The following is a 57,671-nucleotide window of genomic DNA, read 5'->3' on the forward strand; positions in this document are numbered from 1 at the left end:
AAAAGCTTGAAAAAGTCATAGTATTCAGCATGACACACCGGGTTTTGCAAATCTGCCTGTTACCCAGGAGAAGATTACGATTGGCTTTGTCCTATAAAGTTACAAAAACAACACCACTCCACTGCCAGTTGAACTCCAAGGGAGTTCAACTCCCGTAATAGAAATGATTCTTCGACTCCCTCCACAAAAAATCTATCCTTAAAGTAACTCAAAATTTTTACCGGCCGTTTGGCGGATACAGCCAAGCATTTCAAGTTCTAACAATTTAGGCATCAATTGGTGAGTGGGTTTTCCCAACTGTTCTGCCAACTTATCGATATGCAGCGAATCCTCTTCCAGTGTTTTACATATTTCAATAGAAAACTCATCCAATTCCTGTGAAGTCCACTTCATTTCCGGCTCAGGTTGTTCCTGATCGTCCGGCCTAGTATCGATCGTAATATGCACCTTAATCTCTGTTAATATATCCTCTACATTCTGAACCAGCTTGCCCATTCCTCTTTTGATTAGGCTATTACAACCAATAGCATTAGGGTGCCCTACGGGGTGAGGAATCACAAATACTTCTCTGTTTTGGTCAATCGCCGACTTGGCAGTTATCATACTACCCCCTTCTATGCCCGAAGCCACAACCAGCGTTCCGTGTGTCATTCCGCTGACAATACGATTGCGAACCGGAAAATTACCCATCTCCGGGGCCGTTCCCAGGGGAAACTCTGAAATAATAGCTCCGCCGGTTTTTACAATTTCAGAAGCCAATCCCTTGTGATCGCTTGGATAGATCCAATCAATACCCGAGCCCAACACTGCTATCGTCTTTCCTCCTGCAGAAATCGTTGCCCGATGAGCTGCTCCGTCAATGCCGTACGCCAATCCACTGACAATGGTTAAATTATGCTCTACCAGCTTCTTGGTAAACTTTTCAGCCATATTAACGGCATATTCTCCGGCCTTTCGGGTTCCCACCACAGCGAGGCTGTCGGTTTGTAATACTTTTCTGTCTCCTTTAATCCAAAGCAGGAGCGGGGGATCGTAAATCTCCCGGAGAAGTGGCGGGTAATCATCATCCCAATAGGTCATGATTTCCGCGCCAGTATTTTCAGTTTTTTGAAGGATATCATCCACCTCATCCCAGCGGTTAAAGGTAACCACCTCGTCAGCGGTTACGGGACCAATCCCTCGAATGGACTCTAATTCATGGCGTTCCAGCCGAAAAATAAGCTGTGGATGTTCGACAGACTGCAACAACAACCGGATGCGTTGGGCACCCAGATTATCCATTAGATGTAGGGCTACAAACTCTCTAACGGGTGGTTCATACGTCTTCTCTCGTGGATTCAATGTCTTGTAATTTCTCCCAGATGACTTCTTTAAGCTCATCTATATGGTAGTTGGTTGCAGACGAAATTTCAACTACTGGGATGTCTAAGTCAACTTTTTTTTCTTCATCGAGCTCATAATTCTCTTGAAGATCCATTTTCGTAATCGCCAACACCCTTGGCTTATCAAGCAAGTCTGCACGATATTGACGCACTTCATCAAGCAATGCCTCGTATTCGTACTCAATATCCTGCTGCGAACTTACCATAAACAGGAGCACATTATTACGTTCAATATGGCGCAAAAACTGAATTCCCAGCCCACGTCCATCGTGTGCCTCCTCAATAATGCCAGGTATATCTGCCATTACAAAAGTACGGTAATCGGGCATAGTTACAACACCAAGGTTCGGAGAAAGCGTTGTAAAAGGATAGGAATCTATCTTCGGCTTCGCCCCCGACATCGCTGATAGTAACGTACTTTTGCCGGCATTGGGGAATCCTACTAATCCCACATCAGCAATAAGCTTAAGCTCAATCTCTATCGCCCGTTCTTCTCCTTCTTTACCATCCTGTGCGTGGCGCGGGGTCTGGTTGGTAGACGTTCTAAAGTGCCAGTTTCCAAGTCCCCCTTTTCCGCCTTCGGCTACAACAATTTCTTGGTCATGCTCGGTAATCTCTCCGAGGCGCTCTTTGGTATCGGCATCATAGATCACACAACCCAATGGAGCTTCCAATATTTCGTCATCACCGGACTTCCCCTTCTTTTTACTGGGACCGCCGCGAGCTCCATCTTTGGCATTCACATACTTACGATAACGCAGATCTAACAGCGTATTAAGTTGTTCATTTCCCCTCAGGATTACATCACCACCATCGCCGCCGTCACCTCCATCGGGACCACCGCGGGGTACATACTTTTCTCTGCGAAAATGTACTGATCCTGGTCCGCCGTTTCCGCCGGTAACATAAATTTTTGCGTAATCGGCAAACTGAACTCGTCCCATACTAGAGATTCTCTAAAATAAAGTTGTTAAGTAATTTAAATAGATGGTTGCGTGTATTTCCACCATATATGCCGTGACTTCTATTCGGATAATACATCGTTTCAAATTGTACATCCTCAGCCACCAGTTTATCAACCATTTCAACAGCATTCTGGAAATGTACATTATCATCGCCCGTTCCATGTACCAACAGGTAATTACCTTCTATCTGTCCGGCATAGGTTAAGGGCGAACCATTTTTATATCCTTCGGGATTCATTTGAGGAGTCTGCATAAATCGCTCGGTATAAATGGTATCATAATACTTCCAGTTTGTCACCGGTGCTACAGCAATGGCTGTACTAAAGATATCGTTACCTTGGGCGAGAACCAAGCTCGACATATATCCGCCATAACTCCATCCCCAGATACCAATACGACTGGTATCAATAAAATCATACTGCTCAATCAGATACTTGGCCGCATTAATCTGGTCCTGCACTTCGTACTGCCCAAGCTTTTTATACAGCTGTTTCTCAAAATCACGTCCGCGACCTCCCGTACCACGGTTATCAACGCTTACAACGATATATCCTTGCTCTGTCAAGTATCGATGCCAAGTTGGACGTTGGCGCCCCCCATACCGTTTAGAGACCGTCTGGCTGCCCGGTCCGCCATATACATAAAACAGTACCGGATACTTCTGTTCAGGATCAAAGTCATGGGGCTTCATGATATACCCATTTAACGTAGCCTGCTCAAGAGGAATTTCAATATATTCTTTAGATGGCATCGCATATTTAGAAAGCGTATCCTTCAACGCTGTATTGCCCTCCAATACCCGAACCTTTTCGCCATTCCCCTTGTGCAAGGTATACTGTGGAGGTGATTGCGGGGCCGAATAGGTCTCGATATAATATTTATAATCACGACTCATATTGATCCCATTCCAACCCTCGCCATCACTTAGCTTTACTTTGCCACTGCCATCAATATTGATGCTATAAAGATGACGCTGCAGTGGTGAGGCTTCGGTACTCACATAATAGACCTTGCCGGAATCCTCATTATAGCCAAGGTAGTTCGTTACTTCCCAATCTCCTTTGGTGATCTGACGAATAAGCTCACCGGACATATCGTACAGATAAATGTGATTATACCCAGACTCTTCACTGGTATAGATGAACTGATCACCATTTTGCAAGAACTTCAGGTTATCATTAACATCAATCCAGGCATCTCTGGTTTCGGTTTTAATGATTTCCGTTTCACCGGTATTCACATCAGCCAGCATCAGGTCCTGCTTGTTTTGTAACCTGTTCATACGACGAATCGCTAACACATTGGAATTTTTGGTCCAATTAATCCGCGGAATGTACTGATCATTTTCAGACCCGATATCCATCCATGTGGTTTGATCTTGTTGCAGATCATAAACCCCAATTTTAACGATGGAGTTCTTTTCACCTGCTTTGGGATACTTGAACCGCGTCAGTCCGGGATACAACTCCCCCCAGTCAGTCATAAAAAATTCTTTTACCCGGCTTTCGTCAAAACGATAGAACGCAATTTTTTCTCCATCAGGCGACCAATACCATGCCCGTGCAATACCAAACTCTTCTTCGTATACCCAATCGGTAGCACCATTGATAATATGATTGAACTTGCCATCAGTAGTGATCGCTTTCTCTTCGCCGGTTTCAAGGTTTACCAGGTATAAATTATTATCCCGGACAAAAGCCGCCTTTTCGCCCGAAGGCGAAAGCTTGGCATATTGCTGCTTTTTATCTGACTTCGTGAGCTTCTGTATTTTTCCTGTTTTTAAATCATAAATAAAATAGTGTTCACGGGTGCTACGTCGCCAAATACGCTCTACGTCTGTTTTTATAAGGATCTTGCTCTCATCAGCAGAAAACTGGTAGCCCTGAATAAGAACAGGCTTCTCACGACCTTCCACACGCAGACTAGAAGTAGCAACGAGCACTTCGTAATCTCCTGTAAGGATATTGTATTTACGAAGCTCGATATCATTTTCCGTACGCTCAACAGTAGTATAATACTGTCCGTCTTTCATCCAGTTTACCTGCTGAATACCTGATGGCGAGAACGTACCACTGGCTACATCTTTGAACGTGATCTCTTTCTTTTCTTGCGCCTGTACCGGATGTAGAAACCATCCAAATACAACTAATAGAATTAATAGCTTTTTCATCTCTGCAATAATTTTATTGTTTAACTAACTATAGCAAGTACTGTCCATCCGGTACGGGGCACCGGTATAAGACCGGCCACTCTCAATTTTTTTTAAAAAAGCTGAAGTTAACTATTGCTCGTACTTGTGGAGTAGTATCTTTAATAGTTGGGTAAGCTTGCCCTTAATTTTGTTACGTGGGGTAATAAAGTCCAGGAATCCATGATCAAGCAAATATTCTGATCGCTGAAAGCCTTCCGGCAGATCACGACCTATAGTCTGACGAATCACCCGGGGACCAGCAAAGCCGATAAGGGCTTCGGGTTCGGCAATATTGAAATCGCCGAGCATTGCAAAGCTGGCTGTAACTCCACCGGTTGTTGGATTGGTCATCAATGAAATATAAGGAACACCTTCTTCCTCAAGTTGAGCTAATTTAGCCGAGGTCTTCGCCATCTGCATCAGGCTCAATACACTTTCCATCATGCGCGCCCCGCCCGACTGAGAAATAATAATCAGCGGCATCTCATTTTCACGGGCGTGATCAATGGCCATACCAATGCGTTCACCAACCACAGAGCCCATGCTACCGCCAATAAAACTGAAGTCCATACAGGTGATAACCACATCCAGGTCGTTCATTTTGCCAATACCAACGCGAACAGCATCAGACTGTCCCGTCTTTTCCTGGTATTGCTCCAGGCGATCACTGTATTTCTTGCGATCTTCAAAATCCAGGGGATCAGTAGGCTGAATCTCCTGCCCAATCTCTTCAAATTCCCCATCATCAAACAGGAAAGAAAAATATTCTTCACTTCCAATACGAAAGTGGTAACCGCTCAACGGGTCTACCCAAAGGTTATCCTCCAGTTCTCGACGGTGAATAGTTTCCCCGGTTTTGGGTACTTTCACCCAAACGCCTTCCGGCATATCCTTACGCTGATCGGTTTGTATATTTTTGTCTTTTCTCTTAAACCAAGCCATAATAGAGCAATTTCATTTTTGGTAAATGGACCCCAAAAATAACGATTCTAAGGTGAAGCTAAAATCTTTTATTTATCCAATTATTTACCTCCTATAAAATAGATTCTTCGATAAAATTGGTACAAGTAGCCCTATAAAACAAGCTGCTGTCATATTTACTTTGATATTAAACTATTTAATGTTAATTTACTGGTGAAGAATAATTAAACACTAGTTATTATGTCTACCAAACAGATTGAACAAATTGTAGCACCCCGTACACCACATTATGTAGGAGACGGATTTCGAGTACATACTTTTATATCCGGCAGTATTCCCATGCACCGCATGGATCCTTTTATTATGCTGGATTATAATCCAAAATTTCATTTCCCTCCCTCAGATAAACCAAGGGGAGTTGACGTTCATCCCCATAAAGGTTTTGAAACCGTTACTATTGCCTACAACGGCAAAGTAGCCCATCATGATAGCAGTGGTAACAGCGGCGTGATAGGCGAAGGGGATGTACAATGGATGACTGCAGGATCAGGTATCCTACACAAGGAATACCATGAGGAAGAGTTCAGCAAAAAAGGCGGCGATTTCCAGATGGCTCAGCTTTGGGTTAACCTGCCTGCAAAGTACAAATCGACCGATCCCAAATATCAAGGTATCAACAATGAAGATATTGACAAGTACACTTTACCTGATAATGGAGGCGAAATTGAGGTCATTGCCGGTTCTTATAAGGATGTAGAAGGGGCTGCTTCGACGTTCACGCCCATTCATTTGTATAACGCGCATCTAAATAAAAAGGGTAAAACTGCCTTCGACTTCCCGGAAAACTATAATACAGCCCTGCTGGTACTCGAGGGGGAGGTTCAAGTTAATGGGAGAAACGTAGCCACTGACCACTTTGCCCTTTTTGAAAACAGCGGTGAAGAATTTACTGTGGATGCTACTGAAGACGCTGTGGCACTGGTAATGAGCGGCGAACCAATCGGGGAACCCATTGCCGCCCAGGGTCCTTTTGTGATGAATACGCGAGAAGAACTCATCCAAGCGGTAAGGGACTTCAACAGTGGAAAATTCGGAGAAATGGAATGAAAAATAATCCCATTGCCCCGGCCCAGATAAAGCCGGGGCAAAAACTCAAATGGATACAACAGCTGCAAGAACTCAATTATACTTTGAACAGTTATGAGAAATACAGACAGAGGAATTCACCACATCTCAATAATCTCCGGTGACGGTCAGCGTAACGCTAACTTTTATATAAAAGCTTTAGGGCTTCGCATGATGATAAAGACCGTAAATCAAGACGATCCCTCTAACTACCACCTGTTCTATACCAACGGTTCAGGTAAACCAGGCTCCAGTATCACATTTTTTCCCTGGCCGATGGCCAAACTGGGCAAACATGGCAGCGGCGAAGCTACCACTGTTTCTTTCGTCGTTCCCTCTGAATCAATGGGCTATTGGGCTGAACGGTTTGGAGCAAAAGGCATCAACTTTGATGGTCCCTTTGAACGGTTTGGCAAACAGCTAATGGGTTTTCAAGATCCGGATCGATTGCAGCTGGAATTAGTTTTTGATCCCGAGATTAATAACCTAAAAAAGTGGACGGGCAGTACTGTGCCCGAAGAACACGGAATCAGAGGATTTTGGGGCACCACGATGCGTCTGACAGAAACCGAAGAGACAGCCAACATCCTGGAATCAGTCTTTGGATTTGAAGAAAAAGCTACCGAAGAAAATGCAACACTCTACCAAACCGGAAGCGAAATAGGCAATTCTGTCATTCTTGAACAGGTAGAACCCAAAGACGGGAGAAGTGGACGAGGCACCGTTCACCATGTAGCATTTCGTGCCACCGACCGGAAAAAGTTACAACAAATGCGGCAGCAAGTGCTCGACCTAGGGCTCTCTCCAACAGAAATTGTTAATCGGCATTTTTTCCGTTCTGTATATTTTAAATCCCCAGGCGGAGTACTGTTTGAGATTGCTACCGACGGCCCAGGTTACAAAGCGGTACAGGATGAAGAAGATTTGGGGCAGGCTTTGTATTTACCCGACTGGCTGGAATCGCGTCGTGATATGATTGAAAAGCGACTACCTCCAATAACTGTTTAACTCCGTACTATGCTCAGAAATAAACCCAGTACTGACAACTCTTTTACAGGTCCTCACCAGGGGCAGCCGATCGCAGAGGCCGGTGCTCCTGCAGGACGTGCTAAAGCAGGAATGATTATGCTGCACGGTCGGGGTGCTACGGCTAAAAGCATTCTGTCGCTAAGTGATGAATTTGCCCAGCCGGATGTACGGTACCTGGCTCCACAGGCCGATACGCATACTTGGTATCCGCATCCTTTTACTGATCCGTTGACAAAGAATCAGCCACAGCTGTCCAGTGCATTACAGGCAGTTAGTAAACTCATAAAACAGATGAATAACGAAGGAATTCCCAACGAAAAGATCGTTTTATTGGGATTTTCGCAAGGGGCATGCCTGGCATTGGAATACACAGCACGATATCCCCAAAGGATGGGCGGAATTATTGGCCTAAGTGGCGGACTCATTGGTGAAAAGATTGATCCAACTCATTATACCGGTGATCTACAAGACACCCCTGTTTTCATCGGTGTGGGCACTAATGACCACCATTTGCCCATGGCCCGGATCCATCAGTCGGCAAAAATCCTGCGTCAGCAAGGTGCAAATGTAACTAAAAAATTATATCCTGATACCGGTCACAAAGTGGTTGAAGATGAAATTAAAATCGTGCGTGGCCTTCTATCCAAAATCATACATAATTAACCAGATTTTATATGGCTACTTCTAATACCAATGCAACAGTACAAATATTGGCATTTGCAGGCAGCCTCAGGCAGGGCTCCTACAACAAATCTTTAATTCAATCGGCAAAAGATTTAGCTCCGACCTCTATGGAAATCCAAATTTTTAGCCTTAGTGGAATTCCATTATACAACGCTGATGTTGAGGCTGAAGGAAATCCCGAAGAGGTTGAAAAGTTCCAAACCGCCATTCAAAAAGCAGATGGGGTACTTATTGCAACACCCGAATATAATCACGGTGTACCGGCTGTAACAAAAAATGCCATTGATTGGGCTTCCCGCCCTTCCAGAGATGCCCCCTTGGCTAAAAAACCGGTTGGTATCCTCGGTGCTTCCCCCGGCACAACAGGAACAGCTCGGGGACAAAGTCAGCTAAGCCAGTCTCTTAAAGCAATTAATGCTTATACCATGCCCCAACCGGAGATACTGGTCTACCGAGCACACCAAAAGTTTGATGATTACGGGAACTTAACCGACGAAACAACCCGGAAGTACTTGAAAAAATATCTCAACGCCCTACAAGAATGGATAAGAACCTTTAACTGAAAACACTCCTTTAAATTGAAACTATATTCAGTTTGATGAATCCTAGGCCATTAAAAATTGGGCAACACGACCGAGCCAAGGGGCATCCCTTCGCACCCGTACAACTCATTGAATACGGGGATTACGAATGTCCCTACAGCCGAAAGGGGTACCGTTTTGCCCAGCTATTACTTCGCAAAAAAGAAGGACAGCTCTACTTTGCCTTCCGCAACTTTCCACTGCGAGAGAAACACCCTCATGCACAGCTATGTGCCGAGGCTGCCCTTGCAGCTGCCAACCAAGATCAGTTCTGGCCGATGCATGATTTAATGTTCGAAAATAATCGGAACCTTAACAGAGAAGCCATACTTAAATTCGCCAACCAGATAGGCATCAACACCGAGCAACTCAAACAGAAACTGGTAAAACGGACATTTCGAGAAGCCGTATTTTCTGAAATCAAGGAGGGACTGAATCATGGCGTCGATGATACCCCCACATTTTTCATCAACGGCAACCGGTATGAAGGGCCACTCTCTTATAAAGGCTTGAAGAGTGAAATTGAGCTTTTGCTGTGAATTCCATAGTTATCTCACATAACACAACCAACTACATAAACTATTTATATGAGTAACCAGGAAAAGTCTTTTTTTACTTCCTTTTTCAACAGAATGACACCCCGAGATCCCAACGAGTCACACCGACAGGCCTCCTTCCTGGAGCTGTTCTTTGATCTTTGTTTCGTTGTAGCTATTGCACAAGCCGCAGTCCAGCTGCATCACGCTCTGGCCGAAGCCCATATTATATCGGGAATTATCAGCTTCTCTATGGTTTTCTTTGCCATCTGGTGGGCCTGGATGAACTTTACCTGGTTTGCCTCGGCCTACGATAATGATGATATCCCCTTTCGCTTAGCTACCTTCGTTCAAATTATTGGTGCCTTAGTACTAGCGGCGGGGGTCCAACGCGGATTTGCGGACCAAAACTTCAATATTATATTTATTGGCTACCTCATCATGAGGATGGGACTGGCTAGCCTGTGGGTTCGCGCCGCCCTCCATGACCCGGAGCGAAAAACAACAAACTACCGCTATGCCTTTGGGATTAGTGCAGCAATGATCGGCTGGGGGACAATGTTTGCACTCAACTATTGGCCGGTATGGGGATTCGCCGCTATGGCACTGATAGAACTAGTGATCCCCGTGTGGGCTGAATCTGCAAATAAAACTACCTGGCACCCCGATCATATTGCAGAACGATACGGCTTATTAATCATTATTGTTCTGGGCGAGTCTGTACTAGCCGCAACCAATGCGGTTCAAATTGCTATCGATGAACAAGGAGCCGGCTTTGAAGCATTGGTACTGATAATAGCAGGAGGATTATTAACGATCTTCTCAATGTGGTGGCTCTATTTTTCAAGGTCAGCAGACCGCTTTCTTAGTACCAAACCTCTTGTTTCTTTTGGATGGGGATACGGGCACTATTTCATCTTTGCAGCAGCTGCCATAGTGGGGGCCGGCATTGGGGTTAATATAGACCATGTTACCGCCCATACTGCACTCAGTGATCCCGCGGCCGCAGCTACCATAACTGTACCCGCTGCCCTATTTTTATTAACCTTGTGGATATTCCATCTCCGTCCTCATCAAATAGGATGGTACCACGGCGCCCTTTTCACAGGCAATGCAATCATCATTTTGCTGGTAAGCTTCAGCCCCTGGCCTATTCTCTTAACAGGACTAATAACTGTTATTACTGTAATTATGAATGGGGTGATCTGTAGGCGTGAAGAACAGCAGCTAGCAATACAGACAGACGTATAAATTCGGGGAGGTTCAATTTTATCTTGATCTTACCTTTTATAGGGCTTTGCAAAACCCGGCATATCATCCTGAACTGAGTTTAGGATCTCAATTTTAGTGTTAATAGCTGAATATGAGATTCTGAAACAAGTTCAGAATGACATTATAGGAGTTCGTTTTGCAAAGCTTTTTTTTATCCCACTTGATTGGATGTATAGTACTTGGGATCAAAGGATGCCGGATTCACCTCTTCGAAGAAATCCTCAAATTTAGACTGGTAGAGCAAAATTAACGATTCTGCGGTGAGTTCCTCCGGCCCGTAGTTAGAAGCCTTCTCTTTTACCTGCTTATCAATACGTTCCAAACCGGTTCCAATAATTATATCATCTTTGCGAACCATATTTTCAACCGCTTCAATGGGAATAACCTCGACTTCATCATTCGTAGTCAGCAGCTCATCTTTATAATCAAACTGTTGATGATACAGATGCACGCGCCGGGCATCAATAACGCTGTGTATTTTCTTTGCATTGGGATTTTGTTGGACGGCCCGCATTGCAAATGAAGCCAATGTATTAACGCCATACAAAGGCACTTCGGTTTGAAATAGCAGGCCTTTTACAGCACTAGCCCCTATTCGAAGTCCTGTATACGAGCCCGGTCCCTGGCTTATCAATACTGCTTCAAGATCAGTGATGGTAAAGTCATGCTCTTGCTTCAGCTTATCAATAAACTGGAAAAGTGTTTCAGAGTGCGTTCCACGCTCTTCTATTCGTTGTTCGTAGATAGATCTGTCGTCATCGCAAAAAGCAACAGAACATACATTCGTTGCTGTTTCAATAGCCAATAACATGGGTTACCACCTGAGCTGATTAAAAATTAAAAGGTATAAAAGTTATCGTTTAATAAGCCATTTACTATTACTAAGCTGTACCCATCTCTCGTATAAGTTATACAATTGAGGAAACAGCTGCGGTGAAAAATTCTTTCGACCTATCTTAATCTGGTAGTTATAATTTAGCGTGCCGGGCTCCAGGTTATAACGTTCTCTAAATTGCCCCCCATCCATTTTCAAGGATTGATCCTGACTTCGATCATCCACAGAAAACCCGGATGGCAGTGCAATGGAGTAGGAAACATCCAGCTGTTCGGGTGCATCTAATGTTACCGGCAGATCACGACTGGCATCGCCAAAGGGATTATTCATTCGATATCCCACTACCATAGGGCGATACTCTAAGCCATTTGAAAAGCTTGTTGCATAATCTTCGATCTCAAAATGGGCCGTTATTTTTACTGGACTCTTATATCGATTCAAATTTTGTATCTCTACACTATCCAACCTAATATCTGCATAACCGTCAAAAAGTGCGCGGCTTACAATATCGGAATCGGTCATGCCGTCGGTCCGCTGCTGACGTATCTGTTGCGCTGGATATCCCTGCTGATGCGATACAATGGTCCCCTTCAGGGTACCCTCGGCAGTAAGTTTCGCTTCAACATCTACCTGGAGATCAAAGTGACTGTGGGCGGGCTCAATCTTAAACCACTCAAAAGAACGGGGCTTTAACTCCAACCCTTCATCGTTAAACATATCCACAGGAATAAGCCCGGGTTGACTGTGAGCAAAGCTGGCATCCATCACATACGTCTTGCCTTCAATATGAGAACGTACCATCAACCCATTAAACTGGTAAAAAGAGGGGAAACCCTTATTGATAGTCCCCGACTTTCTTGTTGATACCAGCACCGGATTGGCGTCGATACCGGCCCCACGCAACATTGCTGCCAGTGCTTGATTAATCGCAGCCTGGTTGGCAACCTCTCCCTCGATTACTGCCCGTCCCCTTTTGCTGCTGTAGGGAGCATGCGCGCCTGAAAAGCTCATTCGCTTATTGAGATATCGAAATATATGATTCTGTATCTCTTTCAAATCAGCATTTGGGTGAGCACTGGCAATAGAATCCCCTTTTGCATGTGCAAAGCTATTTTTCCGAATCTCGGCCAATGGATTGGTATTCTTGCGCAGCTTCGCCACCACCACATCCCAGCCGATATCAAGCGTCTGTCGTGGTATTCCAAACTCACTCATCATAAACTTGAGCTTTGCCCGGTGATCATCCAACGAAGTTATATAGGGCTCTTTTTCAGTAGCCGGAATATCATAGGCCATCCAACGTTCTGTGACGATAGGTTTGGGTTGCGGTATGGTGAATATTTTGGGTACCGAACTGGTATCGGTATACACAAAATTATTACGGAGGGAACCACTATAGTTCTCAGTCAGCTGTTGATATCGCAGATAATTAGGATAGGTTATGGTCAGCTTAGCGGCCTCAGTGGGTACGCGGTGAGAAAGGAAAAAATCGGGCAGCTCTTCAATGTATCGCCTTTTGATCTTGTAGCGGTATTCCAATATAGCGCCATTGGAAACCGCCGGCATTGTAAATTCTTTGATATTATATCGCGAGTTGATATTTACAGTTCGAATATCGGACTGGCGGAGTGCAATCTGGTTTCCTGAAGGCAAGTGGGTCCAACCACTGATATCCGAAATCTGTTCCATATTATCATCATAATAATATGGGATAGAAACGATCGAAGCCTCCCGCGCCGTTTTATCAAATACCTTGAGTCGAACATGATGATCGAGAATAGCAACAATAGACCCATCCTCTTCATTAAAAGAAACATCCATCTCCTTATTTGTAATCACATAGGGAGCATCGGAGGGGCTTAGCTGATATAATGAATCGGGAATAACCCCAAAATCTGCATCCTGAAATGATTGTCCATACAAACCGGATGTTAGCATGAAAAGACTAACACCAATAATAAGTGTGTAACGATACAATACTTTTAACATGAACCGGGATTATAATTCAGTAATCTCTAAATGGGGATTCCATCATTCAATCTAATAATATCGATCTTCAAGAAGTGAGCAGCTAACTACTCTTTTTTAGGAAGCTTTGCAAAACTAGTCACACCTTGTCATGCTGGACTTGTTTCAGCATCTCATATACAGTTATTAGCATTAAAACCGAGATCCTGATCCCGACAGCCGTCGGGATGACATGCCGGGTTTTGCAAAACTTCCTTTTCAATACTTAGAACATAGAACGCAAACAAGAGCGTCAGATTATGCAGCTATTTTTGTGAGTTAATGACAGCCCAAGCCGCTCGCCGCATTTATATCTCATTAACGACGAACCGTTCTTTATTATAAATTGCTTCCGCTCGTCCCTTCATCTGATCCCCCAGGTATGGGGAGTTTGCAGATTTGGAGTGCACCTTCTCTTTATCAAAAGTCCATTGCTCATCAACGTTAAAGAGCGTCAGGTTTGCTTTCGCTCCTTCTTCTATTTTAGGGATTTCGAGATTTAGAATCTCCCGGGGCTTCTCAACTACCTTGGTAAGCAGTTCGCCCAGTTCAAGGACGCCGGAATCCAACAGTTGGCGTACACTCACGCTCCAGGCCGTTTCTAAGCCAATTATTCCATTGGGAGCATAAATAAACTCTACCTCTTTCTCTTGGATGGCATGGGGAGCATGGTCGGTACAAATTGCATCAATAGTACCGTCTGCCAATCCTTCAATCATAGCATCCACATCTTCCTGGCTGCGCAACGGGGGATGCATCTTCACATTGGTATCAAAATCGCGACGCTCAATCTCTTCATCCGTAAGGTCAAAATGGTGCGGACACACTTCTGTAGTTACATTGATACCGTCAGCCTTTGCCTGCCGCACTAAATCAACTGCTTTGGCCGTGCTGATATGTGCCACATGAATATGACCGCCGGTAAATTCTGCCAATAAAATATCACGGGCGATCATCACCTCTTCGGCAATACCGGGAGTGCCATCGATACCGAGCCGGGCCGATGCTTTTCCTTCGTGCATATGGCCGGGACGAGAAAGCTTTAGATTCTCTTCGTGGTTAATAATTGGCATCTCCAGCATAGATGAGTATTCCAGCGCTACACGCATGAGCTGCGCATTATAAACGGGATCTCCGTCATCGCTAAAAGCAACGGCACCGCCCCCTTTCATATCGCCCATTTCGGCAATAGATTTCCCTTTCCGCTCTTTGGAAACACACCCAATAGGATGAACTTCAACCGGCAGGTCCTCTGCCTTTTTCTTAATAAACTCCACCACATCCCGTGTATCAATAGCCGGATTGGTGTTGGGCATACAAGCTACTTCAGTAAATCCACCAAAAGCCGCGGCAGCACAACCGGTTTCAATCGTTTCTTTATGCTCATAACCGGGCTCCCGAAGATGAACGTGCATATCCATCCAGCCGCCGGAGAGATATGCTCCTTCAGCATCATGTTCTTGTTCATTTTCTTGTGGATTCAAATCATTGCCGATTTCAGCAATCTCTCCACCTGTTATACGGATATCAACAATATCCGAACCGTCAAATTCGCCGCCAACCGGCTTTACATTTTTTAGCAGTAAATTGGGTGTGTAACTCATAAAAACTTTCCGTTATTTTTGATGAAGCTAAATATACAAAAACCAAAGCGCTGATGAAGCTGATTTTCCGATTCTCTAAAATGCTTTAATTATCTTTTCAGATAATGATTAAACAAATTACCAAATAGTTACTAGCTACCACTGACAACTGTTAACTTATAACTGTCCACTGCCTTTACATGCCACAATCTGATCTTTTCGAATCTGCCACGCTTTCTGTCACCGAACTAACCCAGGATATTAAAGCGGTACTCGAAGGAAACTTTATGGACGTTAAGGTCGAGGGGGAAGTCAGCAATGCCTCTACCAGCCGAAGCGGACACACTTATTTTACCCTAAAAGATGAAGATGCCCAACTCTCTTGCGTGATCTGGCGCGGAGTTTCTCGTTCAATTGATGCCGAAGTGGTAGATGGACAACATGTTATTGCCGGGGGCGACATCCAGGTATATCCTCCCCACGGTAAATACCAGCTGATCGTTCGCTCTCTGGAACAAGCCGGTAAGGGCGCCCTTCAGGAGGCCTTTGAAAAGCTAAAGAAAAAGCTCAAAGACGAAGGCCTTTTCGATAACGCCCACAAGAAGCCACTGCCCAAATTTCCCTTTAAAATTGGAGTAATTACCTCGGCCACCGGCGCTGCTTTTCATGATATTCGAGACACATTGGACCGGCGCTGGCCTATAGCAGAGGTCTTGTTGCACCATGCAAGTGTGCAGGGGGTAAACGCGGCCCCCGAACTTGTGAAAGCCATTAATCACTTTTCTCATGCTCAAAATGTGGATCTTCTTATTATTGGCAGAGGCGGCGGCTCACTGGAAGACCTCTGGCCATTTAATGAGGAAGCGGTAGCCCGTGCCCTTTTTGATTGTAAGGTACCCACTATTAGTGCAGTGGGGCACGAGGTTGATTTCAGTATCTCCGACTTTGTTGCCGACGCCCGCGCCGCCACACCAACCCAGGCTGCCATTGTTGCTACCCCTGACATCAATGAGGTACGCATGTATGCCGATGATCTCTCCACCCGGCTGCATGATATTATGGATACCCGTGTCACTGACCAAAAAGAACGGGTACAACAACTGATGCAGTCGCATGCTCTGCGCGTAGTCAAACAGAAGGTTTCTAATAAACACGAGCGGGTTAACAGCCTGAGAGAACGAATCCAACATCGCAAAAAGCTTCTTTTTATGCAGAAACACGAAAAGCTATCGGAGCTGCGCCATCGCCTGGAACTCAAAAACCCAAATACGGCCCTTGAAGAAGGATACTCACGCATCTGGCAAGATGGCAACTGGATTCAAACACTGGAAAACTTTGACTCCGGGCAACCCGCTACGATCGAATGGAAGGATGGGAAAACTGAAATAGAATAAAAATAGTATTTGACGAAAGTATATTTTTATACATACTATTGATGAAGCTAAGCGATAATCTAATCCTGATGATATGCTTGAGCAATACCGTATTCACATTGAACACAAAGGCAGACAGCACCAACTGTTAAATGCACTGCTGGCACTGGCAACAGGAGTTCTTACCCTTGGCTACCCCAACTTTTTATACCTGATCGCCGGAGCCTATCTCGTGGGACTGGGCTTACTCTTTGTGATGTTCAAGGTATCACCTACAGTTGCAGCTATTCCTATTGTAAGCGGGGTTATCATTTTCTTTTTCCCGGAACTTATTCCCGCCACCTTAGCTACCTTTTTAGCCTTCTTTGGCTTTATACTTTTATTTGGATTTCAGTTTGCCCTGATGGGCGTACTTACTCTCATTATTGCGGCACTTATCATTGCCAATCCCGATTCGGTGGCTTATCTCGTAGCTATCTTTTTGCTATTCTATTCTATCTCAAACCTCATCCGGTACTACCAAAATTGGAAAAGCGATGATACGATTATTTTTTAACAGGATGCAAGGGAATGAAGAATTAAAAATTTAAAATTAAGAATTGAAAAATCCTGCTTTTTTACTTTGTAACTTAGTCACTCAATCACCTAATCACTCCTGACCTTCAACACCTCAACATTCAACATCTTAACACTTCAAACCACTAAGGCACTAAGGACACACAACTACATAGTCACTGATCACTGTTTACTGTAAACTGACCACTGCAAACTGTTCACTGTAAACTGCAAACTGCTCATTCATTCATCTCCATTCCCAACCTGGGCAGGATTTAAACTTTTATTCATTCTCAAAACTCATAATATCATCAAGTATATCAGCACCGTATTTTATATTTAGCTTATCAAAAAAATCTGGGTCAACATCCTGTATGTAAGCTAAATAGCCTTTAAGGCTTAAAATATCGCTATCTTCCAAATCCCCTTTAGAGTATTTGTAAACTTTCCTCTTAACCTTTTCCTTTTTGTCATAGCCAATTGAAACATTGCCCTTATTTGAAATTACTAGACCCGTTATAACTTTTTTAGTGCCACGAGACATAAAAGCAGTCTTTTCTTCATTAAATTCAAGACTCAAATCTTGGTCATTCAAATGATCTCGAACTGAAGAATAAAACTTTGCACATATTCCCTTTTCATTTGTTGAAAAAACAATATCATCAGCATACCTAGTTACAGTGCTAGATTTGTCTAGCTCTTTAGATATTTTCTCCATTGCTTCATCAAAATCATACATTACAATATTACTTATAATTGGAGAAGTTGGCGCCCCTACAGCCAACCCATATTGATATCCTTTAATATGGTTTTTTCGAAAACAAATTCTTTTAAGATCTGAATAATCTGTATCATCAAACTCATATTTAGAAGAGTCTTTGACAATAGAAATGATATCATCAGGCTTTATAGATGGGAAAAAATTTTTGAAATCTAATCGAAGGCTATACTCATAATCTTTATGCAATCTAGCATTTTCAAAAGTAGGAGATTCAACTCCTCTTTTATAAGCCATTGCGATGGGATGAACATCATTTTTTTTAAAAATTATCTCCATCAAAGCATATTGTAACGTTTTAGTTTCTTTAGCAGGGTGATTTATTTCTCGATAACCTCCATTCGCTTTCTCTATACGATAAGTTTTATAAGATGCAGGTGCTTTTTTTATAATATTTGAAATATTATCAATAGATAGACTTGTATACTTTGATAGTAAGCCCTTTAAAATACTCATTTTAACCGGCTTTTAAGTAACTCGAATCTTTCTCTCGAGTTTTTAAAATAGTTATTCAAAATTGCTGACCTTATAACATTTATATCTATACCAATAAAAGAATAATAGAACCTAGACTCGTTTAAGGTTCTAATTAAATAACCTTCTTCTTTCTTTACCAAATCTAAAGCCAACAGTAATGGAATCGATGTGTATATATCATCATATGATTCCTCCTCTCCATAAATAAATTTTAACATTTCTAATACTTCCCTTTGCTTCACAGGAGAAAGTATTGCAATTAAATCTAAAACAAATAGTAACCTATCCTTTGCCTGAAGCGCTTCAAAAGCACTATATTTTTTTAGATCTACTCTTTTATTTCTTTCTCTTTTCAAACTCTGAATGCGTTCTTCTACCACACCAAAGCACTTAGAAAAATTTTTGTACTTTGTATAAATAACAGGTTTAAAATTAGATTTTTTATCCAACTTTTTTAAAGGTCCAAGATTAATAAACGAATCTGAGTTTTTATGTTCTATATCATTAATTACTAAAACATTTTTCGCAATTCCATCTTCAAGCATAAAAGCACCTAATTCTGAAAAAGTACTTTCACTACCTAACACTATAATTATACAATCAGAATAATCCGCTAACTGTTTTTCTATTGTCAACCAATCTCTACCCTCTTCTTCTCCTATCACTTTGAATATTTTTTCAGCCTTAAAAAACCTAAACTCCTTTAAATGTTCTGAAGCATACTTCATTAAACGTTCACGATTGGTATTACCATTATCAGGTCTTTTACCACAAGTAAAAATAAAAACGGAGTTTTTTGTTAGATGACTAGTATAATTTTTAAGACTACTTTTAAATGCATGTAAAGCCTCTCTTCCCCCTCTTGTAATTCTTAAATCTTGAAAAACCATATCTATAAAAGTAATCCATGCTACTTTCTACCATGAATACCGCGAGGGGAATCCCTCTCGGTATTTCGAATGAGATAGCGAGAGGGATTCCCCTCGCTTGGAAACTCAGAAAATGCATCCGAGGTCAGCTTACACCAACCTATCCGATAATTAACATTATCGAGTGAAAACTAGAAAGTAGCATGGAGTTTTTATTAACAAAACTCAATTAACGAATTTTCAAACACTCATTCAAAACCTTCTCATTCATCTCCATTCCCAACCTGCGCAGGATAACATCCAAGCACTTTCAGTGAACTGGCTTCCTGTTCCAGCTCTTCCATTGCCACTCTTGTATCAGAATTAGCGATATTACCCTCGATATCGAGATAAAACTGGTATTTCCAGGGCTCATTGGGTTTGGGCCGAGATTCCAACTTGGTCATTCGAATATCGTGATCATCAATTACATTAAGGCATTTGATGAGCGCTCCTTTATCGTGAGAAGTAACCATCAGCAGCGACGTTTTGCAGGGTATCTGTTGGTCTACCTCCACGGGATTGCGTCCCACAACCACAAAGCGCGTAAAATTTTCAGGTTGATTAGCGATATCCCGCTTCAAAATCTCAAGTCCATAAATTTCTGCGGCATAACTTCCGGCTATGGCCGCTTGTGAAAGATCACCGTCTTCCAACACTTTTTTGGCCGACATCGCCGTATCAATATACGACTCAATCTTACAATCGTGCAGTTTTGCCAGGTAATTACTGCACTGAGAAATGGCTTGTGGGTGCGACATGATGCGACGAATACGTTCAATCGCTACATCTTCCAAGGCAAGCAAACAGTGGACTATTCGCAAGGCTTCTTCCCCAACAATATGCAGATCGTCCTCTCCCAAGATGTTATAGGTATCATTAATGGAGCCGGCCGTGGTATTTTCTATGGGCAGAATGGCATAGTCAACCTCTTCATTTTTAACCGCCTCTGCCGCCTGCTGAAAGGTATTGTAGCCATAGGAGTGCACCTCGGTATATCGCTCTTCAAAATGACGATAGGCCGCTTGGTGACTGAAGGCGCCATCGGTCCCCTGGTATGCCACCTGCACAATCTCATCATCCTTTTTGGCATTTTGATGATCGACCAGCGTATGGGTTTGAAACCGGACGGAGTGATGGATGATATCTTTAAAAAGCTCCTCGGCAAAATAGCGATCAAGACCGGCTTCACGAGCCAGTTTAGTAATTTTACTCAGCAGCTGTTCTTCGCGTTTCGTATCGCGGATATTACGTTCTTCATCTAACTTAAAAGATGACACTTCACGTACCAGCTCCTGGCGCTTTGCCAGTGCATCTATAATCTTTTTGTCTGTTTCGTCGAGCAGTTTTCGTATCGATTCCAGTTTGTCAGCCATCGGCTATGCCATAATAATTGTTGAATAAAGTGAACCGTTAAGAATATTAGATTGCAGTCTCTTATGAAAGAGAAAATATAAATATTGCTATTTTATAATTAACCGGGGATCATCTCTCGGCTTTTGATATTTCTGATTAAGAGGTAGCCTTGCGATACCGGAAAATCGCGGCAGGTAATATGACTGCTGCCATAAGGGTTAACATGCCAACGAGGTGTTGAATATCTGCCCAGCCGGCTCCCTTAAGCAGAACCATCCGCATAATCTTAATGAAATGGGCAACGGGATTAATCACCGCCAATTCCTGCGCCCATCCCGGCATACTTTCAATAGGCGTAAAGAGCCCGCCCATCAGGATGAAAACAACCATAATAAACCAGGCAATAAACATCGCCTGTTGTTGGGTATGAGTGATTGTTGAAATAAAGAGTCCTATCCCCTCTACCACCAAGAGGTATATGCCCCCGATAGCAAAAAGCAGCCATACACTGCCTACAAAAGGGATCCCAAATCCAAAGTGCGCAATGGCAAGCCCCAGGCCAAGCTCAAACAATCCGATCACCCAAAACGGCAGTAACTTACCGGTAATAAACTGGTAGCGCTTGATAGGTGTCACATTCAACTGTTCAATGGTACCGATCTCCCGTTCCCGCACAATATTCATCCCGGACAAAAACATCCCGATCATCGACACCAATACCACCAATATCCCCGGTACCATATATTGAATATAATCCAGGTTCGGGTTATACCAGCTAGCCGGAATAATCTCTATGCCAGCCCTTTGGGCAAACTCATTCGTTGATACCTCGGTCGTAATTTCACTGCTGAAATCTTGGATAATCGATTGACCGTAGGCCTGTATTAAACCGGCGGTCGCTCCATCCACCGCATCAATATTCATCTGAACCGTGCTGGGCTGTGCGGAAGAAAGGTTGCGATCAAAGTCCTCAGGAATTACCAGTACCATCCTGATCTCGTTCTTACGCATCTCTTCAATGCCTTGATCTATATCAAAAGATCGACTTTGCAGGTTAAAATAACCGGAAACTTCAAGCTTATTTACCAACCGTTGTGATGTAGCCGACTGATCGAAATCAACCAGGTGAAAATTCACTTCTCGCAGTTCATATGTAGCCGCAAAGGATAGTAGCACCAGCTGCACAATGGGCATTAAAAAGATGATGGGCAACATCGCCTTATTACGAAAAACCTGGAGAAACTCTTTTTGCAGTAGAAATCTTATGGTTTGCATTTGTTTAATCGTTTAAACGTTGATTGTTCATCAAGAAACCGATATTGAAATCACGTAGTCAGTAGTCAGTAGTCAGTAGTCAGTAGTCAGAGGCTGTAAAGTTATCATGGCATCGTCAAAGAGTATTTCAAACTTCCAATTTCCAACTTCTTACTTCACGCTTTATACTTAAAACTTTCAACTTAATACTTATAACTGATACACTGCTCACTGTTGCATTATTCCAGTCTCTCCTTAAAACTTTTGATACTTAACACTATAAAAAGAAGGGTCATCCCTCCCAGAATTGCTGTTTCTTTCCAGATCATAAGCAACCCTACATCTTTCAGCATGATGCTTCGCACAATCACCAGGAACCAGCGTGCAGGAATAATATTACTTATCACCTGCAGGAATACCGGCATGCTCGAAATGGGAAATATAAATCCGGAAAGTAATACGGTCGGCAATAGTAACCCTGCCAGAGAAACCATCATAGCCGTTTGTTGATCGTCTGCTCGTGCTGAAATAAACACTCCCAGAGCAAGAGCAGTAAAGATAAACAGCAATGATTCAGCCAGAAATAAGCTATATGATCCTCGAAATGGTACTTCAAAAACCCAATGTGCCAGGGCCAAAATAGTTAGTACATTTACGAACGCCAGCACCAAATATGGCAACACCTTTCCAATGATAATCTGTAGTGGACGTAAGGGAGATACGAGTAAAATTTCCATATTCCCCATCTCCTTTTCACGGGTGATAGAAATGGAGGTCATTAAGGTAGAAATAAGCATTAGAATAACGGCAATAAGGCCGGGCACAAACAAGTTCACACTTTCTAACTGGGGATTAAACAGCATATTGGTATTGGTGATAATACCACTTTTCTGGGGCTGCCCCTCGTCGGCCAACTCCTGCTGGAAATCCACAATAATAGCGCTGGAATACTGTTGGATAAGTTGCGCTAAATTAGGATTTGAAGCATCCGTAATCACATTAACCGAAGGCCGTTCACCGCGCTGTAGCTTCCGGGCAAAATCAGCTTCAAAGACCAATACTTCATCAATTTCACCCTGCTGAAAAAGCCCTTCAACTTTATCATAATCTTGAATCTCTCCTTTTACCGTAAAGTAGTTAGAGGCATCAATTTTATTTATCAACTCATGGGTAACCTGATCCTGTGAGGCATCCAGCACCATTACATTTGCATTTTCTACCTCGTTACGGATAGCAAAACCAAAAAGTAACATCTGAATTACCGGCATCCCAAAGAGAACAAGCAGCGTACGCTTATCACGATAGATCTGCTTAAACTCCTTGACCACAAATCCTGTGAATGCATCTATTTTATTCTTTATTCGACTATTCACCTCGTTCAGCACCTCGGGCCAACCTTATGAAAACTTCTTCAATATCATCAGCCTCAAACTCCTCTTTAAGTCCGGCCGGTGTATCCAATGCATCAATATTTCCATCTACCATAATTGAAACGCGATCACAATATTCTGCCTCATCCATATAATGAGTGGTCACAAAAACGGTGGTACCTTCCTCAGCTACTTTGTAGATCTGCTCCCAAAACTGCCGTCGTGTTATAGGATCGACACCTCCGGTGGGCTCATCAAGAAATACGATATCCGGCTCATGGAGCAGAGCCACCGAAAAAGCCAGCTTCTGCTTCCACCCCAAGGGTAATGAACCAATCATTTTATTTTGAAGCTCATTCATTCCAAGCATATTCACAAGTTCATCTGATTTCTGCTTAATCTGTTGGTCTCCCAAATCATAGATACCGCCATACAACCGGATATTTTCGCGTACTGTTAGATCCTCGTACAGCGAAAACTTCTGACTCATATAACCGATACGTTTCTTAATCTGCTCAGGCTGCTTATACACATCATAACCCGCAACCGTTGCCTCACCCTCAGTGGGGACCAGCAACCCGGTAAGCATACGCATGGCTGTCGTCTTACCGGCTCCATTAGCGCCCAGGAATCCAAAAATCTCTCCCGCTCCCACTTCAAATGAAATATGGTCTACCGCGGTAAAGTCACCGAATTTTCGTGTTAACTCTTCTGCCTTTATCATTGGATCATTCATAATTCTCCTCCTGTTCCATCAGGCGCATAAAGGTATCCTCAATATCGGGGGCAATGGCCACAACCGTTGGATTGATCACACCCTTTGATTTCAAATATTCCATTATTTGCTCGGCCTGTACCTCTTCACGCTTATCGGTGTAATGCACATATTCACCAAAAGGCTGCACTGATTCTGCATACTTATAGGAACGAAGTAGTTGAATCAGCTGATATTTATTCTCTGTCTTTATGGCCCAAAGCTTGTTATTAAATGTTTTTGTGATACGCTCCGGAGTATCTATAGAAAGAATTTGCCCATCTTGCATGAGGGCAACACGGTCGCATTGCTCGGCCTCATCCATATAAGGAGTTGATACCAAAATGGTAATATTTTCTTCTTTTAGGCGATGCAGCATCTGCCAAAACTCTTTGCGTGATACCGCATCTACCCCTGTGGTAGGCTCATCCAGAAACAATACTTCCGGCTTATGGATGAGAGCACAGCTTAAGGCCAGCTTCTGTTTCATTCCCCCGGACAAGGCCCCGGCCAGTCGATCCTTGAAGGGTTCCAGCTGACTATAAATAGGCTTAATCAAATCGTAGTTAGCATCAACAGTAGTGCCAAAAACCGATGCGAAGAACTTCACATTCTCTTCCACCGAAAGATCCTGGTAGAGCGAAAAACGACCGGGCATATATCCTACAACTTTACGAATCTCGCGATAGCCGTCCACCACATCCAGGCCCAAAACCGAGGCTTCCCCTCCATCGGGTTTAAGCAGGGTTGTTAGTATTCGAAAAATAGTTGTTTTTCCTGCACCATCGGGCCCTATCAAGCCAAAGAGTTCTCCTTCATGCACTTCAAAGGATATTCCCTTAACGGCTTCTTTAGCCCCATAACTTTTGTGCGTATTATGTACACTTATTGGTTTCATTGTTTTGTTATTCGTTATCTGTTATTAGGTATTTGAGTCCCACAAATAACCAATAACCATTAACTACTTTTCTGCTTGTAAATTTACTTCTCCGGGCATGCCAATCTTTATCATCCCATTGGGATTGGGCACCTTCACCTTAACCGCATACACCTGGGTTACGCGCTCTTCTTTCGTCTGTATCATTTTCGGCGTAAACTCGGCATCCGATGCGATCCAGCTTATATGTCCGGACATTGACCGATTTTCATCCGCATTCTTATCCACCAACACTTCTACCTGCTGTCCCAACTTTACTGAAGGCAATTGTGCTCCACTGATATAAACTCTTAAATCCAGGGTATCCAGATTAGCAATCTGGTAAAGGGGCTGCCCTTTTTGTACCATCTCATGCGGCTCAACAAAAGATGTCAACACTCGTCCATTGACGGGATTAATAATTTTCGCATCCGATAGCTTATCCTCCACTTGGGCAATTCGGCTTTGTGTGGCCTCAATATCTGCCCGTATCGACTGCTTCTGCGTCTGCAAAGCACGGATTCGTTTCCTGGCAGTTTGCACGCGTGCCTGGACATCATCCAGTTGCTGCTCGGTTGCGGCCCCATCTTTTTTCAATGCTCGGGTTCGTTTTAAGTTAGACTCTGCCAAATCCAACTCCTCTTTTTGTACCTCTACCTCGGCATTAATATTTGCAATACGAGCTTTTATAGATTTTAGCTGCGACTTTAGCTCATCACGCTGTAGCACCAACTGACTAGTATCTACTATTCCAACCTTCTGATTCTGCCGAAGCAGGGCTCCCTCATCAGCATTAAATTGTAATAACTTCCCCGATGCCTCCGCCGATATCGCTATCTCGGTAGCCTCAAACTGTCCATATGCGTCGGATTTTCCGTTGTTGGAACAGCCGAAGAATGAAAATTGAACCAGTATAATTAATACATACACTGATGGCCTGATTAACCGTTTAACGTTATCTGGTACTGATATTTTTTTGTGTGTCCAAAATTCCATGATTGAAATAGATTTAGTTATAGTAATATTCGTTATTCACCTTCAGTTCAGCATATACTCATATAGCGATTCAAATGAGAAGAATCAGCATACATATCTTTTTCTTTCTCGAGTTTGATAAACGGTCCCCTTTTGTGGCCCTCCAACACAGCTTCCATAAATCGTGTAATCTCTTCTGATCGCATATATCCGGTGTGGTTAATCTCCATGCCTGTACAATCAATGGCTGTTATCTTTTCTCCTTTACCCATTAAACGCTCATAATTTTGAAGTCCGGTATATCCCAACGCTTGCTCCCACTCCATAAATCGGAATAAGTATTTCAATACATGGTCTTTGCGATTATAAAAAGCATAAACATGATCTACTTTACCCAAAGCCTGGGCTAACAGCTCTTCTTCCGACAACAAATCTTTAGGAATAGCTGCACCAAATGAAAAGACATTTCGGACCTGAATAGGGGCATCTTTCGTCAACGATTTATAGCCTACCATAGCCGCCATACTGTGACCGGCTATATCAATAGTACATTCCACGCGATCCAATTTACAGATCCAGCTATGTAATCGGTTAGCCGCTGTGTCGGTATTTTTCTTAGCCTGGAAATAGTCTATCTCCGAGCCGCCCGAAGGCCAGGTATAGCCCACGATATAATCGTAATGGTTACTCAACTGCTCATTATACTGCTCTTTCATCCGTAAATATTCAGGTACGATGTACGAGAAAGGGGTATTAAATCCATGTACAATAAGTAATATCTTTTTAGAAGAAATATCTGATAGGAAGAACTCTTCTGTTGTTAAAACCTGGTTCTGCATACCTCCTACAAAGCGAAGCATATCAGTATCACTGAACTCCCTGTTATTCGTAAATTCCCTTCTCGAGCTGATTAAAAACATAATATATACCTCTTTTTAATAGAACCTGACAGGAAATATTCCATCCTGCCAGATTTGTGGGTTAGGGTACGTCTTGAGGGATTAAAACCCGAGTGTAAATACAGCACTAAAAGCCCCATTTTGGGCTTCGGGGTCGCCCGCTACATCAAAGGTATCAGTTAACCCAAGGGTGTACCTCAGATCTAATCCAACGAGCTGTATTAAATCCGATGCTTGACTAGCAGTAAGAAGGTCGATGCCACCACCGAATGCTAATCCAAACTCAGCATCGGCTAGACTATCATCGATTTCATTGTCATTCGCATCTCCATACAATCCAAATCCTAACTGCGGACCCAGATATAAAGAAGGAATAACATTTGAATTCGTATTAAAATGATACTTGGCCAGAACAGGAATTGATAAATATCCCAACTCATAATCGGTTGTAATAGCTTGACCCGACAAGCTACTTTCTGTTTCTGCACCCTTCATACTAAACAACACCTCGGGTTGTATAGACCAGTTTTGAGCAAACTTGTAGTTGAGATATATCCCTCCGTTAAAACCGGCCTGGTATTCGGCATCATCAACAGCATCTCCATGCATTGTTGATGCGTTTATCCCTGCTTTAACGCCCCAATGTAGAGGAGTAGTTGTTTGAGCATTGGCTGTAATGCCAGCCCAAACCAGGAATACTAAGAGATGTATAAAAGTGAGTCCTAGAACTTTTTGTGTATTGACTTGCATAATGTACCTCCGTACATTTTAAGTAGTTGATGAGCATCGGAAGATGCTCTGATTATGTTTCCAGGGCACTGCAAACCAGCATTTGTAGTGCCCTTATTTTATTAACAGTCAAAAAATCTTCTCATCGTAGTAAAATTATTACATAATGTTTTCTCTATTACTGCTGTAATTTCTTTTAAATCTGAAAAAGTGTTTATTGCTCGCTCCCCAGTGGCTGCGAGTATCAGTACTAACTGAACAACTATTCCATCTCCGTTCTTTAGTCGAACAATGCTTATCAGAACCAACCCAACCAGCAGTAATCCATATCCTATTGGGCGGGTTCTTTTAGCTATATAGAGTATTGCAACAAATAACTGAGCCCAAGCTAATGGAATCATCAAATCTAACATTCCATATTCATAAAAGCGGTAAGTAACGTCAGAGGCCTGCGAAACAAAGAGTTTATTTAAAGCATCTACTGCCAGCCAGATTCCAAGTACCGGAACAACGAATCGCTTGAACGATATTTTATTTAAATAATTCATGCCAGACTCCAATTCCTCCGTTTAATTCAATGGTACACCAAGAACCGTTGCATATTCAATGTGAGCTTCACTTAACTTCACACGGTTGAGAAACAGTGACAGTTGTGCCTTATTAGCTTGATTTAATTCCGTCACATACTCAGTGGCAGTAATGGTACCGTTCTTAAGCTTACTGGCACTCTCCCGGACGACCTCCTTCCGCAGAGCGATAATTCGTTTATCTCCTTTAATATTTTCTCGTATTGTTGAAAGACGCTCTTCAATTCTGTCCAGCCTTGCATTAAGCTGACGATTAAATGCCTTCTCGTTCTGCCTTACCTTTTTCTGTTCTATTTTAAGCGCCTGCATTTCTCGATCAGAGTTCAGGAAATCCAGTAAACTCCATTGCAGCTGGATACCCACCATGTAGTATTCGTGAAAATCATCATTCAAAAAATTATAGCCCGGCCTGCCATAAGCTACAGTACCAAATGCTGACACTTTAGGTAACTTCTCTGTTTCGGCAAGCTCTTTCCTTTGCTCTAAAGCTTTTCTCGTCGTTTCAAACAGCTCATATTCTGCTCGTTTAGGCTGTAACGATTGGTAACTAACGGTCGGTTCTGGCAGAGTCAGCGGCGTGGAGGGCGTAACCTCTTCATTAATTAGCTCACCCAATACCCTGTAACTAGCCCGAATAGTAGACTGCACAGTAGCAGAGTCTTGTTGCGCTTTGATCAGTTCAGCTTTTAAAATATTTTGTTGACTGGGCAACAAAACACCGCTTTTCACCTTTGCCTCTACCGATGAAAGCTGTTCTCTCAGATTTTCTATCAGTAAACTGTTTACCTCTTGCTGCTGCTTCGACAATAGAATCCCAAAATAGACCTGGTTTAGCTGAGATCGTATTTGATGCATTTCAATCTCTGTTTCATGTATATTCTGCATGCCTTTCGTATGCTCCAGCTCCTTCCTGATACCGACGGCACCCCCGCTAAAAATATTCTGCATAACATTAATTGAGGCCTCATACTGATCTTTGCTTACCGAAGGCACATTGGCCGAACCCGGTAATCCAAACTCTGTAACTTCCGATTGGTAGGTGGCCTTAGCCCCCACATCTACTTGCGGATAATAACCGGTATTCGCAATCCGGGCATTCAACGCTGTAATCTTTCGCTGCAGTTCTACCTTTTTTGCAGTTGGATATGTTTCCGCAACCCGATCATAGCAATATTGCAAGCTGATTGAGTCGGGCGGCGTGGAATCTACTGAAAAAGTAACAGCTAATACAATGGCAGTTAGTATCTTCATTGTCTCTTATAGTTTATTCCATTTAATATAAAATTGAGTAAAAAGTCCTTGCGCTCTTTCAAATATTCCGCGAATTCGTCTTCATTCAGATCAAATATCCCTCGTATCATCGCCTGCGAATAAAATGGAAACAGGATTAAACCAACGATACTGGTTAAAAACTGTTTCGGCTTAACCTTGTCCATCTTTCCCTCTTGCGCCTCTTCATTTAACTGGCGCATTAATTTTTTAGGAGGATGGATTCCCTGCTTGTCTATAAATTCTTTTAAGCGCTCTGGGTTTTTATTCATTTCGTGAAATAAAAACTGTACGATCTTCGGATTTTTATCTAAGAAAGTGTAGTAGGTTTCAATAAGCTGTTCCACCTTCTCATCAATAGGCATGTCAGAGTCAAGCACTCCAAAAATGACGGGAAAGAAACGACTCATCTCCCGCTGGTATACTTTCTGAAATAGCTTATCCTTGCTACGGTAATAGTAGTGTAGCATCGATTTATTTATATCCGCCTCATCAGCAATCTCCTGCATTCGGGCTCCGTCGTATCCCTTACGCTGAAATACGCGACAAGCGGCGTCGAAAATCAATTCTTCTGTATCTTTCTCTTCTTTAGTCATGATCTGTAAATCCAATTGAAATTAAATCAACCTCATAATTCAACCATTTGGTTGACTACAGGGCAAAAAAACGCGTTTACTGCCCGTCACTTTTTGTCTCCAATTCAAGATATAACCCTTAACCAACAATTTCAACCATTTGGTTTGATTTTTTAGTAAAACCATTTATTCTATTTCTACTCTATAAAAAAAGCCCGCCTGAATATTCTCAGGCGGGCTTTTTCCATACGAATACGTTATTAATTAACCGATCCGATATTTTAATTCTTCAATTTTAGAGAGAATTTCACTACGATCCATCTCTTGGTAGCGTTCGGGAAGCAGCTCTTTTGACGTACATTCAATGACAGCACTGAGTGTCTGCAATTCTACTTCCTCGGGATAAGTAGGCGGTAAAAAATCATTAAGCGCCAGGTCTAAAACTTCAGGCGTAACTTTTTCTTTCCCTTCAGCCGCCGCACGGAATTTAGCTCGTGTTAGAGCTGCTTCCATATCAGCACCGGAGAACGACTTTAATCCTTGTTCAATAACTTGAGGCACGTAGTCTTCGGTGAGTTTCAACCCGGTTTTCTTTTTCATCGCCTCATAAAGTTCTACACGCTCCTCGTCCGTGTGGGGCGGGAAAAGTGCCAAGTGCTCTTCTGCTCGTCCCTGTCGCTTAAGATCCACAGGCATAAGATCGGGGCGCGCCGTCATTAAAAACCACAGGATCTGTCCCCTGTTTCGGGTATCACTCATAAAGGTAGCAATCTGTGAAAATACGCGGCTTGAAACCCCACTGTCACCGCTGGCATCACGATCGCCCAGGTAAGCATCGGCCTCATCAATCATAACAGCTACCGGGGCCATGGCTTTAAGCAGACCCAATATTTTTTCCAGGTTTCCTTCTGTCACCCCCTGCCACTGGCTTCGAAAGTTCTTTAGCTTAACCATGGGTATACCTACTTCATTGGCAAAACAGGTAACCAAGAAGGTCTTTCCGGTTCCAACTGCACCGCAAACCAGATACCCCATTGGCAGCACATCTTGCCGGCCGGCTTTGAGCGCGGATACGGCATGGCGTAAATGTTCTTTCACCTTGGTGTGCCCGGCAACATCATCCAGAGAGTAATCGGTTTCCACAAACTCTAACAGCCCGTAGGCTTCTGCTTCAATAAGCTCTTTCTTGGCTTCTGAGAGGCGATCGTGGGTTATCTTTTCCTTGTTTTGTTGCGCATTGGAAAGGATACTTCGGATATTAATAAAATTGAGACCGGCCGTCTGTTGGGCTACCACTTTCTCGCTAACCTCTGAAACTTCTTTGAATTCCTCCGCCGGCAGCTCGTGCGAGATAAACTGCTCACGCTGTTCCTGTTCAGGGATGTTTATCTTTATCTCATTGGTATAGGGATTTTGGACCAGCGTTTTATTGAGGTCTGCAAGGTTTTCAGTAATCAGTGCGGTCGTAAAGTCCGCTGCCAAAAACATGGGGTCATGAGCCCATCGAGACAGATACACCAAGGCGTTCCGATCCTCGGTAGCGGTAGAACCGGCTTCATTCATCGGTACAATCGTCTCTGCATAATCAACAATAAGGGCGATACTCTTTTTATTATCAATACGAACGCGGAAATACTGTTCCAATAGAGAAAACACCCGCACCGGATCTTTGGGCAACTTATTAGCATAATCTGTTCCTACCAGCGAATCGCGTCCGGCAAGTGCCCGGTTAAAATCTTTTTGCGTTTCTTTATCTCGAAAATAGATTCCCGAAGAACGATCATAAAACACTACATAGTCACGGGCCCCAAAAAACTCTTCCGACAAAAATGATTTAAGCCGAACAAAGTCGGTTCCCTCTTTTTTCTGTAGGGGAACCAGGTCATGTACATTCCCATGCAAGATAAACTGGTTGATTGTACGGCTCAGGTACTTTTGGGCAAACTCTTGGGCCCATTTGGGATAATGGTCAAACATAGATTCGTAATTATTTATTGATAATTATCAGAAGGCTCACCTTATATGCCCCAGTGAGAGCTAATCTTTGTATTGCTTACGTACGAAACAGGTCAATATGTTTCACGCTGATTGGCAAATAATTATTCAATCACTACCAGTTTCACCGTTTCAATACGGCTGGGTGTTGCCTTGCTAATAATGATTTTATTCCCATCAATAAGCAGCTCTTCATTCACTTTGGGGATACGTCCCAAGGCATTAATAATATACCCTGCTACCGTTTCAAACTCTTCGGACTCCTCCGGCAGGGTAATTTCGGGATACTCCTGCAGCAGATCATCAATTTCGATACCGCCACTGAGTATATACGTCCGCTCTGAGAGCTTTTTAACAAAATGGTCTTCGGTATCATATTCATCCTGGATGTCTCCCACAACTTCTTCGAGCAGGTCTTCAATGGTCACCATACCGGCAGTACCCCCATACTCATCGATGACAATAGCCACCGAAATGTTCGATTTCCTAAACTCCGAAAGCAGATCCTTTGATTTTTGAGATGAGGGAACCAGCTTAATCGGTCGCATAATCTCAATAAGACTATCGGGATTACTAAAGAGATCATAGGCAAAGATAACTCCCACAATATCATCAATGCTTTCCTGGTATACCGGAAGCTTCGAAAAACCGGATGAAATAAAAAGCTTGAGCGTCTCTTCAATGCTCGTATTTTTTTCAACGGCAACAATATCGGTCCGGGGAATCATCGATTCTTTCACCCGTTTATTTGACAGCTCCAAAACATTATGGAGAATCTCGGAATCTTCTTTATCAAGATCGTGCCCCCCTGAGTCACGTAACTCCTGAAAAATAAGCTCTACATCCTGCCTGCGGAATACGCGTCCCGAGCGATCAATATCAGGATCTACAATCTTGATAATAAAGTCAGAACATTTATCAGCTAAATAGATCAGGGGCCTGAAAATCCAGTTACAGATCTGTTGTGGAATTGCAATAACCTTAACCCACCAATCGGCATGAATTCGGAAAATAGCCTTGGGCAAAATCTCCCCAAAAAGCATAATAACCACGGATGCAATAATCGTTTGCAGTACGAGCATCATCACACTTGAAGGCAATGTCCCAAACCAGCTTTGATACACCTGTGTTATTGGGGCTACCAAGAAAATCGTCATCAACGTAGCATAGACTACATTAACAATATTATTACCTACCAACGTGGTGGTGAGAAAAGTTTCCGGATTGCGTACAAAGTAGTTTACGACCCGTCCCGTTTTAGATGTTTTTCGAGATTCAATCTCCAGCTTCAGCCGATTGGCACTCACAAAGGCAATTTCTGAGCCGGAGAAAAACCCACTAAGAAAGATAGTTAGAACTATTAGAAGGAATTCAGTCATAGTTTAGGTATAAGGAAAAAGGGAATAAGGAGTTCAAGAGTTTTTCTGCTTCAACACAAAGTTGATATACCCATTCAGTATCTTTTTGGCTTCCTCAATTAATATACTTCCTTGATTATACAAGTCATCATCGATATAACCTAAATCCATACATGTAATAAGATGATCTTTGAGTTCATACAATGATCCCCTCGCAATTCGATAAAATTGCACTCCCTCTTGGTAATGGAAGCGACCATATCCTTCAGCAATATTAGCGGTAATACTCACAGCAGCATTGCTTATTTTGACTAGAAAGTTGGTAACGTTCTTGATCGGGAAGTATAGGCAGAATTTTTTTATAAAAGAAAAGCTTAACTTTGCGAGACTTTTCCCAAGCTTTCAATGAGGTAAAATCTCTATTCTTGTTATAATCCTCAGGATACTCGTTTACAAAATTGGTGTGCCCCTTTTCAATTGGATCAGTATCCATACAAACTTCCCTATACCTTATATCCTATATACTTATTTACCCTTAAATTCCGGCTTGCGTTTTTCAAGAAATGCAGAGGTCCCTTCGATAAAATCTTCCGTCTCACATAGCTCTCCGAAAAGATCGGCCTCTACTTGGTATCCATTTTGATGATCGGAATGATAGATGGCTTTAATTGCACTTCGAACAGCAACAGGACCATTAGATAATATCTTTCCAAGAAGTTCTCGTGCAGCCTCTTCAGGATCACCATCCGTCACAGAATTAACAAGTCCCAACTTTTGAGCCTCATCGGCACTTACCTGCTTACCGGTCAAAATCATCTCCAGTGCTCGGGCACGTCCCAACAAACGACTAAGTCGTTGCGTACCTCCATAACCGGGAATAAGGCCTAAGCCTACTTCCGGCAATCCAAAAGCGGCATTTTCACTTGCAATACGCAAATGACAGGCCATAGCCAGTTCGGCCCCACCCCCCAGTGCAAACCCATTTATAGCCCCAATAACCGGGCGACGGGTATCTTCAATAAGCTGAAATATCTGCTGGCCTTTTTGTGAGGCCATACGCCCTGATCGGTTATCAAGCTCCCGCAGCTCCTTAATATCGGCCCCGGCTACAAATGCTTTATCACCGCCCCCCGTTATAATAACAGCTTCGATATCCTCATCAACCTGTATGGCTTTGAAAACATCGGCCAGTTCATTCAGCACCTTGTCGTTGAGTGCATTTAATTTTTTAGGACGATTAACGGTGACTGTAGCAATTCCTTTGTCATCAGTCTCAAAAAGGACCGTATCATAAGATTGACTCATAAGTATATTATTCTTTAACCCGGTTCGAAGTGTTAACTTGCGATCCCGACTCAGATTCTTGTTCCTTTTCTTTTTCCATCTCAAGAAATTCTGAGTCTAAATCAAGATCATCAAGGTCAGAATGTAAAGGTAAAATATCTTTATCAAGATCGTCAATAAGTTGTGAAGTTTCTTCCACCTCTTCAAGAAGATTATCTAATTGGAAACCGATTTCTTCAGGATTGCTCATGGTCATCGACTGCTCATAAATATATCGAATAGCATCTTCTATAGTCTCAAGGTGAGTTTCACAAATCAGATATTTCTCTTTGGCAATCTCAAACTTCTTGAGACGCTTTTTAAGGATACCTACGCGCCGTGCTTTTGTGCGTTTCAGGCGATCCGATTCCATATCTTTAATCTTACGCTCTTCTTCCTGCACTTCGCGCTTTAAACTTTCTTCTACCGAAGTATTCATATAGAGCTGGTACCGCTTATGAAGATCAAGAAGCGTCAGGTAATTTGAAATAAGCTCTTTAATTTTATTACGGATATTTTCTAATAGCCCTTGTGAACTGTAGGGCAGCTTATCAAAATTTTCTTTAATAAGTTTTGCCAGGTGTTTGAGTACCAAAAATCGCTTTCGACTCTTTTGGTCCAACTCCTGGAATGTAGACTTCTCTTCCGCCGCAGGATTACGCTCGCGCAATTTGCGAAGCTTCACACTTTTTCTAAACCGGGGTAACCGGGGTACAATACCCAAATACATGAGTTCAACCCCAAATGTCATGGCGAGTACGAGGTTCGACATCAATCCCATATCGTTCATAACTAATGCCGATATGGTAGTCACCAATAGCACTCCCATATTTATGGGGTGTAAAAATGCTTCTCGCGTAAAATTTATGGACTGATCTTCTTCACTCATATAAGTAGGAATTATTATTCGCTTAATCTTGAATCAGAAGACTGATCGGCTGCTTTTTCACCTGACCCTATTGTCTTATCAACCTGAAGGGTATCAGCCTGCTGTTCAATTTCTTTATACAAAAGCCCCATCTCCAGCTTTACTTGCTTTAGGGTGTCTTTTGCTTTTTCCTTTGCCATCTCCTCATCAAGCTCCTGTTCCTGTATGGCCTGTTCATTCTCATCTGTCAGACTTTCCATAGCAACATCCAACCTGGCTTCAACCGATGCCAACTTATGTTTCACCGAATAAAGGAAATCGTCAAAAGTATCGAGCATCTGGCTTTTATCCATGTTCTTAAGTGCATCAGAAATCTTCTTCGTTTTTTTGGCACGAGATGCACGTTCCTTCATCTCGCGCATTTTACGGTAATGCGCCTTGTACTCTTCCTTTAAACGTTCACGCTCGCTTCGACTGTCGCTGGCCATAGCACTATGGTATTAAGACTTCGACTTTTCTTTATTGCCAATTGTTTTACCCTGCTCTTTTTCAGGAGCTTCTCCTTCAATTTCGATCTCGCCTTCATCAGAAGAGCCCACGCTCTTTTCTTCTTCTGCCGGCGCTTCCGTCTTACCCATATCAGCCTTGAACTGTTCCACTAACTCATGGGCACGTAATTTTTCGGCATTGGCTTCAATTTCCATCGTTTCAGTATCAATACTGTCCAAAGCAATCTCCATACGAGCTTCATTTTTAGCTGTCCGCTCGTTCAGGCGATTAACCATTTCATCATGAGTTTGATCCAGACCGCCCGTTTCAAACTGTTCCAGTGCATCGGCCACTTTTCCCTGCCATTCAGCACGTTCACTGGCACGCAATGCTTCTTTAGCTTCCTGTATCTTGCGATCCTTTTCACGTATGAAAGCTTTCTTAACCTTTAACGCTTTTTCATACGCCTGCTCAGCAAACTCTAGCTGTTCTTTGGAACTAGACAGGTTTTCTTTGGCTTTTTCGAGCTGCATTGCATAGCCTTCAGCAATATCATCTCTGTCAGCGTTAATAGCCGATTTTATTTTTGTTGTAAGATCCTGGATACGTTTTTCATACTTTTTAACCTCCTTCTGGAGCATAATCATATTCGCCTTTACTGTGGCGATATTTTCATTCATTTGTGGAATCTGATCGTTAAGATCCCGTATATTTTGCTCCAGTATCAGCTTCGGATCTTCCATTGAGCTTATAACTCCACCGAAAAGCGATTTAATAGCGCGAATAAATCGTTTAAACATAATATTATCTCTTTTTATTGTTTTTTGCCCTGCCCTATAATACTAATTGCTTATACTGCAATTAAGCTCTAAGACTGTAAAGTTATGTTATTTTAGTGATATTGCAATTAATATCACTGTTATTCGATATTTTATGGATTCCGTCTTTGTCAACACGATGCGTAACCATCTGTTGTTGACCAACATCCGTATCATCGATTACAAAAGCAGCATCCAAAATATCTTTTGCAGTTTCTATTGTTTTCTTCTTGTTCGTAAAACCGACAGCTAATGTTTCACCTTTTTTGATCTTATCACCTACTTTGTGCTTCAATGTTATGCCAGCAGCCGGATCGATAACATCATCTTTCGTTTTCCGTCCCGCTCCAAGCTCTAAAGAAGACATCCCAACACTGTAGGCATCAATATCTGAAATAGTCCCGGACTCGGCTGCCTTAAACTCAAACCGATGCTCAGCGGTTGAATATTTATCAAAATCCTTAAGCACCTCGATATCGCCACCTTGTTCCTTGGTCAACTGCAACCACTTTTCAAAAGCCTGTCCGTTTTGTACCGCCTCTTTACTCTTTTCGATCCCCTCTTCTACCGTTTCAGCTTTGCCTCCAAGAGTTATCATCGTACCCGCGAGCGTATGAGTAACCTCCATTACATCCTCCGGCCCATCGCCTTGCAGCGCTTCCATAGACTCTTCTACCTCCAGCCAGTTTCCTACTTTGTAGCCTAAAGGTTGATTCATGTTGGTTAGATAAGCAACGGTTTCTTTGCCAAAGTCTTCACCAATAGCTACCAGGGTCTCTGCCAGCTTTTGTGCGTCATCATGAGTTTTCATGAAAGCCCCGGAACCGAACTTTACATCCAAGACCAACGCATCAATACCCTCAGCAAGCTTTTTACTCATAATACTGCCGGCAATAAGAGGAATGGATTCCACAGTCGCCGTTACATCACGCAGAGCATATAACCGCTTATCTGCAGGAGCAATATCTTCGGTCTGTCCTGCCATGACCATTTTACATCGAGATAAAATCTTTCGATAACGCTCTAGTGAAATATCTACGGTAAAACCCGGAATCGACTCCATTTTATCTAATGTACCCCCGGTATGACCTAACCCCCGGCCGGAAATCATCGGTACCGGAACATCATAACTGGCCACGATAGGGGCCAGTATCAGTGATAATTTATCCCCTACACCGCCCGTTGAATGCTTATCCACTTTTTTACCGGGGATATCACTAAGATCAAGTACTCTGCCCGAATGCAACATGGCGTGGGTCAGTGCTGAGGCTTCCTCACTGTTCAGCGTATTAAAATAAGCAGCCATCAAAAAGGCACTCATCTGGTAGTCCGGTAGGACGTCAGCGGTATATTGTTCTACTAAAAAAGAAATTTCATCAGTTGTTAATACCTCGCCGTCTCTCTTTTTTCGGATTAATGATACTGCATTATACGATTCAGAAGCCATAAACTACGGTGATTGAATTAATTTTCGAGTTGTAATAACGTATATTTCATGAAAATTTGATAACCAAATGTCCCTGATGCTCAACATTTTAGCCGATCAGCACCTGTATAATATACAGTCTTATTTGCCCGAAAACATCAACCTACAACTTTTTGACCCAGCCAATGGGTTTCCCCCTGAAATTTCATCAGCTCATGGGTTACTCATTCGGACCGTACTTCCTGTTAACGAAGAAACACTGCCCAATATTCCAAAACAACTCTCATTTATCGGCAGCGGCTCGGCCGGCACCGACCATGTTGATATCCCCTACCTGGAAAAGCATAACGTTACCTTTTCTAATGCCGCAGGCTGTAATGCCCGCTCAGTAGCTGAATACGTTGCCACAAGTCTACTTTTATGGTCCGAAAACCACCAAAAAGACGTAACCTCTTTAACAGTGGGGGTAATTGGCGTGGGTAATGTAGGAACACAAGTAATACAGCTGTTACAAAAACTGAGCATTACCACTGTTGGGTATGATCCTCCCAAAGCAAAGAGGGAAGAAAACTTCACTTCAGTTACATTGAATGAGATATTATCATCTGACATTCTCACTTTTCACACGCCATTAACCAAAAGGGGGACTCATCCGACCTATCACTGGTTGGATTCGGAGAAGCTTACTGATCACACTTATGAGCTTATTATAAATAGTGCTCGTGGTGGAGTAATCGATGAAAGAGTACTATTAGATGCTATAAACAAGGGACGAGTGGGGGATGTTATCATTGACGTGTGGGAAGATGAACCTAATATCAGATTTAAAACTGCAGAAAAGGCTTTTATTAAAACGCCCCATATCGCAGGTTATTCAGCTCAAGCAAAAAGCAATGCATCTAAGTTTGTAGTTGATGACCTACTAAACCATTTCAATCTTGAAGAACCCAAACGGGACATTCAGCAAAGTAGCCGGAAGTTTGAACAGAAGCTCACTCGTTTCGAGACTCTCGGAGAATTACTAAAAGAACTGCATCCGATAAAAAAATATGAAAACAGCTTAGAAGAGATCATTAAACAACATCCCCAAAAACGAGGAATAAAGTTTAATCAGTTGCGAGCAACATTTCCATTGCGTCAGGAGTTTGCAAACACTTATCTACCGACTCCTTACTTTGAACGCTTTCCTGTTCTAGAGCCTTTAGGATTTTCTCTATTAAGAGATATTAAATAGGTCCAATGCGGTTTCATCCGTAACTGACACTACCTCACCTAGCGAACAATCCATAACCTCTGCCAAACGTTGGGCCGTATATTTTACAAAAGCGGGTTCATTGCGTTTCCCCCTTTTAGGATCGGGTGCCAGGTAGGGGGCATCCGTCTCTAATATCATCTTCTGTAAAGGGAGTTCGGCTACCGCCTTATCAACACCGGCATTTTTAAACGTAAATATACCCCCTATACCCAACATAAGTCCTAAATCAATGGCTCTTTTCCCTTCATCGACAGATCCGGTAAAGGAGTGCCAAACTCCTGTCAGCTCCCCATCCTGTTGCTCCTCAATGATGTCGAGCAGATCTTCAGTACTGTCGCGGTTATGCAACACAATGGGTTTATTCAGCTGCTTAGCCACCTCACAATGAATACGTAAACTTTTTTTCTGCCCGGATTTATACTCGTCACTCCAATAATAATCGAGTCCGGTTTCTCCTACCCCTACAATATTATCTCGACTGCAATACTCATAAAGTTCTTCTTCCGTAGCAAAGGTTCCTTTATTTATATCCGTCGGGTGAATACCCGCCATCTTATGAAAGGCGATATCCGTATACTCAAAAGCATCCATTTTAGGAACCGACTCAAAATTGATGGCCGGCATAAAGATATGATCAATCCCGGCTTCACCGGCTCGATCCAGAACTGCGGCTATATCATCCTCAAATTGATCCGCATAAATGTGGCAATGGGTATCAATCACAGTACTTAGGCTCCCTCTGCATGAAATTTAACAAGGCGTTCCATGGGGTTCTTGACAAAAAGGCCTGCTTCTAAATCGTACTTTGCCAAAATCTCTTTAATCAAATCCTGGTGGGCATAGGCAACAGAACCAATAAAACGCACTTCGTGGTCTGTGGCATTGGAGTATTTTAGTACAATACGACTTATAAAGTTATCAAACCCTTCATACAACATATCTTTTATAAAAGGATGATCGTCATGCTCTCCCAGAAAAGCTCCATAGGAAGCAATAAATCTACTCTTTTGTGAACCGTCATAAAGGCCTTTTGTGATATGATCAAGCGACATATTATAATTCGCCTCCAGATCTTCTTTCAGATCTTTCGGAATTTCAAATCGAAAATATTTATTAATCAGCTTCTTCCCGAAGTATCCGGCACTCCCTTCATCCCCCAGAATAAATGCCAGCGAATGGATATGCTCAACAATCTCTTCCCCATCGTAAAGGCAGGAGTTTGAACCTGTCCCCAAAATACACGCAATACCCTGCTCCCGAAGGAAACAAGCCCTTGCTGCACCTATCAAATCGTGATATATATTGATAGATGCATTATCAAAAGTACTATCTAAGGCCTGACGCACTATTTGTTCCTTCGCATCACTATCACAACCGGCTCCATAAAAGTGTACCTCTTCAACATTATCATCAAGCTGGGGCAATAAATCGTGTCTTATCACATCAGTTATACTCTCTGTTGTATGATAATAAGGATTTAATCCCTCAGTAAATACGGTTTTCTGCTGATCTCCGTTAGTGAAACTCCATTCTGTTTTGGTTGCACCACTGTCTGCTATTAAAAAAGCCATAAATCATTTTTCACTTAGTAATTCCGCGCCAAATCTAAGCAATTTTAACCACATCCTGTAATTAAACAATTAAAATAGAGACTCCCCTAAATTCTAGCTATCATTAAACCGCTAAATAACGTAAAAAATACCTTTCTGGAATGAAACTGACCTACAGTAACTATTTAAAAATTGATGAACTATTAGAACTTCAAGAACTCCAGTCAGAGCCGGAGGAACATGATGAGATGCTGTTTATCATTATCCATCAGACCTATGAGCTTTGGTTTAAGCAGATTCTACACGAAATGGATAAATTGCGCAGTGACCTGAAAGCGGGCACTACTTGGGGAGCTACTAAAACCATGAAGCGTATTCTAACGATTTTAAAAACCATGGTTGCCCAGATTGACATTCTCGAAACCATGACCCCGCTGGAGTTCGAAAGTTTTAGAGGATTTTTAGATGAGGCAAGTGGTTTCCAATCGGTCCAGTTTCGAGAAGTTGAAATATTGTGCGGCCATCGGTCCCCCCACGTGCTTAAGGTTCATGAGCACCAGCCGCAATATATGAACCGTCTGGAAGAACGAATGGAGGAACCTACCCTGTGGGAATGCTTCTGCACCTACCTTAAACAACAGGGCTATGATGCAGAAATGCCTGAACGAGTTAATGACCAAGGTCTCTTATATGATCCGTCAGAACATAACCAAGAAATATTACTCGATATTATGAACTCCGATCAAGAAACGGCAATGCTTTGTGAGCTGTTTGTTGATTTTGATGAAGGCATGCAGGAGTGGAGGTATCGACATGTAAAAATGGTAGAACGGACTATTGGTAACAAAATGGGCACCGGGGGATCCAGCGGTGTCAACTATCTCCGCAAGACCTTGCATAAACGTATTTTCCCCGATTTATGGGAAATCCGAGCAGAAATTTAAAACTATTATGGATACTATCGATCAACTGGCAAACAAAATTGCTCCACACTACTCACATTTCGATGTTGAAAACAGACTCCTTTTTACCGGGCACTCACACCAGGCATGGCCCGATGTGGCACTTGAGGGGCTCAAAGAATCATTTACAACAGCGGCATCCCGGGTAGATAATAAATGGGAACCCGCTTTTGAAAAAACAGAGATTCTCCGCAATTACCTTCGCAATTATTATGATGACCCCAATGGGTTGTACAGCCTGGCAGAAAACACGCACCTGCTGCTGGTTGCATGGCTCTCTAGCTTTGACCTTAGAAATAAACCCAAAGTCATCACCACCACAGGAGAATTTCACTCTATGTTTCGGCAGCTACACCGCCTAAAGGAAGAAGGCTTAGAGGTGGTTTCGGTAGATCCCTATGATGGGATCGTTTCTAATATCACGAAACAGATTGATGATAACGTCTCTGCTATAATGTTGTCGCGAGTCTATTTTGGGAGTGGACTTGTGAACCAGCATATTCCTGAAATTGCAGCTCTTGCTCGCTCTCAAGGCATCCCTCTTCTCATTGATGACTATCACGGTACCAATGTAGTGCCCCTGTCAATATCAGAAGAGAACTTAGAAGATTGCTACCTGCTTGTTGGGGGATATAAATATCTACAATGGGGTGAGGGTAACTGTTTTCTGCGATTCCCGAAAGACTGTAAGCTCCGCCCCGCTATTACCGGTTGGTTTGCCTCTTTCAGCACCCTGGATAAACCTCGAACGGACGAACTGGTCTCCTATGATGACGGTAACCAGCGATTTGCATCCGGCACTTATGATCCGGCATCTCAGTTCCGGGCAGCAAAAGTAGTAGCATTCTTTGAAGAACAAGGCTTAACATCAAACCTGCTTCGCCAGCAATACCAACGACAGGTTGGCTTACTACGAAGCCTCTTCCTCGAACAAGATTTTGATCCCGATATCATTAAACTTCGCCACAATCGCCCCCTTGAAGAAAATGGTGGTTTTTTGGCTTTACGTTCTCCATTTGCCCGGACCATACGAGCTAAACTTATGGAGCGAGATGTCTTTACAGATGCCCGCGGCGACATAATTCGCTTTGGCCCCGCTCCCTACACAACCTCAACACAAATTGAGCAGGCCATTACAGAATTGAGCAGTGTTGTAAATAACCTCAATCCCTGATTTTGTAAGGATTGGTTCTGTAATCGATCTTACTATATAGAATTTTGTGTATCTCGATGTATTCTTCGTATAGCTTTGTGCATTAATTATATCAAGAAAAATCCCAAAGAAGCTCAAAGTTACTTAAAGAATATTTGCACGAATATTGACAATATTTCCAATAAAACTATTGGAAGATGGGATTAAGCATCTTATCAATTAGTTATTTTTATGAAAACCACTGACACTATGTTGTCAGTTTTATTTAATATATTGACGGGTGAAAACTCAACAATCTAATTACTTACTAATTTATGTCTGATAACAAAGATCGTGAAAAGGCACTAGAGATGGCCATTGGCCAAATTGAAAAACAGCATGGCAAAGGAACAATTATGCGTCTCGGTGATGAGGCGACCTCCGATGTTCCCAGCATTTCTACCGGCTCTATTATGGTAGATTATGCACTCGGCGTAGGCGGTATTCCCCGGGGACGTGTAACCGAAATATATGGTCCCGAAGCCAGTGGTAAAACGACATTGGCACTCCATGTCATCGCCGAAGCACAAAAAGCCGGAGGATATGCCGCTTTTGTTGATGCTGAACACGCCTTTGATCCCCGCTATGCCAAAAATCTGGGTATTAATACTGATGAGCTTCTTGTCTCTCAACCCGACAGTGGTGAACAGGCTCTTGAAATTACAGAAACCCTCATAAGATCTGCAGCCCTGGATGTTATTGTCGTTGACTCTGTTGCTGCCCTGGTACCTCGGGCCGAAATTGAAGGTGAAATGGGTGATTCCCATATGGGCCTCCAGGCACGATTGATGTCGCAGGCCATGCGTAAAATTACGGGTATCATCAATAAAACCAGAACAGCTGTTATCTTTATTAACCAGATTCGTGAAAAAATCGGGGTTATGTTCGGTAATCCGGAAACAACCTCTGGCGGTCGGGCACTGAAGTTCTACTCTTCGGTACGGATGGATATCCGCCGCATCGGTTCTCTCAAGCAAGGCGATGATGTAGTTGGAAACCGAACCAAAGTGAAAGTGGTTAAAAACAAGGTAGCTCCTCCCTTTAAGCAGGTCGAATTTAATATTATGTATGGTAAGGGAATCTCAAGAATGGCCGAAATTCTTGATATGGCCGTAGAGTTTGACATTATCGAAAAACGTGGCAGTTGGTATCGCTATGGTGGCGAACCTATTGGGCAGGGAACCGATAACGCTATTGAATTCCTTGAGTCTGACCCTGAGCTCACAGAAAATATTGAAGAGCAAATTCGTGCTGAAATGAACCCTTCACAAAATGAGGAGGAAGACCAGACAGAAGAAGACAAATCTGACGATGATGCTGACAGCGACGATTAACTATGAGTAAAGAAACAGAACACCCCCTACCGGGTGTCATAAGTTCTATCAGCGTTCAAAAGAAAAAGAAAGATCGCTATTCCATTTTTGTTGATGGGGAGTTTCTGCTGGGGGTTGCCGAGCAGACACTCCTCAAATTTAACCTGAAGAAGGGAATAGAAGTAACCCCAGCGTTATTTCGCAAGCTTCAGCGTGAAGAGGGACGCTTTGCTGTAAAAGCTTATATGTTAAAACTTCTCGGCCGTCGAGAACATGCCCGAAAAGAGCTGTACAACAAGGCATACCGAAAAGAATATCCTCAGCAAGTTATTAATGATGTACTTGACGAGCTACAGGAAAAAGGGTTTCTGGATGATGAGCGCTTTGCCCAAAAGTTTGCAGCCGATAAAAGCAATCTCAGCAAATGGGGACCGGCAAAAATAAAATCTCACTTATATAAAAAGGGGATTTCTAATACTGTTGCCGAACGGAGTATCCAACAAGCTTTTGAGGGGACAGACCTCAAACAAACATTTTTGGATTTGGTTTTAAAACGCAAAAAACGCTTTTTGAGAGAAGAAGATCCCTATAAAAGAAAGAAAAAAATGGTAGACCACCTGGCAAGAAAAGGATATCGATCTACAAATATTTTTACACATATAGATGCACTAATGAAGGCGATTGAGCAATGACAAACATTACCCTTGAACGTGTTGTAAAATCGGTATTGGTACTGACCGGTATCACGGTCTTATGGTTTTTGCTGTATTATTTTGGCACGTTGGTAGGATATGCTATTGTAGCAATGATATTCAGCTATATGCTCGATCCTGTGGTTAACCGCATGCAGGCTGCAGGTATGAATAGAACCTTTTCTATCACCTTGGTACTCAGTGCACTCATACTTATTCTAGTCTGGATCTCAACCAATATTATTCCCATTGTTGCAAACCAGATGGTAGAACTGGCCGGCCAACTCAACATTCAAAACATCCAAAGTATAACCCAGCAAATTGAAGAACGCCTAACCCAAGAATTCACCTTTTTACCTAACGGCTTTTTAAGCGATAACTTGGCTCAAGCTCTCCAAGACCTTCTTGATGTGGGGGAATTACCGGCAGCCCTTAGTAATATTATTGGCATTTTCACTAATATATTTTCCGCAGCACTCATCATCCCTTTTGCAACTTTCTTTTTTCTTAAAGACGGAACTAAACTTCGGCGTGACATTCTGCAGCTAGTTCCAAACAAATACTTTGAAACCACGCTGAGCCTTGTTGATAAAATCGAAACGCGACTGGGTATCTATTTCAGAAGTGTAATATTACAAAGTATTATTGTTGCATTTACCTCTTGGGTAGGGCTCACAATTGTAGGCCTTGATAATGCTCTGTCGGTAGGTATTGCCGTAGGTTTGGCTAACACGATCCCCTATTTTGGGCCCATTATCGGTTATATTCTGTCAATTATTGTCTCTATAATTGAAGTTGGCAACTTTTCACTAGTATTGCCATGTATTATCGCCATTCTGATGGTACAGATGCTCGACAACGTAGTATTACAACCATTTATCTTCTCGCGGTCGGCTGACATGCACCCCGTTGCTATTTTATTCATTATTATGATCGGTGCTGAAATGGCCGGAATACTGGGCATGCTTGTTGCAATCCCGATAGCAACGATGGTTAAAATTACAATTAATCAGGTGCGATGGAGTCTCAATAATTACTACGTTTTTAGAGGTGGTTCGGTAAGTGATTCCGGCTAAAAAGTTCTGAAATTGGAACTTAATCTGTATTCTTTTTTGCTTATCTTTTCGCCGAACCTTTTTCAATCACACTTACCCTTTTGACCTTGTTCAATATTGTTGTTTTTGCTTCCGGATCGGGAACCAATTTTCAAGCCCTTATTGAGGCAGTAGAAGCTGGCGAAATTGATGGACAAATTGCCGGACTTGTTACCAATAAATCCGAGGCCGGGGCTATTGACCGAGCACAAAAACATGGAATTGAACATACTGTTCTGGCCCCCTCTCAATTCTCTAGCCAACTTGATTATGTGGATGCACTTTTGGAGCAACTAAATCACTGGCAAACAGATTTAATTGCGTTAGCCGGATATATGATAAAAGTCCCTACAGAAGTTATTGAACAATACCCTAATCGAATTGTCAACATTCATCCATCCCTGCTCCCTAAGTATGGCGGTAAGGGATTCTACGGCAGGCACGTTCACCAAGCTGTTATTGATAATGATGAAGATGAGTCGGGCTGTACGGTACACCTTGTTACCGAAGAGTATGATGACGGCCCTATCCTCGGGCAGCGAAAGGTTCCGGTCAAAGACTCCGATGATGCTGATAAGCTGGCCAGTCGTGTTTTAAGAGAAGAACATAAACTTTTTCCTGAAGTAATAGCACAACTTATTAACGAATTAAACTCAAAAACTAATAACTAACAGTGGCTTTACAACCTCTTTCCGAGCTCCCCCAAGAACCGTTAACAATTAACCGTGCCCTTTTATCTGTCTCAGATAAAACCGAAATTACAAAATTAGCCCAAGCCCTGAATAAGGCAGGTGTTGAAATTATTTCTACCGGCGGCACAGCACGTAAAATTCGCGAGCAAGACATCCCTGTTACTGACGTGAGTGAAATTACCGGTTTTGAAGAATGCCTGGATGGGCGTGTTAAAACATTACATCCGATTATCCATGGTGGCATACTGGGACGTACCAGCCATCAAGCTGATGTTGATGAAATGAAACGATTGGACATCGATCCTATCGAACTGGTCGTAGTAAACCTCTATCCATTTAAAGAAACTGTTGCCAAGGGCGATTGCACCCCTGCTATTGCAACTGAAAATATCGACATCGGCGGGCCCACCATGATTCGAGCCGCTGCTAAGAACTTTGCCCACGTGGGTATCTTAACTGCTCCCGCCCAGTACGAAGAATGTATCTCAGAAATACAACAAAAGGGTAATCTTTCTTTTGCTAAGCGACAAGAGTGGGCCAAACATGCTTTTAACCATACGGCGAGTTACGATTCGGCTATTGCCAACTATTTTAATACGCTTGATGATAAATCGGATCAACTTCCCGAGCAGCTCAATATTTCGCTAACTAAATCACAGACCCTCCGCTATGGTGAAAATCCACACCAGGGCGCTGCGGTATATGGCAATCAATCTGAATTCATAGACTGCTTCCACGGCAAGCAACTCAGCTATAACAACTTTACGGATGTTGATGCTGCTCTCAATCTTATCAGTGACTTTTGGGATTCAAAACCCACCTGTGCCATATTCAAGCACACTGTTCCCTGTGGCGTAGCCTCTGATGAAGAACTCTCAAATGCCTGGAAGAAGGCTTTTGCCACCGATACCATGTCTCCCTTTGGAGGTATTGTTGTCGTTAACGAGAAACTGGATATCGAGACCGCCAACGCTATTAATGAGATCTTTACGGAGATCATTATAGCACCCGAATACAGTGCCGAATCCTTAGAACTGTTACAAGAAAAAAAGAATCGTCGCCTCATTCGAATCAAGAAATTACCAAACAGCAACGAAAGCCGACAGTACCGTTCTATCTTTGGCGGGGCACTCAGTCAGGATGCCGACCTGAAGACCGTAACCAAAGATGAACTGGAGACCGTAACCAAACGCACACCCTCAGAAGAAGAGATTGAAAACCTGCTCTTTGCCTGGAAAGTTGTTAAGCATATTAAATCGAATGCTATTGTCTATGCCAAAAACAATCAAACCATAGGCATTGGTACCGGACAAACAAGTCGGGTAGAAGCTTCTGAAATTGCTATTGCCAAAGCTCGGCAAGAAGGACTCTCACTGGAAGGTACCGCTATTGCTTCTGATGCATTTTTCCCTTTTCCTGATGGCGTAGAAGCTGCTGCAGAAGCCGGTGCACAAACAGTAATACAACCCGGCGGCAGTATTCGAGATGAACAGGTTATTGATGCAGCAGATGAATTAGGGCTATCAATGGTATTTACCGGCAATCGCCATTTTAGACATTAAACTTGCATCTATTTTATTTTTTCGTTTATTACCCATTAATTCGCAAATAGAGTTACAAAATTGTATTTTCTTTTTCTGCAATTATTTCAGCTATAAAAATTGACTACTTTCAGCTCATCTACATTTATTAACCATGGATAGACATACACCCAAAAAAAAGAAAAACCAACAAAACAAAGGGTGGTTCGACTGGCTATATACCGATATTGCCATCGATTTAGGTACAGCAAACACCCTTATTTATTCCCGCGGCGAAGGCATTGTCTTAAATGAACCATCTATTGTGGCGCTTAATATGCAAAACGAACCGGTGGCGAGTGGGCACGAAGCCCGGCTTATGCATGAAAAAACGCATAAAAACATCCGCACCGTGCGACCGCTTCGCGATGGCGTAATTGCCGATTTTGAAGTAGCTGAACAGATGATTCGGGGGATGATTGATAAAGTTAAAATGAAATGGTATTCGGGAACCCGCCAAATGGTGGTTTGTGTACCCAGCGGTATTACCGAAGTAGAACGACGGGCCGTACGCGACAGTGCCGAACATGCCGGTGCGAAATCGGTATTCTTGGTAGATGAGCCCATGGCTGCGGCTATCGGGATTGGCCTCAATGTCCACGAACCAATCGGCAATATGATTGTTGATATCGGAGGTGGTACTACTGAGATTGCAGTCATTGCTCTTTCAGGTATTGTATACGCACAATCTGTGCGACTGGGTGGAGATGAGCTAAATGATGATATTATTAATTACTTTCGGCGCAATCATAATCTGCTAATTGGGGAACGAACAGCCGAAAAGATCAAGTGCGAAATAGGATCTGCTGCTCCTCTCGACGAAGAACTGGACATGGTAACAAAAGGACGTGATCTGGTCAATGGCGTACCGCGCACACGGCACGTAACTTCCAAAGATGTTCGAGAAGCGATATCAGAATCAGTAAATACTATTGTAGAGTCTATTACAAAATCTCTTGAGCAAACCCCGCCCGAGTTATCAGCAGATATTCTGGACAGGGGCATTATGCTCACCGGAGGCGGTGCCAAGCTTAAAAACCTCGACAAACTTATCATGGAAACGACCGACCTGCCTGTTCATATTGCTGAAGATCCGTTGACAGCCGTTGTTCGAGGTACTGGAGCCATACTCGAAGATCTCGAACATTATCGAACGGTCATCACCTAAAGAATTACATAGTGAATGCGGTTTCGACTCCCACGAATAACTGATGTTAAAGACCATATTATAACGGCCCTTTTACTGATTATAGCCGTATCCTTGATGGTAGGACGCCATCAGGGTGGGCTAAATAATCTACGCAAAGTCTCTATAACAATATTTAGTTATCTTGAGGAGCCCCTTTCTAATGTCCGCGTTTATCGGCAAGCATTAAAGACCAACACGCAGCTTAGAAAGCAAAATATTCTCTTGTTAGATGAACTAAGTCGCCTTCGTGCAGCCGGACAACGCAATAAGGAGTTGCGCAGAATGCTGCAGTTCAGTAGTGAAAGTGAATTAAGCTTGTATCCCGTACAAATAGTGGGAAAAGAACTGAACCAAGTCACACACTCATTAACCGTAGATGCCGGTACCAATCAAGGTATCAAGAAAGGTATGCCCATGGTTTCAGCTGACGGATTGGTGGGAAAAGTCATTGTTACGGCCGCGGGATACTCCAAAATCATGCCTATTTACCATACTCTATTCCGGGTTAGTGCCAAACTGCAGCAGTCTAATGCCTATGGTATTATTTCATGGAGTGGCGAGAGTGGAGAAATCATTGAGGAGCTCCAGCTCAATTATGTACCACAAACAACAGAGGTTGACACCGGCGAAGTAGTTGTCACCTCAGGTTTGAGCAACCAGTATCCACCGGATATTCCTATAGGAAAAGTAATAAGAACAGAACCTCGCCAAGGTAAAGAAACACAAAAAGTTTTTTTAAAACCTTTTGTAAACCTCTATGAACTTGCTGAAGGATTTATTGTGAAATTTGAACCGGACACTTCTATAAAAAAATTGAATAAACAATATGAGGAGATCCTAGAATGAACCCGGACCGACTTAAAAATATTGGCTTGGGTATCCTTTTCCTGCTTGTTCAGGTTGCACTGTTCCGACATTTAAAGATTTTAAAGATACAACCTGACTTGGTACTTATCTTTCTATTGTGGTATGCTGCGCGGTACGACCGTACATCCGCTATTGTGATGGCTGCCGGGTTTAGTTTTCTACAGGATGCACTGCTCGATTTATGGGGACTAAACATGTTTACCAAAACATTATTAATCTTTGTAAGTTTTAACTTTATCCCCCGGAACACCAAAAAACAACTACTAATTGGGCAGGTTTTTTTAACCGTACTTATTGGTGCTTTGGTACACAATATTATCTTTCTGGGTCTTAATTCAGTAATTGTTAATTATACAGCTGAAATATTTTTCTGGCGTCACCTTATTGGTAATAGCTGTTATACTGCACTTGTTGCCGCTATTATTTACCTGTTCCGAACACGATAAACAAAAAGTGTAATGCAATACCGTAAGAAAAATCGCTCCCAAATATCTATCCGTGTCTTACAGGTGGGCATTATTATACTAGGCCTTATCATGCTGGGTCGGCTGGTACAACTGCAAATTATTCAACACGACCGATATGGTCCATTAAGCCGAGAAAACTCTCTAAGACAAGAAATTGTAAATCCTGCTCGGGGCCTTATATACGACCGACATGGAAATTTGCTTGTCGATAATGAACCTATCTATACCATAACAATTACACCGGCCAGTTATAAAGAAAAGAACACCCCGCTCCTTGCCGACTTACTGAATATGTCGGTCGAAGATGTTAAAAAACGTGTTAAAGAAACCCAAGCATATTCCTGGTATCGCTCATCCCGTTTATTTACAGAAGTAGATTTTAGGACCTTTTCTATTATCCAGGAAAATATTTGGCGACTGCCGGGTATAGGCCACCAAGTGGAAAGCAAAAGGGAGTATCCGGTTGACAGCTTAAATGCGTCACATATTTTGGGATACCTCCGTGAGGTCTCCAAAGAAGAATACCTGGGAACAAAAAACTACCATCTCGGGGATAAAACCGGGAAAAGTGGTTTGGAGATGGTTTATGAAGATCAGCTACGAGGCGAGCTGGGTACAAAATACATAAAGATTAATGCAATGGGTCAAAACTTGGGCCCTTACCGAAATGGAGCGATCGATGAAGCTCCTAATAAAGGGGCTGACCTGCTCACTACCATAGACACCCAACTACAACTTTTAGCCGAGGATCTACTCCAGGACAAAGTTGGGGCCGCAGTGGCATTAGATCCCAATAGTGGGGAAGTACTTGCACTGGCAAGCGCCCCCAGCTACGATATCAGAAAGCTTTCCGGGCGTATCGATTCTACTTATTGGGTTAATATCAATGCCGATACCACAAACCCACTATATAATCGAGCCATATCCAGCAGTCAGCCTCCGGGCTCTACCTTCAAACCTCTTATGGCACTTATGGGGCTTAATATGGGGATTATAAATCCGGATACGAAAATTGAAAATCCCGGTTATTATCAGCGAGGCCGACGATATAACGACTTAGCTGATCCCGGGACATACGATGTTGGCAAGGCATTACAGGAGTCCAGCAATACCTTCTTCTTTTGGTTGATGGATAAAATTGCCACTACCAAAGGCATCAATCGCTGGCACGACCTCGCCTCTTCCCTCGGCCTTGGGCAGCGCAATGGCATCGATCTTCCGAATGAAACCAGAGGCACTCTTCCAGACAGTAGTTATCTGGACCGGGTTTTGGGTGAGGGTAAATGGGGCATTGGTGACCAACTGAGTTTAGGAGTGGGACAAGGCTTTTTAGGAGCCTCACCTCTACAAATGGCTTTGGTTGCCTCCCAAATAGGAAATGGCGGATACCGTGTGCAACCCCACCTTGTAAGTGCCATTAGCAAAAGTAACGGTAAAGAGCTCCGAACAGCCCCCCAAAAGAAAGAGATTAAGTGGCTCAGCAAGCAGAGCCTTAACACTGTTAAAAAGGGTATGCGACGAGTTGTTACCAATGGTGGTGCCAGTACGTTCGCCAATCTCGACAGTATTAAAGTAGCAGGAAAAACGGGAACGGCCCAAAACCCTCATGGCCAAGACCATGGCTGGTTTATTAGTTTTGCTCCTATGGATGATCCCAAAATTGCGGTGGCCGTGTTAGTTGAAAATGGAGGCTACGGTTCGGTTTCTGCGGCTCCTATTGCTTCATTGATGATTGAACAATATTTGACTGGTGAACTCAATCGCCCGTATGTTTATAATTATGTTAAAACATTTGAGCCCCGTAAGCAGACTACTGATGAAGAACCTGAAGAGATAGAAACAGATGACTAATTTACGTGAACTGAGCTGGTCGCTCATTGTTATATGGGTAAGTTTAATTGCAGTTGGACTGGTAGCTATCTACAGCGCTACACAGGGTCCTGTTGCTGAGTTTTTGCCTGAGTATATACAAATCAATTTCTATAAACAGCTTATTGCCTTCGGTATTGCAATCCTGCTTTTAATAGGGCTACAGTTTCTCAATCCCAGAACTTTCCAAGAAGGCTCTTACTTTTTTTATGGCATCGGAATAGTACTCATGATCTTAACCCTGCTGTTTGGTAAAGAAGTAAACGGAGCTAAAAGCTGGCTGGCAATTGGCCCATTCAATCTTCAAACCAGTGAACTTATGAAGATCGCGACGGTCCTTGCAGTCGCTAACTATCTAACCAGTCGGCGCAATATTTCTGCAGAAAATATAAAGTCAGCCTTAACAACGGTCCTGCTTATTCTGGTACCAACTGTTTTGGTTATTCTACAAAATGATACCGGTACGGCTATCATTTTTGCGTCTCTCATCCCCGTTATCTTATTCTGGTCAGGCCTGCCTTACGGTATCTCTCTGTTTATTATCTCTCCGGCTGTTATTAGCTATCTCACCATTATATCATGGTATTGGGGATTGATAGCTGCTGTAATACTGACCTTGCTTATTTTTATGCTGCAGCGTCGCACCTGGCTTACCTTTGCCTCTTTCGTTACCGGCATCATCATAGTGATAGGCATACAGGTGTCACTTTCACAAGTTCTACAACCACACCAGCGAGCACGAATTGAAGCATTTACCAATCCCTCTTTTGATCCTCAGGGGGCGGGCTGGAATGTAATTCAAGCCAAAACGGCCATTGGCTCCGGCGGACTTTACGGCAAAGGTTTTATGGAAGGCACCCAAACCCAACTGCGTTTTTTACCAGAACAGTGGACCGACTTTATTTTTTGCGTGATTGGGGAAGAATTTGGCTTTATCGGGGCAAGCTTTGTCATTCTCTTACTGCTAGCACTCTCAATACGTCTTCTTAAGGCGGCCTCAGCTCACAAACACCCCTTTGCCCAACTAGTTATTATTGGTGTCACTACAATCTATTTTATGCACTTTTTTATAAATGTGGGTTCTGCTACAGCCCTGCTTCCCGTCATTGGGGTTCCCCTGCCATTTATCAGCTATGGGGGGTCCGCCCTTATTACCAATACGATCATGCTGGGTATCTGCCTGAACCTGGACTTTTATAAAAGACAGTTTAGTATTTACCGGTAATTTAACAGGCCAATCCTATTCCTCTTCCAGGGCTTTTTCTGTGCGCAAGTTAAAACTCTGCCGATGGTAGGGAGTAAAACCATGCTCTTTTAGTCCCTTGTAGTGCTGAGCAGTGGGATATCCTACATTGGTATCCCACCCATAATGGGGATATTTCTCATGCAGTTCTATCATCCACTCATCTCGATAAACCTTCGCTATAATGGAAGCAGCAGCAATACTCATTGAACGGTGATCTCCTTTAACCAAACATTTATAGGGACACAGACCAGAGCTGTACCGGTTTCCATCGACAAGCAGATAGTCAGGGGCAGCATCTTCTGTTTCGGCACATCTATTCATTGCCTTTATAGAAGCATGTAATATATTCCATTTATCAATCTCTTCGGGCGAGCACCACTGGATCGTCCAATATTCGGCTTTATCCTTAATTTCAACCGTTAATTCTTTTCGGTCTTTAAGTGATAGCGTTTTACTGTCTCTAATTTCATCTATAAAGGTACCGGGTTTAAAAATTACACCTGCCGCAACAACTGGGCCTGACAAGCATCCCCGGCCTACCTCATCAAGCCCCATTACCCGCTCAAAACCCTCATTCCACAATCGTTGTTCAAACTGTATGCGATCTATGTCACTGTTATTTTTATTTGCAGAACTGCTCATGAAAATGAATTAAAATATAATCAAGTGCGTTTGGGTTACCTCTGCTAAAGTCAATCTTTTTACTATGCATTTCAAGTACCAACAGTGGAATAACCATTTTTCACGTAACTCTCAAAGTAACCCTTTTAATACGCTGTGGGATACCTTTCAGGAGCTTTTGACGATAGCCAGCGGCGAGGTTTCGCATGCCATTTTGTGGCTCAATGACCTGGATAGTGAGCATAAAATAACCGATGATTTTGACAACTATGGAATTCCAGACTTTATTAACGAACTGGAAGAACGCGGTTATTTACAAAGAGAACCTAATGACGGAATCATAGTCATGACCCGTAAAACTGAACAAAGTCTCCGCAAGCGTTCGCTTGAGCAGATATTCAAGAATTTAAAGAAAGGGGGAGTAGACAACCACCAAACCGACCATACCGGGCGTGGTCTTGAACAACAGCCTCAAACACGACAGTGGCAACAGGGAGATGATATAGCGAATATAGACAGTTCCGGTACCATGATGAATATGCTGAAGCATAGCAGCATCGAGAACATGAATCTCAGAGAAGATGATATTCGAGTTCATGATTCTGACCACTACACATCAGTGGAACAGTATTACTCATAGATCTAAGTCACTCGATGGTGCTTTATGGCGAAGATCGTATCACCCCTGCTAAAAAGGTAGCGATGGCGTTTTCAGAGCTTATCCTTAATAGATATACAAAAGATTCTCTTGATATTATTGCTTTTGGTAATGAAGCCTGGAAGGTAGCTATTGAAGACTTGCCTTACCTTAAAGCCGGGCCCTATCATACCAATACCGAACAAGCACTGCAATTAGCTCGTCATATGTTACATCTCCGCTCGAATGCCAACAAACAGATATTCATGATTACCGATGGCAAACCATCTTGTATTATTGAGAACGGTGAGATTTATAAAAACAGTTATGAACTGGACCGTAAAATTATTAATAAAGTTTTGGATGAAGCCGTAAAATGTCGGCGCGAAGATATCGACATAACTATATTTATGATAGCTCGCGAACCCTACCTTCAAAACTTTGTTCGGGAGTTAACAAAAACCAATAAAGGACGCGCATATTTCGCATCACTTGATAAGCTGGGAGAGTATATTTTTGAGGATTATATTCAAAACCGTAAACGTCGTGTACAATAAAAAAAGGCAGCCGAAAACCGACTGCCTTATACACTATTGAGAAAATTGGAGTATCTTTTACATATCTAGCTCTTCCATTACTTCTTCCGTAATATCATACTTTTCTTTAGCTTCTGAAGAGGTATAAAGTACAATACGATCGCCTTGGCTCGTCGTTTTATTAATCACATAAGTTAAGCCTTTATTAGCTGCAACAGTAGTGATAGCAGTATCAATTTGGTCGAGTAAAGGACTCACCAGTTCTTGCTGCTTCTGTTGAACCTGTTGTTGGATACTTTGCTGGAACTGCTGCAGTTCAGCATTTAACTTACCCAAACGCTCTTCCTCTTTTCGTTTGGCGGACTCAGAAATAACAGATTCTTTTTGTTCATACTCTGAAACCTGTTGTTGAAAATCCTGCTGTTTGTTAGCAAGCTCTTTACGCTTTTTCTCAACAAAGTTTTGCAGTCGTTGTTGAACCGCCTTCATTTGTGGCATTTTATTCAAGATAAGCTGAGGATCAACATATCCAATCGTTAGATCATCTTGTTGAGCATTAGCTGTAGAAATGCCGGTAATAGTAACGGCAAATAGACATAGTAGAGATATGGACAGTAGTCGTTTTAACATAAGTATAATCGTTTTTCAGTTAGTTCTTAGCAGATGTTGCTTTCATTTGTTCTAGCACTTCGTCGGTAATATCTAATTTCTGTTTAGCAGAATAATAAACCAACTTTTCACCACTATTTGTTGCCTCATTAAGTACAAAATCGAGGTTTTTTTCTTCAGCTACAGAAGCAATAGCTTCATTCATCCGGTTATAAAGCGGTTGTAACAGCTCTGTTCTTCTTCGTTGAATCTGTTGCTGTATTGCTTGCCGGAACTGCTGCATTGAAGACTGCATTTGAGAAAGCCGATTCTCTGCATCAGCAGCTTCTTGTTCTGACAAAGCTGACTTATTCTGCTGATACTCAGCTACAGAGTCCTGAAAAGCTGCTGTTTGCTGCTCAAGCTCTTGGCGCTTTTGTTGAATAAAAGAGTTTAATTCTTCTTGAATATCAGAGCGTTCGGGAACATTGCTAATTACTTCTTGGGTATTCATATACCCAATTTTGGGCTGAGCAAAAGCAGTAGCACTGATAACAAAAAGAAATACGAGTGTAGAACTGAATAACTTTTTAAACATTGAGTAAATCCTTGTTTTGGTTCTTCTAATTAAAGCGTTTTGATTATAACAACAATTTTTATCAATTGCTTGAATCATTTAACGTAATGCCAAGCTCTTCTAGTACCTCATTATTTAAATTCCATTCTTTATCACTATAAAGCATATTTGAATTTTGCGCACGGTCAAAAACAAAATCGAAATCCTTGCGTTTTGCAACTGTATTCACAGCATTAAATACTTTTCGCTGTATGGGGGCTAAAAGTTCTTTCTGTTTCCTGAAATACTCACCTTTTGCTCCGAACTTTTGATCTAAAAACTGTTGTCGTTGTTGTACCTTATTTTGAATTTCTTCTTTTTTCTTTTTCCGGAGTTTTTCAGTGTAGAGTATTTTTTTGGTTTCAAAATCTTCTTTCAACTGTTCAATTTCTTCCTTCATTTTTTCTAGTTCGGCATTCCACTCCGAACTTATCGTCTCGAGCTGTTGCTGTACCCCCTCATACTCCGACATTTGCGACAAAATATAATCGGTGTCTATATAGGCAATCTTCTGCTCCTGGGCTGTTGCTACTTGCACCATC

At 42.6% G+C, this 57,671-nt stretch carries 58 protein-coding genes (1 of these 58 running past the window's edge); 23 read left to right on the plus strand and 35 right to left on the minus strand.

Annotated features, from left to right (window positions below; translation table 11 throughout):
* Positions 1-198: 198 nt before the first annotated feature.
* From dprA to accD, 4 genes are all read right to left on the minus strand, one after another.
* Positions 199-1,341, minus strand: a complete 1,143-nt coding sequence (gene dprA / locus G3569_RS12975; protein WP_240894712.1) for a DNA-processing protein DprA — start codon at positions 1,339-1,341, stop codon at positions 199-201.
* On the minus strand, positions 1,316-2,326 hold the full coding sequence (gene obgE / locus G3569_RS12980; RefSeq protein WP_165269827.1) for a GTPase ObgE: 1,011 nt from the start codon (positions 2,324-2,326) through the stop codon (positions 1,316-1,318). Before obgE ends, dprA begins: the two co-directional genes overlap by 26 nt.
* A 1-nt stretch (position 2,327) precedes the next feature.
* Positions 2,328-4,517, minus strand: a complete 2,190-nt coding sequence (locus G3569_RS12985) for a S9 family peptidase (protein WP_165269829.1) — start codon at positions 4,515-4,517, stop codon at positions 2,328-2,330.
* A gap of 111 nt (positions 4,518-4,628) precedes the next feature.
* A complete protein-coding gene (gene accD, locus G3569_RS12990) occupies positions 4,629-5,480 on the minus strand; it encodes an acetyl-CoA carboxylase, carboxyltransferase subunit beta (RefSeq protein ID WP_165269831.1) in 852 nt (283 codons plus the stop codon).
* A 219-nt stretch (positions 5,481-5,699) separates the two neighbouring features.
* Between accD and G3569_RS12995 the strand changes: the two genes are divergently transcribed.
* The 6 genes from G3569_RS12995 (at position 5,700) to G3569_RS13020 (ending at position 10,665) form a co-directional block, all read left to right on the plus strand.
* Positions 5,700-6,566 (plus strand): pirin family protein, encoded by an 867-nt coding sequence (locus tag G3569_RS12995; protein ID WP_165269833.1) that lies wholly within the window; start codon positions 5,700-5,702, stop codon positions 6,564-6,566.
* Between the two features lie 93 nt (positions 6,567-6,659).
* A complete protein-coding gene (locus G3569_RS13000; protein ID WP_165269835.1) occupies positions 6,660-7,592 on the plus strand; it encodes a VOC family protein in 933 nt (310 codons plus the stop codon).
* 9 nt (positions 7,593-7,601) lie between these two features.
* The gene (locus tag G3569_RS13005; RefSeq protein WP_165269837.1) at positions 7,602-8,276 is read left to right on the plus strand and encodes an alpha/beta hydrolase; all 675 of its coding nucleotides are present in this window, start codon (positions 7,602-7,604) and stop codon (positions 8,274-8,276) included.
* An 11-nt stretch (positions 8,277-8,287) separates the two neighbouring features.
* Positions 8,288-8,860 (plus strand): NADPH-dependent FMN reductase, encoded by a 573-nt coding sequence (locus G3569_RS13010; protein ID WP_165269839.1) that lies wholly within the window; start codon positions 8,288-8,290, stop codon positions 8,858-8,860.
* 35 nt (positions 8,861-8,895) lie between these two features.
* Positions 8,896-9,417: a DsbA family protein gene (locus G3569_RS13015; RefSeq protein WP_165269841.1), complete on the plus strand. Its 522-nt coding sequence runs from the start codon at positions 8,896-8,898 to the stop codon at positions 9,415-9,417.
* Between the two features lie 48 nt (positions 9,418-9,465).
* On the plus strand, positions 9,466-10,665 hold the full coding sequence (locus G3569_RS13020) for a low temperature requirement protein A (protein WP_205720202.1): 1,200 nt from the start codon (positions 9,466-9,468) through the stop codon (positions 10,663-10,665).
* 172 nt (positions 10,666-10,837) lie between these two features.
* On the opposite strand, the gene tsaB is transcribed toward G3569_RS13020, so the two are convergent.
* From tsaB to G3569_RS13035, 3 genes are all read right to left on the minus strand, one after another.
* Positions 10,838-11,497: a tRNA (adenosine(37)-N6)-threonylcarbamoyltransferase complex dimerization subunit type 1 TsaB gene (tsaB, locus tag G3569_RS13025; RefSeq protein WP_205720203.1), complete on the minus strand. Its 660-nt coding sequence runs from the start codon at positions 11,495-11,497 to the stop codon at positions 10,838-10,840.
* Between the two features lie 42 nt (positions 11,498-11,539).
* Positions 11,540-13,510, minus strand: a complete 1,971-nt coding sequence (locus G3569_RS13030; protein ID WP_165269845.1) for a DUF3857 domain-containing protein — start codon at positions 13,508-13,510, stop codon at positions 11,540-11,542.
* A gap of 326 nt (positions 13,511-13,836) precedes the next feature.
* Positions 13,837-15,132, minus strand: a complete 1,296-nt coding sequence (locus tag G3569_RS13035; protein WP_165269847.1) for a dihydroorotase — start codon at positions 15,130-15,132, stop codon at positions 13,837-13,839.
* Positions 15,133-15,311: 179 nt separating this feature from the next.
* On the opposite strand from G3569_RS13035, the gene xseA reads away from it, so the two are divergent.
* Together xseA and G3569_RS13045 are read left to right on the plus strand one after the other, a co-directional pair.
* Positions 15,312-16,505, plus strand: a complete 1,194-nt coding sequence (xseA, locus tag G3569_RS13040; protein ID WP_165269849.1) for an exodeoxyribonuclease VII large subunit — start codon at positions 15,312-15,314, stop codon at positions 16,503-16,505.
* A 73-nt stretch (positions 16,506-16,578) separates the two neighbouring features.
* Positions 16,579-17,040 carry a hypothetical protein gene (locus G3569_RS13045; protein WP_165269851.1) on the plus strand — a complete coding sequence of 154 codons (462 nt, stop codon included), beginning with the start codon at positions 16,579-16,581 and terminating at the stop codon, positions 17,038-17,040.
* A 282-nt stretch (positions 17,041-17,322) separates the two neighbouring features.
* Here G3569_RS13045 and G3569_RS13050 read toward each other — a convergent pair whose 3' ends face one another.
* The 22 genes from G3569_RS13050 to G3569_RS13155 form a co-directional block, all read right to left on the minus strand.
* Positions 17,323-18,273 (minus strand): retron St85 family RNA-directed DNA polymerase, encoded by a 951-nt coding sequence (locus G3569_RS13050; RefSeq protein ID WP_165269853.1) that lies wholly within the window; start codon positions 18,271-18,273, stop codon positions 17,323-17,325.
* Positions 18,270-19,184: a retron St85 family effector protein gene (locus G3569_RS13055; RefSeq protein WP_165269855.1), complete on the minus strand. Its 915-nt coding sequence runs from the start codon at positions 19,182-19,184 to the stop codon at positions 18,270-18,272. Before G3569_RS13055 ends, G3569_RS13050 begins: the two co-directional genes overlap by 4 nt.
* Before the next feature lie 242 nt (positions 19,185-19,426).
* The gene (pheA, locus tag G3569_RS13060; RefSeq protein WP_165269857.1) at positions 19,427-20,578 is read right to left on the minus strand and encodes a prephenate dehydratase; all 1,152 of its coding nucleotides are present in this window, start codon (positions 20,576-20,578) and stop codon (positions 19,427-19,429) included.
* Positions 20,579-20,714: 136 nt separating this feature from the next.
* Complete coding sequence (locus G3569_RS13065; RefSeq protein WP_165269859.1) at positions 20,715-21,833, minus strand: ABC transporter permease; 1,119 nt, start codon at positions 21,831-21,833, stop codon at positions 20,715-20,717.
* Positions 21,834-22,051: 218 nt separating this feature from the next.
* On the minus strand, positions 22,052-23,185 hold the full coding sequence (locus tag G3569_RS13070; protein ID WP_350356564.1) for an ABC transporter permease: 1,134 nt from the start codon (positions 23,183-23,185) through the stop codon (positions 22,052-22,054).
* Positions 23,178-23,918: an ABC transporter ATP-binding protein gene (locus tag G3569_RS13075; protein ID WP_165269861.1), complete on the minus strand. Its 741-nt coding sequence runs from the start codon at positions 23,916-23,918 to the stop codon at positions 23,178-23,180. Before G3569_RS13075 ends, G3569_RS13070 begins: the two co-directional genes overlap by 8 nt.
* On the minus strand, positions 23,911-24,834 hold the full coding sequence (locus G3569_RS13080) for an ABC transporter ATP-binding protein (protein WP_165269863.1): 924 nt from the start codon (positions 24,832-24,834) through the stop codon (positions 23,911-23,913). The genes G3569_RS13075 and G3569_RS13080 overlap by 8 nt, the downstream gene beginning before the upstream one ends.
* Before the next feature lie 63 nt (positions 24,835-24,897).
* Entirely contained in the window at positions 24,898-25,848 is a 951-nt protein-coding gene (locus tag G3569_RS13085) for an HlyD family secretion protein (protein ID WP_165269865.1), read from the minus strand.
* Between the two features lie 47 nt (positions 25,849-25,895).
* Positions 25,896-26,747, minus strand: coding sequence for an alpha/beta hydrolase (locus tag G3569_RS13090; RefSeq protein ID WP_165269867.1), 852 nt, complete (start codon positions 26,745-26,747; stop codon positions 25,896-25,898).
* An 81-nt stretch (positions 26,748-26,828) separates the two neighbouring features.
* Positions 26,829-27,476, minus strand: a complete 648-nt coding sequence (locus G3569_RS13095) for a porin family protein (RefSeq protein WP_165269869.1) — start codon at positions 27,474-27,476, stop codon at positions 26,829-26,831.
* 101 nt (positions 27,477-27,577) lie between these two features.
* Positions 27,578-28,003 (minus strand): cupin domain-containing protein, encoded by a 426-nt coding sequence (locus G3569_RS13100; RefSeq protein ID WP_165269871.1) that lies wholly within the window; start codon positions 28,001-28,003, stop codon positions 27,578-27,580.
* Between the two features lie 21 nt (positions 28,004-28,024).
* Complete coding sequence (locus tag G3569_RS13105) at positions 28,025-29,293, minus strand: TolC family protein (RefSeq protein ID WP_165269873.1); 1,269 nt, start codon at positions 29,291-29,293, stop codon at positions 28,025-28,027.
* Positions 29,290-29,907: a TetR/AcrR family transcriptional regulator gene (locus G3569_RS13110; RefSeq protein WP_165269875.1), complete on the minus strand. Its 618-nt coding sequence runs from the start codon at positions 29,905-29,907 to the stop codon at positions 29,290-29,292. Before G3569_RS13110 ends, G3569_RS13105 begins: the two co-directional genes overlap by 4 nt.
* A 243-nt stretch (positions 29,908-30,150) precedes the next feature.
* Positions 30,151-31,863, minus strand: coding sequence for an ATP-binding protein (locus G3569_RS13115; RefSeq protein ID WP_165269877.1), 1,713 nt, complete (start codon positions 31,861-31,863; stop codon positions 30,151-30,153).
* A 122-nt stretch (positions 31,864-31,985) separates the two neighbouring features.
* The gene (locus tag G3569_RS13120; protein ID WP_165269879.1) at positions 31,986-33,260 is read right to left on the minus strand and encodes a hemolysin family protein; all 1,275 of its coding nucleotides are present in this window, start codon (positions 33,258-33,260) and stop codon (positions 31,986-31,988) included.
* Between the two features lie 33 nt (positions 33,261-33,293).
* The gene (locus tag G3569_RS13125; RefSeq protein ID WP_165269985.1) at positions 33,294-33,602 is read right to left on the minus strand and encodes a four helix bundle protein; all 309 of its coding nucleotides are present in this window, start codon (positions 33,600-33,602) and stop codon (positions 33,294-33,296) included.
* Positions 33,514-33,732: a hypothetical protein gene (locus G3569_RS13130; RefSeq protein WP_165269881.1), complete on the minus strand. Its 219-nt coding sequence runs from the start codon at positions 33,730-33,732 to the stop codon at positions 33,514-33,516. The genes G3569_RS13125 and G3569_RS13130 overlap by 89 nt, the downstream gene beginning before the upstream one ends.
* A 32-nt stretch (positions 33,733-33,764) precedes the next feature.
* A complete protein-coding gene (locus G3569_RS13135; protein WP_165269883.1) occupies positions 33,765-34,544 on the minus strand; it encodes an enoyl-CoA hydratase/isomerase family protein in 780 nt (259 codons plus the stop codon).
* A 7-nt stretch (positions 34,545-34,551) separates the two neighbouring features.
* Entirely contained in the window at positions 34,552-35,451 is a 900-nt protein-coding gene (locus G3569_RS13140) for a hypothetical protein (protein WP_205720204.1), read from the minus strand.
* Positions 35,452-35,465: 14 nt separating this feature from the next.
* The gene (locus G3569_RS13145; protein ID WP_165269885.1) at positions 35,466-35,918 is read right to left on the minus strand and encodes a hypothetical protein; all 453 of its coding nucleotides are present in this window, start codon (positions 35,916-35,918) and stop codon (positions 35,466-35,468) included.
* Between the two features lie 12 nt (positions 35,919-35,930).
* Positions 35,931-36,719 carry a PspA/IM30 family protein gene (locus tag G3569_RS13150; RefSeq protein ID WP_165269887.1) on the minus strand — a complete coding sequence of 263 codons (789 nt, stop codon included), beginning with the start codon at positions 36,717-36,719 and terminating at the stop codon, positions 35,931-35,933.
* 82 nt (positions 36,720-36,801) lie between these two features.
* Positions 36,802-38,184: a thymidine phosphorylase gene (locus tag G3569_RS13155; RefSeq protein WP_165269889.1), complete on the minus strand. Its 1,383-nt coding sequence runs from the start codon at positions 38,182-38,184 to the stop codon at positions 36,802-36,804.
* A gap of 76 nt (positions 38,185-38,260) precedes the next feature.
* On the opposite strand from G3569_RS13155, the gene G3569_RS13160 reads away from it, so the two are divergent.
* The gene (locus G3569_RS13160; protein WP_165269891.1) at positions 38,261-39,397 is read left to right on the plus strand and encodes an NAD(P)-dependent oxidoreductase; all 1,137 of its coding nucleotides are present in this window, start codon (positions 38,261-38,263) and stop codon (positions 39,395-39,397) included.
* Here G3569_RS13160 and G3569_RS13165 read toward each other — a convergent pair.
* Both G3569_RS13165 and G3569_RS13170 read right to left on the minus strand, forming a co-directional pair.
* Complete coding sequence (locus G3569_RS13165; RefSeq protein ID WP_165269893.1) at positions 39,380-40,141, minus strand: TatD family hydrolase; 762 nt, start codon at positions 40,139-40,141, stop codon at positions 39,380-39,382. The two genes, G3569_RS13160 and G3569_RS13165, sit on opposite strands and share 18 nt — an antisense overlap.
* A gap of 5 nt (positions 40,142-40,146) precedes the next feature.
* Positions 40,147-40,989 (minus strand): hypothetical protein, encoded by an 843-nt coding sequence (locus tag G3569_RS13170; RefSeq protein ID WP_165269895.1) that lies wholly within the window; start codon positions 40,987-40,989, stop codon positions 40,147-40,149.
* 140 nt (positions 40,990-41,129) lie between these two features.
* On the opposite strand from G3569_RS13170, the gene G3569_RS13175 reads away from it, so the two are divergent.
* The 12 genes from G3569_RS13175 to rodA all read left to right on the plus strand — a co-directional run bounded on the left by G3569_RS13175 (position 41,130) and on the right by rodA (position 54,110).
* The gene (locus G3569_RS13175) at positions 41,130-41,912 is read left to right on the plus strand and encodes a tryptophan 2,3-dioxygenase (RefSeq protein WP_165269897.1); all 783 of its coding nucleotides are present in this window, start codon (positions 41,130-41,132) and stop codon (positions 41,910-41,912) included.
* Between the two features lie 7 nt (positions 41,913-41,919).
* Positions 41,920-43,104, plus strand: coding sequence for an aminotransferase class V-fold PLP-dependent enzyme (locus tag G3569_RS13180; RefSeq protein ID WP_165269899.1), 1,185 nt, complete (start codon positions 41,920-41,922; stop codon positions 43,102-43,104).
* A 293-nt stretch (positions 43,105-43,397) separates the two neighbouring features.
* Positions 43,398-44,456, plus strand: a complete 1,059-nt coding sequence (gene recA, locus G3569_RS13185; RefSeq protein ID WP_165269901.1) for a recombinase RecA — start codon at positions 43,398-43,400, stop codon at positions 44,454-44,456.
* A 2-nt stretch (positions 44,457-44,458) separates the two neighbouring features.
* Entirely contained in the window at positions 44,459-45,127 is a 669-nt protein-coding gene (locus G3569_RS13190; protein WP_165269903.1) for a regulatory protein RecX, read from the plus strand.
* A complete protein-coding gene (locus G3569_RS13195) occupies positions 45,124-46,203 on the plus strand; it encodes an AI-2E family transporter (protein WP_165269905.1) in 1,080 nt (359 codons plus the stop codon). The genes G3569_RS13190 and G3569_RS13195 overlap by 4 nt, the downstream gene beginning before the upstream one ends.
* Before the next feature lie 86 nt (positions 46,204-46,289).
* A complete protein-coding gene (gene purN / locus G3569_RS13200; RefSeq protein ID WP_165269987.1) occupies positions 46,290-46,892 on the plus strand; it encodes a phosphoribosylglycinamide formyltransferase in 603 nt (200 codons plus the stop codon).
* A gap of 2 nt (positions 46,893-46,894) precedes the next feature.
* Positions 46,895-48,475 (plus strand): bifunctional phosphoribosylaminoimidazolecarboxamide formyltransferase/IMP cyclohydrolase, encoded by a 1,581-nt coding sequence (purH, locus tag G3569_RS13205; RefSeq protein ID WP_165269907.1) that lies wholly within the window; start codon positions 46,895-46,897, stop codon positions 48,473-48,475.
* A gap of 133 nt (positions 48,476-48,608) precedes the next feature.
* Entirely contained in the window at positions 48,609-49,661 is a 1,053-nt protein-coding gene (locus G3569_RS13210; protein WP_165269909.1) for a rod shape-determining protein, read from the plus strand.
* A gap of 15 nt (positions 49,662-49,676) precedes the next feature.
* Positions 49,677-50,528 (plus strand): rod shape-determining protein MreC, encoded by an 852-nt coding sequence (mreC, locus tag G3569_RS13215; RefSeq protein ID WP_240894713.1) that lies wholly within the window; start codon positions 49,677-49,679, stop codon positions 50,526-50,528.
* Complete coding sequence (mreD, locus tag G3569_RS13220) at positions 50,525-50,995, plus strand: rod shape-determining protein MreD (protein WP_165269911.1); 471 nt, start codon at positions 50,525-50,527, stop codon at positions 50,993-50,995. Before mreC ends, mreD begins: the two co-directional genes overlap by 4 nt.
* A 12-nt stretch (positions 50,996-51,007) precedes the next feature.
* Entirely contained in the window at positions 51,008-52,867 is a 1,860-nt protein-coding gene (gene mrdA, locus G3569_RS13225; RefSeq protein WP_165269913.1) for a penicillin-binding protein 2, read from the plus strand.
* Entirely contained in the window at positions 52,860-54,110 is a 1,251-nt protein-coding gene (gene rodA, locus G3569_RS13230; protein WP_165269915.1) for a rod shape-determining protein RodA, read from the plus strand. The genes mrdA and rodA overlap by 8 nt, the downstream gene beginning before the upstream one ends.
* Positions 54,111-54,125: 15 nt before the next feature.
* On the opposite strand, the gene rnhB is transcribed toward rodA, so the two are convergent.
* Complete coding sequence (rnhB, locus tag G3569_RS13235) at positions 54,126-54,773, minus strand: ribonuclease HII (protein WP_165269917.1); 648 nt, start codon at positions 54,771-54,773, stop codon at positions 54,126-54,128.
* 64 nt (positions 54,774-54,837) lie between these two features.
* Between rnhB and G3569_RS18630 the strand changes: the two genes are divergently transcribed.
* Entirely contained in the window at positions 54,838-55,392 is a 555-nt protein-coding gene (locus G3569_RS18630) for a vWA domain-containing protein (protein ID WP_240894714.1), read from the plus strand.
* Positions 55,393-55,406: 14 nt separating this feature from the next.
* Positions 55,407-55,946, plus strand: coding sequence for a vWA domain-containing protein (locus G3569_RS18635; RefSeq protein WP_240894715.1), 540 nt, complete (start codon positions 55,407-55,409; stop codon positions 55,944-55,946).
* A 57-nt stretch (positions 55,947-56,003) separates the two neighbouring features.
* Here the strand turns inward: G3569_RS18635 and G3569_RS13245 are convergent, their stop codons facing one another.
* The 3 genes from G3569_RS13245 to G3569_RS13255 all read right to left on the minus strand — a co-directional run.
* On the minus strand, positions 56,004-56,555 hold the full coding sequence (locus tag G3569_RS13245; protein ID WP_165269919.1) for an OmpH/Skp family outer membrane protein: 552 nt from the start codon (positions 56,553-56,555) through the stop codon (positions 56,004-56,006).
* 19 nt (positions 56,556-56,574) lie between these two features.
* The gene (locus G3569_RS13250; protein ID WP_165269921.1) at positions 56,575-57,111 is read right to left on the minus strand and encodes an OmpH/Skp family outer membrane protein; all 537 of its coding nucleotides are present in this window, start codon (positions 57,109-57,111) and stop codon (positions 56,575-56,577) included.
* Between the two features lie 61 nt (positions 57,112-57,172).
* On the minus strand, positions 57,173-57,671 hold the 3' portion of the coding sequence (locus G3569_RS13255) for an OmpH/Skp family outer membrane protein (RefSeq protein WP_165269923.1). It continues 23 nt past the right edge of the window; the window shows 499 of its 522 coding nt (coding positions 24-522); its start codon lies off the right edge, out of view; it ends in the stop codon at positions 57,173-57,175.

The organism is Fodinibius halophilus, assembly GCF_011059105.1.
Lineage (GTDB): Bacteria > Bacteroidota > Rhodothermia > Balneolales > Balneolaceae > Fodinibius > Fodinibius halophilus.

Bases quoted from the DNA above. Each gene is read 5' to 3' on its own strand.
- G3569_RS13160 (WP_165269891.1), top strand. From the start codon at position 38,261: ATGCTCAACATTTTAGCCGATCAGCACCTGTATAATATACAGTCTTAT.
- G3569_RS18635 (WP_240894715.1), top strand. From the start codon at position 55,407: ATGGTGCTTTATGGCGAAGATCGTATCACCCCTGCTAAAAAGGTAGCG.
- G3569_RS13175 (WP_165269897.1), top strand. From the start codon at position 41,130: ATGAAACTGACCTACAGTAACTATTTAAAAATTGATGAACTATTAGAA.
- G3569_RS13085 (WP_165269865.1), bottom strand. From the start codon at position 25,848: ATGGAATTTTGGACACACAAAAAAATATCAGTACCAGATAACGTTAAA.
- G3569_RS13250 (WP_165269921.1), bottom strand. From the start codon at position 57,111: ATGTTTAAAAAGTTATTCAGTTCTACACTCGTATTTCTTTTTGTTATC.
- xseA (WP_165269849.1), top strand. From the start codon at position 15,312: ATGCCACAATCTGATCTTTTCGAATCTGCCACGCTTTCTGTCACCGAA.
- G3569_RS13110 (WP_165269875.1), bottom strand. From the start codon at position 29,907: ATGACTAAAGAAGAGAAAGATACAGAAGAATTGATTTTCGACGCCGCT.
- G3569_RS13100 (WP_165269871.1), bottom strand. From the start codon at position 28,003: ATGAATTATTTAAATAAAATATCGTTCAAGCGATTCGTTGTTCCGGTA.
- G3569_RS13135 (WP_165269883.1), bottom strand. From the start codon at position 34,544: ATGAGTCAATCTTATGATACGGTCCTTTTTGAGACTGATGACAAAGGA.
- G3569_RS13045 (WP_165269851.1), top strand. From the start codon at position 16,579: ATGCTTGAGCAATACCGTATTCACATTGAACACAAAGGCAGACAGCAC.
- G3569_RS13170 (WP_165269895.1), bottom strand. From the start codon at position 40,989: ATGGCTTTTTTAATAGCAGACAGTGGTGCAACCAAAACAGAATGGAGT.
- G3569_RS13000 (WP_165269835.1), top strand. From the start codon at position 6,660: ATGAGAAATACAGACAGAGGAATTCACCACATCTCAATAATCTCCGGT.
- accD (WP_165269831.1), bottom strand. From the start codon at position 5,480: ATGGCTTGGTTTAAGAGAAAAGACAAAAATATACAAACCGATCAGCGT.
- G3569_RS13245 (WP_165269919.1), bottom strand. From the start codon at position 56,555: ATGTTAAAACGACTACTGTCCATATCTCTACTATGTCTATTTGCCGTT.
- G3569_RS13015 (WP_165269841.1), top strand. From the start codon at position 8,896: ATGAATCCTAGGCCATTAAAAATTGGGCAACACGACCGAGCCAAGGGG.
- G3569_RS13105 (WP_165269873.1), bottom strand. From the start codon at position 29,293: ATGAAGATACTAACTGCCATTGTATTAGCTGTTACTTTTTCAGTAGAT.
- G3569_RS13065 (WP_165269859.1), bottom strand. From the start codon at position 21,833: ATGCAAACCATAAGATTTCTACTGCAAAAAGAGTTTCTCCAGGTTTTT.
- G3569_RS13095 (WP_165269869.1), bottom strand. From the start codon at position 27,476: ATGCAAGTCAATACACAAAAAGTTCTAGGACTCACTTTTATACATCTC.
- G3569_RS13020 (WP_205720202.1), top strand. From the start codon at position 9,466: ATGAGTAACCAGGAAAAGTCTTTTTTTACTTCCTTTTTCAACAGAATG.
- mreD (WP_165269911.1), top strand. From the start codon at position 50,525: ATGAACCCGGACCGACTTAAAAATATTGGCTTGGGTATCCTTTTCCTG.
- recA (WP_165269901.1), top strand. From the start codon at position 43,398: ATGTCTGATAACAAAGATCGTGAAAAGGCACTAGAGATGGCCATTGGC.
- G3569_RS13080 (WP_165269863.1), bottom strand. From the start codon at position 24,834: ATGAAACCAATAAGTGTACATAATACGCACAAAAGTTATGGGGCTAAA.
- G3569_RS13010 (WP_165269839.1), top strand. From the start codon at position 8,288: ATGGCTACTTCTAATACCAATGCAACAGTACAAATATTGGCATTTGCA.
- G3569_RS13210 (WP_165269909.1), top strand. From the start codon at position 48,609: ATGGATAGACATACACCCAAAAAAAAGAAAAACCAACAAAACAAAGGG.
- mrdA (WP_165269913.1), top strand. From the start codon at position 51,008: ATGCAATACCGTAAGAAAAATCGCTCCCAAATATCTATCCGTGTCTTA.
- G3569_RS13155 (WP_165269889.1), bottom strand. From the start codon at position 38,184: ATGGCTTCTGAATCGTATAATGCAGTATCATTAATCCGAAAAAAGAGA.
- rnhB (WP_165269917.1), bottom strand. From the start codon at position 54,773: ATGAGCAGTTCTGCAAATAAAAATAACAGTGACATAGATCGCATACAG.
- mreC (WP_240894713.1), top strand. From the start codon at position 49,677: ATGCGGTTTCGACTCCCACGAATAACTGATGTTAAAGACCATATTATA.
- G3569_RS13190 (WP_165269903.1), top strand. From the start codon at position 44,459: ATGAGTAAAGAAACAGAACACCCCCTACCGGGTGTCATAAGTTCTATC.
- G3569_RS13130 (WP_165269881.1), bottom strand. From the start codon at position 33,732: ATGGATACTGATCCAATTGAAAAGGGGCACACCAATTTTGTAAACGAG.
- G3569_RS13035 (WP_165269847.1), bottom strand. From the start codon at position 15,132: ATGAGTTACACACCCAATTTACTGCTAAAAAATGTAAAGCCGGTTGGC.
- G3569_RS13145 (WP_165269885.1), bottom strand. From the start codon at position 35,918: ATGGCCAGCGACAGTCGAAGCGAGCGTGAACGTTTAAAGGAAGAGTAC.
- pheA (WP_165269857.1), bottom strand. From the start codon at position 20,578: ATGGCTGACAAACTGGAATCGATACGAAAACTGCTCGACGAAACAGAC.
- G3569_RS13055 (WP_165269855.1), bottom strand. From the start codon at position 19,184: ATGGTTTTTCAAGATTTAAGAATTACAAGAGGGGGAAGAGAGGCTTTA.
- G3569_RS13005 (WP_165269837.1), top strand. From the start codon at position 7,602: ATGCTCAGAAATAAACCCAGTACTGACAACTCTTTTACAGGTCCTCAC.
- G3569_RS12985 (WP_165269829.1), bottom strand. From the start codon at position 4,517: ATGAAAAAGCTATTAATTCTATTAGTTGTATTTGGATGGTTTCTACAT.
- obgE (WP_165269827.1), bottom strand. From the start codon at position 2,326: ATGGGACGAGTTCAGTTTGCCGATTACGCAAAAATTTATGTTACCGGC.
- G3569_RS13115 (WP_165269877.1), bottom strand. From the start codon at position 31,863: ATGTTTGACCATTATCCCAAATGGGCCCAAGAGTTTGCCCAAAAGTAC.
- G3569_RS13120 (WP_165269879.1), bottom strand. From the start codon at position 33,260: ATGACTGAATTCCTTCTAATAGTTCTAACTATCTTTCTTAGTGGGTTT.
- tsaB (WP_205720203.1), bottom strand. From the start codon at position 11,497: ATGTTATTGGCTATTGAAACAGCAACGAATGTATGTTCTGTTGCTTTT.
- G3569_RS13075 (WP_165269861.1), bottom strand. From the start codon at position 23,918: ATGAATGATCCAATGATAAAGGCAGAAGAGTTAACACGAAAATTCGGT.
- G3569_RS13090 (WP_165269867.1), bottom strand. From the start codon at position 26,747: ATGTTTTTAATCAGCTCGAGAAGGGAATTTACGAATAACAGGGAGTTC.
- G3569_RS13195 (WP_165269905.1), top strand. From the start codon at position 45,124: ATGACAAACATTACCCTTGAACGTGTTGTAAAATCGGTATTGGTACTG.
- G3569_RS18630 (WP_240894714.1), top strand. From the start codon at position 54,838: ATGCATTTCAAGTACCAACAGTGGAATAACCATTTTTCACGTAACTCT.
- G3569_RS13150 (WP_165269887.1), bottom strand. From the start codon at position 36,719: ATGTTTAAACGATTTATTCGCGCTATTAAATCGCTTTTCGGTGGAGTT.
- G3569_RS13140 (WP_205720204.1), bottom strand. From the start codon at position 35,451: ATGAGTGAAGAAGATCAGTCCATAAATTTTACGCGAGAAGCATTTTTA.
- G3569_RS13180 (WP_165269899.1), top strand. From the start codon at position 41,920: ATGGATACTATCGATCAACTGGCAAACAAAATTGCTCCACACTACTCA.
- G3569_RS13050 (WP_165269853.1), bottom strand. From the start codon at position 18,273: ATGAGTATTTTAAAGGGCTTACTATCAAAGTATACAAGTCTATCTATT.
- rodA (WP_165269915.1), top strand. From the start codon at position 52,860: ATGACTAATTTACGTGAACTGAGCTGGTCGCTCATTGTTATATGGGTA.
- G3569_RS12995 (WP_165269833.1), top strand. From the start codon at position 5,700: ATGTCTACCAAACAGATTGAACAAATTGTAGCACCCCGTACACCACAT.
- G3569_RS13030 (WP_165269845.1), bottom strand. From the start codon at position 13,510: ATGTTAAAAGTATTGTATCGTTACACACTTATTATTGGTGTTAGTCTT.